The organism is Cohnella endophytica (assembly GCF_003628305.1).
Lineage (GTDB): Bacteria > Bacillota > Bacilli > Paenibacillales > Paenibacillaceae > Cohnella > Cohnella endophytica.
On record NZ_RBZM01000008.1, the window covers coordinates 346,028 to 403,459 of the forward strand.

Genomic DNA, 57,432 nt, shown 5'->3' on the forward strand with positions numbered 1-57,432 from the left:
GCTGGCGGACCTCGGGGTCGGACAATGCTTCGGGGAGATGGCGATTATCGACAGCGGACCGCGCTCGGCGGACTGCACGGCCGTCGAACGAACCGTATTGCTTAGACTGCACCGCCATCAAGTCTTCTCCTTCTGTTTCCAGCAGATCGACGTGCTGAAAGGCATGGTCCGGGTGCTTGCGGATCGGCTGCGGGAAATTTCCTAATAACGAACATAGCGGATCACTCCCTGGAAGCCTCTTTGCTGGCGGCGGATTGTATAGGAATTGGAAAAAGTACATTTATTTCTCCGAATTCGGCAAACCGATGGTGTTTAATTGGATAAAGTACATGTATATCTTCCGTAGTGAGAAAAAAATAGCCGTCGAGGTGGAATTAAGTGAACTTCTTCCAACTAATACCTAAGTTTCGGAAAATCATTTCCTATTAGATGTATTTTTTCCAATTTACCCAGTTTGGATGAGGATGAGTCGCCAAAGCCTCTGACTTCTCATAACGCCAACAAACCCGTCAGAGATTGCCCCGACGGGTTTGCTTAATGTTACGTGTAACGTTTTTACTTAATGGTTTCAGGCTCCGGAGCATCCGCGCCGCGAGTGTCCACGGTTACTTTTGTCATGACCGGAGGCGTTTTCGGGCGATCGTTGGCGCCTGTCGGCACGGCAACGATCTCATTAACGACGTCCATGCCTTCGGTTACTTTACCGAAAGCGGCGTAAGCGCCATCGAGGTGAGGAGCGTCGGCGACCATAATGAAGAACTGGGAGCCTGCGCTATTCGGGTTTTGCGCGCGTGCCATGGAAAGTACGCCGGCCGTATGCTTCAGCTTGTTGTCGAAGCCGTTTTGCGTGAATTCTCCGGCGATCGAGTAGCCTGGGCCGCCCATTCCCGTGCCGTCCGGGTCTCCGCCTTGAATCATGAAGCCGGGGATGACGCGGTGGAAAATCGTTCCGTCGTAGAAGCCCTTTTTGACGAGGGAAATGAAGTTGTTGACGGTATTGGGCGCGACTTTCGGATAGAGCTCGACTTTGATCGTTTTGCCGCTATCCATTTCAATGGTGACGATCGGATTATCGCCGGAAGTATCTACATCGCTCACTTGGGAAGCCTCCTGTGTGGGTGCGGCACCGTTGCTGGTGGCCGACGCCTCTGAATTTGTTTTTTCCTTGCCTCCGCAGCCGGTAACGACGAGCAGCAGCGAGATCAGCGCGATAAAAGCAAGGGTCGTGCGTTTGCGTGCTACGTTCACTTTCGAATCCCCCTTGTCCTCTAAATCCCTCAGAAATTATATCATTTGCCCGTCGAGGAATCCACTCGGGGAGCTTTTCTAGTAGCGATCGATAGAGGGGGGAGGCGTCGCTAGCGTCGATTGTCCGTCGCTGCTGCCGTCCGGCATTCTCTTCAAAGCGGATTTTCGGATTTCCATGTGGGGAAAAATGGGAGTACAATAATAGGGAGAGTACGTTATCGGACCTAATACCGCTCCCTTTTTTCGAGGAGCAACATTCGTCGGAGGAACGCCCATGAAGCTCGTTTTTCACTACCTAGGGAAATACCGCGTTGCCGCCATCATGGCCGTTTTTCTCATGCTAGTCGAACTGACGGTCGAGTTGGCTCAGCCTCTGCTCATTTCCAAAATCATCGACCAAGGCATCGCCCGCGGGGATACGTCCATCGTGCTGTTATGGAGCGGGATTCTCGTCGGGGGATCGGTAATCGCGTTCGGCGCGGGCATTCTCAGCTCATTTTATGCCTCCCACGTAAGCCAGAGCGTCGGCTATGAGCTTCGCGAGGGCCTCTACGGCAAGATCCAGTCTTTCGCCTACGCGGTTTTTAACCGATTCCCTACCTCGTCCCTGATCACTCGCCTGACGAACGACGTTACGCAGGTGCAGGACACGATTTTCACGGGACTCCGATTTATGCTGCGTATGCCGCTTGTCGTCGTCGGGAGCGTGATCATGGCGCTCCTCGTGCATGTTCAGCTTGGGTTTCTGCTATTGCTTACCGTGCCCGTACTCGTCTGGTTCGTCATTTGGATGGTCAAAAAAGCCGCTCTCCTCTTTAGCAAGGTACAGCAAAGGCTCGATACGGTGAACGGGGTCATGCAGGAAAATCTAGGCGGCATGCGCCTCATTCGCGTATTCGTGCGCCGGCAGACGGAGGGCGTACGGTTCGCGCGAAGCAGCGGCGATCTCATGCAGACGACGACGTCGGCGATGCGGCTAACCGAGATGACGCAGCCGTTCATCGTGCTGATCATGAACGCGGGCATTATCGCCGTGCTCGCCTTCGGACATCTGGAGATTCACGCGGGCACCGCGACGACCGGCATCGTCGTCGCCATCGTCAACTATTCGCTGCGGACTTCTGGCGCGTTATCTACGCTGTCCATGCTCGTCTCGGCGTTCTCCCGCGCCCGGGCATCCGCGGATCGGATCGGCGCCGCTCTCGAAACGGACAGCGAAGCCGAGTCCGAGCACGCGTCGCGCGCGCCGGAAGGCGTCCGTGCCGGCGCGGTGGAATTCGATCGGGTAACGTTCCGGTATCCGAACACGCAGGCGGCGGCACTGGAGGACGTCAATTTCTCCGCGAAGCCGGGAGAGACCGTGGCCATTCTGGGCGCGACCGGATCGGGCAAGTCGTCGCTCATTCAGCTTATCGTGCGGCTCTACGAAGAGAACGAAGGCGCCGTTCGCATCGACGGACGCGCCGCCGGCGAGTGGAACGCGCGCCAGCTTCACGAGGCGATCGGCTACGTGCCGCAGGAGGTCGTGCTGTTCACCGGGACGATACGCGACAACATCGCCTGGGGACTGGACGACGTGCCGATGGAAAAAATCGAGGAAGCGGCCAGGCAAGCGCAGATTCACGAGACGATCGTCGGACTTCCGAACGGCTACGAGACGAAGCTAGGACAGCGGGGCATCAACCTGTCGGGCGGACAGAAGCAACGGATTTCGATCGCCAGGGCGCTCGTGCGCCGGCCGGCGATTTTGCTGCTCGACGATAGCACGAGCGCGCTGGATGTCCGAACGGAAGCCGCGCTGCTCGGCGAGCTCGAGAATATGCCTTGTACGACGTTCCTCGTGACGCAGAAGATAAGCTCGACCCTAAACGCGGACCTGATCCTGCTGCTTGACGACGGCCGCTTGATCGCCCAAGGCAATCATAAGCAATTGATGGAGAGCAGCTCGTTATACCGCCGCATCTACGCATCTCAGTTCGGGGAGGAGGATTCGCATGTGGGAAGCGCTACGTGAACCTTTCCGTTACCGGAAGCCGAAGATGGACTTAGCGTCGGAAGCCGTTAAATCGGTCGGACTCGGGGTTCGTCCCGGAGGAGGCCAGAGCAAGCGGCAAAAAGCGAAGGACTGGCAAGCGACGCTGAGGCGCATCTGGCATTATCTCGCGCACCGGCGGGGGCGGCTGAGTCTTGTGCTGGTCATGGTGCTGCTCAGCTCCGGATTCACTTTGCTCGGGCCGTATTTGATCGGCCGCGCGATCGATCATTATTTGAAAGGTCCCGGCGGAGCGGAGTGGGCTTGGTTCTTGGCCGGGCTCGCGGCGGTCTATGTCCTAGGATCCGTCGTCGGCTGGCTGCAAAATATTTGGATGATCGGCATCGCGCAGGAAACGGTGTACCGGATGAGGATGGATATGTTCACCCACCTTCATCGGCTGCCGATTCCCTTCTTCGCCAAGCGCCAGCGCGGGGAATTGATGAGCCGCATGACCAACGACATCGACAACGTCAGCTCGACCTTGAACAGCTCGGCGATCCAGGTGTTTTCGAGCGCGTTGATCCTTGTCGGCACGGTCGTCGTCATGCTGCTACTGAGCCCGTTGCTTACTTTGCTCACGTTCCTGGTCGTGCCGCTCATGATGGTCGGCATGCGCTGGATCACCCGCAGGACCGGAGTTCTGTTCAAGGAGCGCCAACGGAATCTGGGCGAGATTAACGGTTATATTGAGGAGACGCTGTCTGGGCAACGTTTGGTCAAGGCTTTTTCCCAGGAAGAGCGGGTCATCGGGGAGTTCGGCGAGCGCAACGCCAGGATCAGGCATTCCGGATTCTGGTCTCAGACGATCTCGGGCTTCATTCCGAAGGTCATGAACAGTCTCAATAACTTGAGCTTCGCGGTCATCGCGGGAGCGGGCGGCTTACTTGCTATCCGAGGAACGATTACCATCGGGGTTATCGTCGTGTTCGTCGAATACGCGAGACAGTTCACGAGGCCGCTGAACGATCTCGCGAACCAGTGGAACACGCTGCTGTCGGCGATCGCCGGCGCGGAGCGGGTGTTCGAGATTCTCGACGAGGACGTAGAGACGAAGGACGAGGGGGCGGCGAAGTCGCTCGATTCGATCAGGGGCGAGGTCGTCTTCTCGCACGTCTCGTTCTCGTACGACCCGGTCGAGGGGCAGCGGACGCTGAATGATATTAGCTTTACGGCGCGTCCCGGGGAGACGATCGCGATCATCGGGCCGACGGGGGCCGGCAAAACCTCGCTCATCCAATTGCTGTCCCGCTTCTACGAGGCGGAGGCGGATGGAGGACGGATAACGGTCGACGGGCACGATATTACGTCGATCCGCAGGGAAAGCTTGCGCTCGCATATGGCTTTCGTGCTGCAAGATTCGTTCTTGTTCGAAGGAACGATCCGGGAGAACATCCGTTACGGCAAGCTGGATGCGACGGACGAACAGGTCGAAGCCGCGGCGAAGCTGGCGAACGCCCACTCGTTCATCGTGCGGCTACCCGGCGGGTATGATAAAATGCTGCAAGGAGACGGCAGCGGGATCAGCCAAGGGCAGAAGCAATTGCTCGCGATTGCCCGGGCCATTCTTGCCGATCCGGCGATCCTCGTGTTGGACGAGGCGACGAGCAGCATCGATACGGTGACGGAGATCAAAATCCAAGAAGGACTGCATCGGTTGATGGAAGGTCGTACGAGCTTCGTCATCGCGCATCGGCTCAACACGATCCGTCGAGCGGACCGGATTCTCGTGTTGAAGGACGGCCGGCTGGAGGAGAGCGGTTCCCATGAGGAGCTGCTGGAGAGGAAGGGCTTGTACAGCGATCTTTATCATGGGCATGTCCAGTTGAGCTAATGAGTGAAATTGAATGTTGAGAGTGAAAAGGGGCGTTTGGCAATGGAAAATTCGGCCGTCGAGGAAGCGAAAGTTACGGAGATCGCGGAGTGGATGTTCGCGGAAATGAAAAATAACGGCATTCTCCATCAAGAAGAAGCCGTGAATCATATTCGGAGCCATTATGGAGAGAGTTATGTCTACGTCAACGATAAGGGGCATACGTCGATCGACAAAGAAGTGAAGAAGGCGTTCAAGAAGCTGCACGGCGGCAAAGCGGCGTGGGATCGGGACGCCTTCTACTGGGGATGGACTTCGGCGATCAAAGCGTAGGTTAGCATTGCGGGCGAATCTGTGCGGCTAAAAGGCAGCCTATCCTTTTTTCGTAATGAGGACCGGAGTTGATGTCTTGATCTGGTCGTAGAGCCAGTGCACGTCTTTGTTGTGCATGCGAATACAGCCGGCGGATACGTATTTGCCGATCGAGTTCTCGTTGTTATTGCCGTGGATGCCGTAGGCGTAGGACGTCTTGCCGTTCAGGGTAACTTCAAGCCCCAGCCAACGGTCTCCTAGCGGATTTCTGGGATCGCCGCCTTTGATTTTTTCCTTGTAATAGGGGCGATTCTTGATTTTCTCATGAATGGTGAACAAGCCTTCCGGCGTATAGGAGGGCTTCTTTCCCGTGGCGACGGGGAACGATTTGACGAGCTTGCCTTCTTCGTAAAAATAGAGCTTGTTGGTCGATTTGTCGATGATGATAAATTGCTCCAACTCTGCGTACTTCGCGTACTTTTGCGTTAGTTGAATAGATGCCGTTGCTGCCTTCGCCGCTTCCGCGCTGGCGGCGAAGGCAGCAACGGTCAGTAACAAGCCGAGCAGCAGAATGCCGACCCGGCCCCATAACGATACTTTCATGAGCCAAGTTCCTCCCCCTATAGTCCTGTTCTCTATATATGCGACAGGTAGGGGGAATATGGTTGCGCGCTCGGATGCGACGGCATGGATGGCAAGAGAAGTTCCGGTCCGCGCCGCCCTAGCTATTTCTATTTCATCGTTTCCTCAGCTCGAAAAATTCGCAGTCCCTCCGGGAGTGGTAAGCAAGATCTCCGACTCCGGACTGAACGACCACCGTCTCCGCGTCATAGCGCACGATGATCCCGCCGTTGCCGATCATGTGATCGTTCTTGAAAACGCGCAAGGGGGCGTGGCGCTGCATCGCCTCCTCGAAATCCGGGTCGGTTAACAAACGTATGTTTAATGCCATTAGGGATGTGGGCTCCTTTTTCGGTCGCGCAAGCGGTTGCCGCTTCCTCGCGATAGGTGATGGAGTCCATTATAACGTTTCTAGGCGCCTCGCGGCGACGTTTATACGTAGCGGGTACGCGTCTGGGCGATCGTTTCGCCGATCTTGACTTCCAGCGCATAGATTTTCCGTTGCTGCTCCGCGATCTGCCGGGCAAGCACGACGAGCGTTCCGAGCGCGTCGAGCGTACCTTTGGTTTCGCTGTTCTTCGTTGCGAGCTTGAAGTTTTTCCATACGGGAGACAAGCTTGCGCGGGGAAGGGCGGCCGCGCTTCGTTGCGACTTCACTTGCACCTTGAGAGGTTCCGTGGCCGCAAGCGAGTCCCGGGCGGATTTGATCGTGGCGGAGGTCGCCTTTTTCGCTGCTTGCAGGGCCGCGTTTTTGACTCTGATGTCCTCGCGGGCATACTGGACGGGCAGCTTCATCGCGTCGGCTTGGGCGCGAAGCAGGGCGTTCAGGTTTTTGTTCTTGAGCGGTTTGGCCATCGCGATCTTCTTGTTAAGCTCGGCGTAGGTGTCGAACAGCGGTTGATAGCGGTTCTTGGCCTGCCGAACCTGGGTCTCTAGCTTGCCTAGCTTGTCCGCGTCGATATCCCGGATTTGCTTGCGCAAGGCTAGAATCGCCTCTTCATTACGGTAATGGAGCGCCTTGATCTTCGCTTCAAGCTCCTGGTCTTCTCTCAGCAACGCTCCCAGATCGGCGTACAGTCCTTTCAGCTTCGCGGCCGTTACGCTGTCCGCCTTGTCGACGGTCTTGTCGAACGCGGCTTGTACGGTTGCGGTCAGTTCCACTTCGGCCGCGGATACGACGGCGGCCGGGGAAGCGGCGGACAGGCCTACGCATAGGAGCGCGGCGACCAAGACGAAGCGGGCAAGCGTTGCGGGAGAGATTTCCGATTTTCTTTGCGGCATAACGAATTCCTCCTTAGGGTAGGTTGGGCAGGCGGCGCCGGACAACAAAAAAAGCACCTGCAAGTAAGGCCAACTTGGGCCTTATCTTACGGGTGCTTCCGACGTAAGTTTGGTAAAATTTAGTTGTGTCCGTTCACTATACTCGATGGTCGCGGATGGTGTCAAGGGGAGAGGAATGCACGAGACAGCATTCCTCTGCGGTTAAGCTTACGTTGATCTCGACGCGAAGCCGCTTCCTTCCGGGGAATGCTAAGCGGACGGATTTGACCGACGTCGTCTTCAGCGGCGGCCTTCATCGCGAGCCGGACGGCGGATCTATACGCAGGCACCGGCGACGCGGAAGCGCAGCGTATTACGATCGCCGATCCTTTTGTCCCATTCGAATAAAACCGAAGGAGATCTGATCATGAAAGCGTATCGATATGAACAAAACCCGCTCCTAACGCCTCTCGACGTAAAGCCGCATCATGCGGGCTTCGAAGTCATCGGCGCCTTTAATGCCGGAATCGCGACGTACGGCGGCGAGATTTTTATGCTGCTTCGAGTGGCGGAGCGCCCGATCAGCCCGAACCCGGGAATCGTGCTCGCGCCCGTCTACGATCCGGATAAGAACGGCGTCGAGCTCGTTGAAATCCGGAAGGACGACACCCGTTACGATTTCTCGGATCCCCGCGTTATCGTCGATGTCACGGTCGGCTCCGGCTTCGCTTACTTGACCTCGCTATCGTATATCCGAATCGCCCGAAGCAAGGACGGCCGCCGTTTCGCCGTGGACGATAAGCCGTTCGTCTATCCGTCCCAGCGCCTCGAGACGTTCGGCATCGAAGATCCCCGCGTGACGCAGATCGGGGATACGTATTACGTGTATTTCTCTGCCGTATCGCCGGTCGGGATCGGCGAATCGATGGTATCGACGAAGGATTTCGTGAACGTAACACATCATGGCATGATTTTCGGCCCGGACAACAAGGACGTCCTGATTTTCCCGGAGAAGGTGAACGGCAAGTACTACGCGCTGCACCGCCCGACGGTGAAGAGCGTCGGGTATCCGGAAATTTGGATCGCCGAGTCCGACAATCTGCTCTACTGGGGTAACCATAAGCATTTGGCGGGTTTGCGGGGTGACATGTGGGACAGCGCCCGGATCGGCGGCGGCGCGGTTCCTTTCCGGACGGAGAAAGGGTGGTTGGAACTCTACCACGGCGCCACGAAAGAGCATCGTTACTGCATGGGGGCACTGCTGCTCGACCTTGACGATCCGTCCAAGGTGATCGCTCGTTCCGGCGTTCCCGTGCTTGAACCTATTGCCGACTACGAAGCGAACGGATTTTTCGGCGGGGTGGTTTTCTCTTGCGGGGTAATCGTGGAAGGCGACGTGGTGAAAATGTATTATGGCGCGGCGGATACGTCGATGGCTTGCGCGGAGCTCAGCTTGCAAGACATTTTGGACGGGTTAGTCTACCTTTAAGAAGGGAGCCCGCTTACTGTTTAGAACAAAGCCATCTGCTCCTCGATCAACTCCGGCGCGTCGTTCTTGACGTTGCCGACGAGCGGCGACACCGGATACGCGCGCATCCGCGACGCTTCGTACGGCAAAAGAAGTCCCGTCAGCAGTCCGACGTCGTCGTTGCCGCGATCCAGCCAAGCCGCCTCGTCCTCCGGACGCAAAATTACCGGCATCCGATCGTGGATGCCGGCCATCAGGCTGTTCGGCGTCGTCGTGATGATCGTGCACGTGCTTATTTTGCGCCCGTCCGGCGCTTGCCATGTATCGTACAACGCGGCCATCGAGAAGACGGCCCCGTCCTTCATCGTAATCCGCATCGGCTGCTTCTCGTTCCCGCTCTTTTTCCACTCGTAGAACCCGTCTGCGGGCACGATTGCCCTTTTTCGCCGGATCAATCCCTTGAACGAAGCTTTCTCCAGAATTGTCTCCGCCCGCGCGTTGATCATCTTGCTGCCGATTTTGTCGTCCTTCGCCCAAGAAGGTACGAGTCCCCAGCGCAGCTCGCCGAGCCGGTTGTTCTCCCCATCGTTCACGACGGCCGGCACGGTCTGCATCGGGGCCAAGTTATAGCGCGGCGTACGGTAATAAGTGGTCGGCACCTCGCTTAAGTACCGCATCATTAGCTCTTCCATGGACACCACGATCGTATATCTTCCGCACATCGTACGTCCCTCCTAATGTTCTCAGTATAAAGGGAACGCGAACAAAAATAAACAAGAGCGGAACAACCCTCTCCCTCATGGCGGTAGCCGCTTACAATGCGCGGGCAGTCGCTCTATTTCGGACATGCCGAATAATTTGCCACTTGCACGGGAACAATTGTTCGTAATAAGATAAGAACAAATGTTCCTATTTGGGAGTGAAAAAACATGTCTCCTGAGCGTACGATTTTTTTGGTCGACGGCCAATCTTTTTACGCATCCGTGGAGAAAGCCGCCCATCCGGAGTATCGCGACAGACCGGTGGCGGTCGGGGACCCCGAGAGAAAGTCGGGAATTATTCTGGCGGCTTGCCCGCTGGCCAAATCGAAGGGAGTCACGACGGCGGAGAGAATAGGGGAAGCGCTCGTGAAATGCCCGGACCTGGTCGTCATCCGGCCGAGAATGCAACGTTATATTACGATATCGCTCTTGATCACGGAAATATTCGAGTCCATTACGGATCAAGTCGAGCCGTATTCGATCGACGAGCAGTTTCTGGACGTGACGGGATCCGTCGGAACGTTCGGTTCCCCGGACGAAATCGCCCGTTCTATCCAACAGCGCATCCAACTATCCACGGGCGTTTGGTCGAGGGTCGGGATCGGTCCGACGAAAATTCTCGCTAAGATGGCCACGGACAATTTTTCGAAAAAACGACCGGAGGGCATATTCCAATTGGATTATCGCAACATTGAAAACGAGCTGTGGCCGCTCCCCGTCCACCATATGTTCATGGTCGGATCCCGCATGACCAAGCATTTTATGTACATGGGGCTTCAGACGATCGGGGATATCGCGAGAATGCCGCTTGCCGATTTCAAGAAGCGGTTGAGGCAACGAATGGGCAAACAAAGCGACATTCAGGCGGAATATTATTGGCAGACGGCGCGGGGGATCGATCCGAGTCCGGTCGTGTCGTCCATTCGAGGCAACTTGAAGTCGGTTAGTCACGGCAAGGCACTGCGAAGCAGTCTTTACCGCAAATTGCCGGATATCGAAGTCGTGCTTCTGGAACTGGTCGTGGAGGTGTGCAGAAGGGCGCGAAGGCTCGGGTATCAAGGCCGGGTCGTGTCCGTTGGGGCCGCCGAGACGGACGGGGAACGGTCATCCGGCTTCGGGAGGCAAACGACTTTGCAGCATCCGACATCGCTCACGCACGAAGTCGCGGAGGCGGCCCGGAAGCTGTTCGAGGACAATTGGAAGGGACTCCCGGTCAGCCATCTCTATATCTCATTGACGCAACTCTCCGATGACAGCACGTATCAACTTACACTTTTCGAGGATCGGGCCGAGGCTTACGATATCGAGCGGGCCACCGATGGAATCAAGGATCGCTACGGAAGCGGCGCGATCATGCGCGCCTCGTCGCTGCTCGCTTCCGGCGTGGCCAAGGAACGGTCCGAGCAAATCGGGGGGCACTACAAATGACCAAACTGGACGGGAACGAACGCTGGAAATCGAAAATGCTATTGACCGAACACCAAGAACAATACCAGAATCGCCACAACAAAACGCTGACGGGAAGGGCGACTAACGAGGAGCTTACGATGATCCGCGACGTGATCATGTTCCCGCACATGCTGACGATGAGCGATAAGAGCCTTCAGGAAGTGAGAAGGACGCCTAATTTATATAAAAGGCTTTTCGAGCAAGCGGTCCAACTGATCATGAACAAGATTAGCAAGGATCTGTTCGCCCTCCGCCGAGAGCTGAAAAACCGCAACATCAAAGTGTTCGACGACGAGACGGCGGACGGGATCATCTACCATCGTTACGTTTGCCGGGGGTACGAGGATAAGTTCGGAATCGTCCGCGAGACTTTGCGCTCGGAGATCAGCGTACGGCTTGCCCAGTATGCCTCGTCGGTCTTCCATCCGGAATCGGAAGGGAATAAGCCGCCTTCTAAAGGGCACGATGCTCCATGAGAAAATAAGGGCCGTTGGGACCGGAACCTTCTTCTATAATTCGCCAGCCTTGGGAGCGATAGAAGGCGAGGGCTGCCTCGTTCTCGGAGATACACTTCAGAGTAAGCGCCGGAGGAGAGGGGAAAGCCTCGTAGCACGCGTGCAGCAACGCGGCTCCGACTCCTTGGCGGGCGCAATCGGGATGAACGTAGAGATGATGAATAAAATGATCCGGGACCCATATTCCCGCGAAGCCAAGGATACGCGAGTCCTTCTCGGCGACGAGCACGAGTTCGCCTTCGGAATCGCGGTCGAAATCCTCGGGTAGAAGCTGGGACTTGTCTAGCCAATGGAAGGTTTGAGCACGGGATTCCAAGTAAATGGTCCGCAATGACGCCAAGTCTCGCGCAACCGCCGGTCGAACGCTGAGCCCCGCCACTTACGGGGCCTCCGATTCGATCTCTTTGCACAACTCGGCCAGCTTGTTCATCGTTTTCCAATTGCGCACCGTCATGGCGACGCCCAGCTTCTGCAGGTTAACCGAGAGCTTGGAATCCAAGATGCTTTGGTGGAACAGCTGATAGATCTCGAGACCTTCGACGTGGTACTTGTCCTTCTCGTAAGTGCCTAATCGAGCTATGGCTTCGGGCTTCGGCAACTCCTCGAGCATGGCGACGTAGAGCACTTCCTTGCCGGGAGAGGCTTCCGCCGCCGCTCGTATCTCGTCTTCCGAGAAGGGAAGGCGAGCGATAATCCGATCGATGTCGGTTTGTTTTCTTAGAATGACGCGGATTCTGAAGCCGAACGTTTTCTCGATCGCGTTCTCGAGCCGTATACGCAACGGATCGGACTCCTCGTCGGAGACGAATAGCACGTTGCCGCTTTGGATGTAGGTACGCACTTTGTCCAAGCCAAGCCCTTCGAACATCGTCTTGAGCTCGGCCATCTTGATCTTATTGTTTCCGCCAACGTTAATTCCCCGCAACAATGCCATATAAATGGCCATGCTCCCACGCTCCCGAGTAGACTCTTTTTCTTCTATTTACCAGTATACCGCAAGGAATATGATATAATCGACCCTAATAGCGTTTAACTCGCGTGGGCCCGAATCAACCGCATGCAGGGCGAGCGCGAACCCAGTCGACCGCCGCGGAGGCCCTTCATGTACGAAAGACTACTGCCCCCTATTCAGACTTACGAAGCAAGAGACGGAAAATCGTTATGCTATCGCCATTACGAAGCGCAGTCGGACAAACTGCTCATCCTGCTGCACGGTATATCGGAAGACGGGCAATATCTCCATCCGCTAGCCGATTTTATAGCGAAGCGGAGGCTCGCTCAAGTCATCGTGCCCGATCTGCGAGGCTACGGGTTGCACCCGGTTCGCAGGGGCGACGTCGAATACGTCGGACAGCACGATCACGATATCGAAGATTTGACGCAGTGGCTGAAACGCCGCAACGTGAAATATAGAACGCTTGTCATGGGAGGACACTCCGGGGGTGGGGCGAACGTCATTCGTCTAGCTACCCACCGATTGGCGAAGGAAATAGGCGGCTATCTTCTTCTCGCACCCTCCATTCATCCGAAAGCGCCGATCAACCATGAGAAAGACCCATGGAGCGCGATTCAGCTTCGCAAGAACAGAATCGCGACTCTTAACGTGCTTAACGCGGTCGGTCTCCGGTACCTGAACGGCCTGGTCGTCATGTCGAACGACAAGCCGATCGCCGGCAGGCATGGCAGAGAGACGCTTGAGCTTAGCTATCGCCTGCTGATGTCCAGGACGACTAAGCGTAAGTACGAACGGAGCTTGCGGGCGATGACCCAGCCGACGCTCGTGCTCGTCGGGGAGAAAGAAGAAGTGTTCATCTCGGGACAATACGCGCCGCTCTTCGCCGAGTACAACCAAGCGAAGGTCGAGATGATCCTCGACGCCGACCACGACGGCATCCTCTCGAACGAAGATACCTTCAAGGAAGTGGAACGCTGGCTGTCGGGGCTGTAGCTTTGAATAAAGTAAGGTCCTCCCAGACCACTAATAAGCTCGCTGCCGCACGATTCGCCGAAATAAGGTCCTCCCAGACCACTAATAAGCTCGTCGTCGCACGATTCGCCGAAATAAGGTCCTTCCAGACCACTAATAAGCTCGTCGTCGCACGATTCGCCGAAATAAGGTCCTCCCAGACCACTAATAAGCTCGTCGTCGCACAATTCGCCGAAATAAGGTCCTCCCAGACCACTAATAAGCTCGCTGTCGCAGGTTTCGCCGAAATAAGGTCCTCCCAGACCACTAATAAGCTCGTCGTCGCACGATTCGCCGAAATAAGGTCCTCCCAGACCACTAATAAGCTCACCGTCGCACGATTCGCCGAAATAAGGTCCTCCCAGACCACTAATAAGCTCACCGTCGCACAATTCGCCGAAATAAGGTCCTCCCAGACCACTAATAAGCTCACCGTCGCACGATTCGCCGAAATAGGGTCCTCCCAGACCACTAATAAGCTCGTCGCCACACAATTCGTCGAAATAAGGTCCTCCCAGACCACTAATAAGCTCGTCGTCGCACGATTCGCCGAAGTAAGGTCCTTCCAGGTCCTTAATCGCTCTCGCCCTCGTCCCCTGCCTCAAACCGCCTAGTTGCTCTCTCCGTCCTGCCTTCGATGGGGCCATTTCTACTCGGATACTCGAATAAATCCCAGGAAGACGGCAAACCTACTTGCATCCCGATAACCTCTATGTTATTCTCTGTTTGAACGTTCATTCAAACCGTGAAACGCAAGCTACAAAACGCAAAACGCAAAACGCAAAACGCAAAACGCAAAACGCAAAACGCAAAACGCAAAACGCAAAACGCAAAACGCAAAACGCAAAACGCAAGCTACACAACCATTCAAACCGTATAACCATGAGTCCCATTCCATAAAATGCAGGGTGTGTGCCGATGACAGACGCAGACAAGAGAGACAGAATTATCGCGGCCGCTTACGAAGTGTTATCGGAGAAGGGCTACGACAAAGCCTCCACGAAGGAAATCGCGAACACGGCCGGAGTGGCGCAAGGGCTGATCAACTATTATTTCTCGAGCAAGGATCTGCTGTTCGCGGAAGTGTTCCGCAGGCAGACGATTAATTTTTGCGCTTCTTTCGACCATCTGATCGAGCCTAATCAATCGGAGCTTAATCCGGAAAGTATTTTGAAGCTGCTGGAAGTGTCCAAGAAGCGGGCGCTCGAGGAGCAGGACTGGTTCCGTCTGCGCCAAGAATTGTTCGCCATCGGATTGCGTAACGACGCGGCCCGCGAGACGTTAAGGGAAATGCTGCAGACGGAACGGCAGCATATTAGCGCCAGGGTCGCCGAAATTTCGGGTCTTCCGAGGAGCTTCACGGACGTGTTCGCTTCGATTTTTTACTCCGTTTTCGAAGGCTTGAGCTTGCAGAAAGTCGCGGATTCAACATTCGAGTACGACCAGGCTTACGCGATGGTAGCCGAGATGCTCGGCGCGTATTACGAGAAATTGAGCAAGCAGAGAGAATCGTGAAAGCGGCTCTTTCTTTTTTCCTTATTGTTTGAATGATCAAACAATATAGGGCATATATCATTAATGGATTCAAGGGGGACCAATGGAATCAAGGTATTAAGGCAATCAATAGAATCAAGGTACCAACGCAATCAAGGTATTATGGCAATCAAGGCACTAAGGTACCAACGCAATCATTCCATTAGGCGAAGAAACCCGGAAACAACAAACTTATAAAACAGAAAGACGGTGGAGAAGTATGCATGGCGTATTAAGAGGTTGGGGAAAAGCGCTGTACAAGTTGAGATGGGCGGTCGTGGCGTTATGGATCGTCTGCGCGTTGTTCGGAGGATATGCATTCGGCAAGCTTACGCCGCTGCTTAGCGGAGGAGGTTGGGCGGTTCCGAATTCGCAATCGTTGACGGCCGGCAAGCTGTTGGCGTCGGAGTTCGGCGGCAGGACGGCGAGTTCGATGACGCTGGTGATACGCGATCCGCAGCATGCGGTCGGAACTCCGGAGTACAAGGAAAAGCTGAAGCAGATCGTGGATCGCTTAAAGCAAGAAGAGGGCGTATCGGGAGTGTTCAGCGTTCTGGATGCGAGCGAAGGCATAGGGTCGGGGCTGGTCGGCAAGGATCCGAACCTTAGCATCGCGTTCGTGGACATGGACATGAAGCTGGATTTCGTCATTAATAAGGTGCCGGATTATCAGAAAAGGGTCAACGAGCAAGCGAAAGAGCTCGGGGTAGAAGGTTATCTGGTCGGCGAGGCGGCTTTCTGGGGAGAAAGCAGCGTCCAAAGCCAAGAAGGACTCGCCAAGGCCGAGATGATCGTGTTCCCGTTAATCGTCATTATTCTTCTCCTCGTGTTCCGTTCCGTCGTGGCGACGATTACCCCTCTCATCGTCACCATTGCTTCGGTGCTATCGGCGATGGGCATTATCTATCTTGTGGCACGGGAAGTCGAGCTGTCGGTATTCGTGACCAACTCGGCCATGATGCTGGGGCTAGGCGTGGGAATCGACTATTCGCTGTTCATCGTGAGCCGCTTCAAGGCCGAACTGGCGAGACCGGGCAATACGAAGCAGGAAGCGATCGCGAAGACGCTGGAGACGGCGGGCCACACCGTGTTCTTCTCGGCGATTACCGTTATCGCCGCGTTGTCCGCGTTGTTCATCGTACCCTTGAACGCGATCAAAGCGATCGCCTTTGGAGGCATCGCCGTCGTAATCGTGGCGGGCTTGACCAGCCTAACGTTGCTACCCGCGGTTCTCGTCATTCTCGGGGCACGCATCAATAAAGGAAGCTTGCCGTTCCTGCGTCCTCGCGAGAGCGGGAAAACGAGCGGCTGGAAAAGATGGACGAACGCGATCATGCGCCGTCCGGTGTTCTTCCTGATCGTAACCCTCGTCATTCTTGGCGCGCTCGCCGCGCCGGCGGTGAACATGAAGCTGGATTCGCCGGACATTCGTACGTTGCCTGGGGATACGGCGGTACGCCAAGGCTTCACTAGGATGGAAAATTCATTCGGTATCGGCGCGTCCAACCAGGTCAGCGTCGTGCTGCATAACGAGAAGGGCGACCTCGGTTCCCCGGAAGCGGTGTCCAAGATCGTCGCGCTGCAAGCCGAGATCGGCAAGCAAGCCCACGTCTTGGGCGTGACGTCCTTCGCTTCGTTCTTCCCGGGGATGGAAGCTGCCCAAGTATCCGGCGTGTTGCAAGCGGGTAAAGGCGCGCTCCCCGGCGACGTCAGCTTTATGGTCGACAGATATATGAGCGAAGACCGGCATACCGGATTGCTCGAAGTGACGTTGGATGAATACGGATCGAGCGATGCGAGCCGGGACGTCGTGAAGCATCTGCGGGACTCGGTGCTCCCGGGTTTCGGTCTGCCGGAAGGAACATCTTTCAGCATCGGCGGGGAGACGATGGCCGGTCTGGAAACGTCCAAAGCGATTAACGATAGCTTGCTTCCGGCGCTCGGAATCATGCTCGTGCTCATCTTCCTGATTCTCGTGCTTACGTTCCGAAGCATTCTGCTACCGCTCAAGGCGATCGTCTTGAATTTGTTCTCGGTAGCGGCGACTTACGGCATTCTCGTGCTCGTATTCGCGCTAGGTTACGGTTCGCAATTGTTCGACGTGGAATCCAACGGCTACATCATCCACTTCGTTCCGGTCTTGTTGCTCGCGTTGCTGTTCGGATTGAGCACCGATTACGAGGTGTTCTTGGTCAGCAGGGTGAAGGAGGAATACGACCGGACCGGGGCGCACGAAGATAGCATCGCCGAAGGGATGGAGAAGACTGGACCGCTCATTACGGGCGCCGCAGTCCTGATGGTCGCGGTGTTCGCGGGCTTCGCGTTCTCCGGCGTTCTGCCGATCCAGATGCTCGGCTTCGGCATGGCGGTTGCGATCGCGCTCGATTCCACGGTCATCCGGATGCTGCTCGTACCGGTCACGATGAAGCTTCTCGGACGCGCCAGCTGGTGGTTTCCTGGACGGAGCGGAGGAGAACGTTCTCCGGATTCGCGCAATCGGAGTGATAAATCTATCCAGGCCGGGAATAAAGTGATAGAGTAAGGCAAACAACGCGATCTGGCTGGCAATCGGATGGGAGGCCGCCGTACATGATAGCAGCAATATTAGTTGGGATCGTAGTCGCGGAGCATGTGTATATCATGATCATGGAGATGTTTCTTTGGACGTCCCCGGGTACGCGCAAGCGGTTCGGAACTACCTCCGGCTTCGCGAAGGAATCCAGATCTCTCGCCGCGAACCAAGGGCTTTATAACGGTTTTCTTGCAGCAGGGCTGCTATGGGGCTTAATGCATCCGAATTCTTCGACCGGGTATCAGATCCAGACGTTTTTCCTGATTTGCGTTCTGGTCGCCGCTCTCTACGGAGGCTGGTCCGTTAAGCGTTCCATCCTCTACGTGCAAGGCATTCCGGCCGCCGTGGCGCTGCTCGCGGTCATGCTGACCTGGTAGGCTATAAGAAATTAAAAAACTCATCTTATCTCTCTTCGTCGGGGAGATAGGATGAGTTTTTTTGTTTTGGGGGATGTGACGACGAACAATTTGGCGGAAAAATACCGAATGTTGGCCCGCGCATGCGATGAAACACATCTTAGCGCCGACGATCCGCATAGGTATCGTAGCTTCGCCGATCCCAAGACTGGATCATCGCGTACCCTCCCCAGAAGGCGATAACGAGCATGAGAAGATGCACGGACAAACCGATGCCGCTAGACCACGTGAAGAACGCGCTCCCCACGTACAGCCACCAGAATAAAGGCGGCAATTGCGCGGCGACGAGCAGCAATATCGAGAACAGGGCTAACCCCCAGACTAGGCGCTTGAACAAGACCGAACGCGATGTCCGCATGAGGAACGAACCGGCGAAAATACCGACCCCTCCGTACACGGAATAGGCGGCCCACAGCTTTACGGCCAGCTCCTCGTCGGTAATCTCGTGGCCCAGTCCCGCTATTATCGATGGAGTATGGAAGAAAGACGGCATATACAGCGCGCCGATCAGAACGGACAGAATGGAAGCGACGCGGATTAACGAGACGCTGCTGAGTCGAAAGATTACCATGCGAGGTCACTCCTATTAACAAGGTTGTACCCATAGACGCATCGAAAGAGAGGATTGTTACGGTTTTCGGAGGCATTAACGGCATGTAGATTTTGCTAATGCGGATATTGTGCCCCATTCGTCGAATGGCATTCGGGACAGCCTGAAAAGGTATGATATACTGGAGCCAAACTTTTAAGGAATCGTTACGATCAGGGGTGTGCTAGAAGCATGAGAATTCGTATCTTGGTGGCGGACGACGATCCTTCGATCAGGGAACTGCTGCGTTTTGCGCTAAGCAAAGAGGGCTATGTCGTGCTTGAAGCGGAAGACGGGAAGACGGCGTCCCGCCTATGCGAGAACGAGCAGGTTCATTTGGCGATCGTCGACGTGATGATGCCCGGCAAGGACGGGCTCGAGCTATGCCGCGAGATTCGCGAGCATTACGACATCCCGGTAATCATGCTGACCGCGAAAGATCAACTGGAGGACAAGGAGCAAGGTTATCTGGCTGGAACGGACGACTACATGGTGAAGCCGTTCGAACCGAAGGAGCTGCTTTTCCGCATCAAAGCCTTATTAAGGCGCTACCGGATTGCATCATCGGAAGTGATCCGTTTGGGCAGCGTCAGCATCGATCGGAAGGGCTACGAGATCCGAGTCGGCGAGGACGGACAGCTCATAACGATTCCGTTAAGGGAATTCGAGCTGCTCTCCCAGCTGGCTAGTCACCCCGGCCGAATCTATACGCGGGAACAATTGATCCAGTTGATCTGGGGCGCGGATTACGCGGGGGACAGCCGAACGGTCGACGTCCACGTCAAAAGGCTGCGAGAGCGATTCGTGGATCAGCAAAAGGATTTCGTGCTGACGACGATTCGCGGACTCGGGTACAAGCTAGAGGTGACGGAACAGTGAGGACGTTATACGTAAGGATCGTCTTGACGTTCATGGCTATCGCCTTCGTAAGCGGAATCGTCGGCGTGCTCTTGACGAGCTTGTATTACGAGGATCAGATGAAGTCGATCAACGAACGCAAAATTCTCGACATGGGGCAAAGCATTAGCCGACTGTACGAGAAAGAACCGGCGATTAACCTCGACGCTTATTTGCAAGGGATCGCGGAGCTCGGTTTTCAGATTTACGCGGTCGACGACAGGGGAGAGGGCAAAGCTTACGGTGCTCCTTTTAAGCACGGGAAGCTGGACAACGCGACGATACAGGCCGTGCTGGGCGGAGAAATCTACCATGGGATGAAGGAAGAGAACGCGCGGTTAAAGCTGGTATCTTTCTTCGAGAACAGTATCCGCAATACGGTGGGCATTCCTCTGAGCACGCAGGAAGGAAGTGTCGCCTTGTTCGTTCGGCCCGACCTGGAGAAGCAGATCGGCGAGATCCGCGTAATCGTGGCCGTGCTGCTTGGATTTACTTTCGTAACGAGTCTCGTTCTGATCGTCGTGCTGACCCGATATATCGTAAAACCCCTTAACGTTCTGAAGCAGGCGACGCAACGGATCGTGCAGGGGAAATTCGACGTCGATTTGGAGTCGTCCCGGGGAAGAAAGGACGAGATCGGCGAGCTTGCCCGCCATTTCGCTCACATGGCCCGCTCCGTCGGACAGTTGGATCGGATGAGGCAAGACTTCGTGGCGAACGTCTCCCATGAATTCCAATCTCCGTTGACTTCGATTCAAGGCTTTGCTCGCACAATGTTGGATAAGGAAGCGACTCCGGAGCAGTCCGAGCAGTATTTGGAGATCATCGAGCGCGAGAGCAAGCGATTGTCCGCGTTAAGCAAGCAATTGTTGAAGCTTGCGGCGCTAGAGCAGGAGGATCAGAAACTGCAATACGTCGCATTCCGTTTAGACGAGCAGATTCGCGAAATTCTGATTACGCTAGAATGGCAATGGGCCGAGAAAAAGCTGAACCTAGAACTCGATTTGCCCGAAGTTACGGTTAGCGCGGACTCGAATTTACTGCACGAGGTGTGGCTTAACCTTCTGGCTAACGCGATCCATTATACGGAGTCGGGCGGCACGATCGGCGTCTCGATCAGGGAAGAGGAGCGGTCGCTCGTCGTCGAAATCAGCGATACGGGCATCGGCATCGAGGAGTCGGAGCTATCCCAAGTGTTCGAAAGGTTCCATAAGGCCGACAAAGCGAGGAACCGCGCTTCGTCCGGCAGCGGCTTAGGCCTCTCCATCGTCAGCATTATCGTTTCCTTGCACGGAGGCACCGTCGAAGCGCGCAGCAAAGTCGGCAAAGGATCGACGTTCGCCGTTCGTCTTCCGCGATAGTAATGTTCCGTTTACCGTCCGTTCATGAACCCGCCGGATTATTGCCTATGCCGATTGGTCGTCACCCCCTAATTGACAATAGGATGTCGCCAAGTTAATGTTAAACTTAAAGTTAGCGATATTACTTCATTTTCAAAGGTTAATTTACTTTATCGATAACCTATTTCTTTTCTGCTTAACATGGACTGCTTGTTGAATGTCGGAGGGAAGACGACCAGATGGAACAGAACGTTACGATGCGGGATATCGCCTTTAAGCTCGGGGTGAGCAGTGTTACGGTTTCTAAAGCCATTAACGGTAAAGAAGGCGTAAGCCATGAATTGAGGGAGAAAATCAAAGGGCTTGCGACGGAAATGGGTTATCGTTTCAATACGACGGCACGATCGATGAAGGAAGGTTTGTCCTACAACATAGGGGTCATCATTCCGGAGCGGTTTACCGGCGTTACGCAGGCTTTTTACATGCAGTTCTATCAGGCGTTGGCGAAGGTGATGGACGAACACGGCTATTCCGGAATCATGCATATTTTAAGCGTGGACGATGAAGAACAACGCGTGCTTCCACGAGTTTATCTGGAGAAAAAAGTAGACGGCTTCATCATTCTCGGGCAATTGAGCCGCGAGTACATCGACATGTTCGTCAAAACCGATACGCCTTTAGTGTTCCTTGATTTTTATAACGACCAGCCGGATGCCGATTGCGTCATTACGGATAATTTCTACGGAGTGTACGACTTAACGAATTATTTAATTCAATTAGGCCATCGGAAAATCGCCTTTGTCGGGAACGTTAGGGCGACCAGCAGCATATTGGACCGCTATCTAGGGTATTACAAATCGATGCTGGAGCACGGTGTCGAGATGAACGAAGAGTACCTGATCAACGATCGGGACGAGAAGGGGCATTACGTTGAATTGGTCGTTCCGGAACCGCCGCCGACGGCGTTCGTGTGCAACTGCGACCAAGTCGCTTATCACCTGGTTTCGACATTGCGGGAAAAAGGATACAGCGTACCCGAAGACTGCTCGGTCGTAGGCTTCGACAACGATATTTTCGCCACGTTAACCCAACCGAACCTAACGACGATGGAAGTGAATATGACGGAGATGGCGAAAACGTCGGTATCGATGATCATTAAAAAAATCAAAAACCGAAAGATCGGCCATGGGCGGATATCGGTTAAAGCCAAGATCATCTATCGCGACTCGGTAAAGGATTTGCGATAACTTAAAATTACAAGTCTTGTCGAAGGCGAGTTGGCGCGAAAGCGCAGGCTCGCCTTTTTTGTCGACCTAAATAACGACAATAAAAAGGGTTGACGTGTAAGCGCAAACATTTTATACTCTGCTTGTTACTTTATCGATAAACTAATTTTAGTTAAAGGGGGAAATTAGAAATGATGAAAAAAGCATTAAGCATGAGCTTGTTTATTGTTCTTTTGGCGGGATTACTCTCGGGTTGCAGCGGCAATAAAAACAATGACAATGCCGGGAATACCGCTAGCGCTACCCCAAGCGGCAGTTCGAGCGCGGAAAGCGGCGATACGCCGGAAAGCAGTTCTGCCGAACCGGCGCTGAGCGGTTCGATTACGGTTCTGACGCAACGCACGGACATCGTCGACATCTTGCAGAAGGAGTTTACGGATGAGTTCAATAAAGCTTACCCGGACATCAAAGTGAAATGGGAAGCAGTCCAAGACTACGAGAACAATATCAAGATTCGGATGAACACGGAAGATTACGGCGACGTGCTGCTCATCCCGAACAACGTCGAGCCGAAAGACTTCCCGAATTTCTTCGAACCTCTCGGCGACTACGAAGCCGATAAATCCAAATACTCTCAAATCGACGCGCACCGTTTCGAAGGGAAATATTACGGCATCCCGATGGCCATAAATACGCTCGGCATCGTATACAACAAGAAAGTGTTCAGCGACGCCGGCGTTACGTCGGTGCCGAAGACGCCTTCCGAATTCCTTGCCGCGATGCAGAAAATCAAAGACAATACGAAGGCGATTCCGCTCTACACGAACTATAAAGACGATTGGACGTTAAGCCAGTGGTCCGATTATTTGCAACCTGCAGCCGGAGATCCGGACTATCCCAACATCGGCGTGCTGCAAGATCCGCATCCTTGGGCGGCGGGCAAGCCGTTTAACGATATTTTCAAATTGATGTACGACGTCGCCAAGCAAGGCTTGATCGAGAAAGATCCGACGACGACGGATTGGGAATCCTCCAAGGGCATGATCAATCGCGGCGAGATCGGCACGATGGTGCTCGGTTCTTGGGCGATCGCGCAAATGCAAGGAGCAGGTCCGAACCCGCAAGATATCGGATACATGCCGTTCCCGACGAACGCCGCGAAATTGTCCGCTCCGCTTGCGGCCGACTACAATTGGTCGGTTAACGTTCACAGCAAAAACAAAGAAGCCGCGAAAGCGTTCATCCACTGGGTAGTCGACGAATCCGACTACGCGGACAAATATCAAGGCGGGTTTAGCGCGGTAATGCCGCTCAAAGTACCCGAATTGTTGAAAGGGTTCGAAGATTTGGGCGTAACGATGGAAGTATCCACTCCCGGGCCGGACGATCTGAACGGCGTCATGACGCAGATCGACAACGACTCCGAAGTAGGGATCCATAACCCGGACTTCAAGAAAAAACTGATCGAAGCCGCGATCGGCAACAGAAAAGAGTCCTTCGAAGACATCATGAACGATCTGGATAAAAGATGGAATAAATCCTGGGAAAAATTAATCCCGGCCAATTACAAGAAATAATCGATATTGCCGAACCGGATGATAGCCAACTTAGGGGAGAGTGCATTCGTGCTTTCCCCTAAGCTTTTTACAATCCATTCAGGGCAGCGGAGGTAAGGGAATGCTCAGATTATCGAATTTAAGCTATAGGGCGCAAAGAATCGTTATCATCGTTTCATTCTCGTTCATTCCGATCGCGCTGTTGGTAACTTTCGGCTACCTTCCCGTCTTGGGCATGTTTAAGTATTCCTTCACGGATTGGAACGGTTTGTCCCCCTCCTATCACTGGGTTGGCTTCGATAACTTCAAGACGATTTTTACGGATGAAAAATATTACGAAGGCTTTATTAACAGCATTTATTATTTCGTAGGCAGCTTCGTTCAGTTGGCCATCGCTTTGTATTTCGCTACGATATTAAGCTTTGCGGTTCGGGGGAAAAGCTTTTTCAAAGGCGTATTATTTTTCCCGAGCATGATCAACAGCGTGGCGGTCGGCTTGATCTTTTTGTTTTTCTTCCGTCCGGAAGGCACGCTGGACTCGATTCTGGGTTTCTTCGGGATTACGAATCCGCCCCATTGGCTGCTTAATCCGAAAATCATAAACATCTCCCTGGTGGGAGCGTCATTATGGCGTTACTTGGGCTTTAACTTTATTCTCCTGCTGGGAGCGATCTCTTCCGTTCCCTCCGATTTGTATGAAGCGGCGGAAATCGACGGCGCCAATCGTTGGCATCAGTTCAGATATATTATTTTGCCCAGTATTCGTAGGATCGTCTCCGTTACGTTGATTCTGTCTATCAGCGGATCGGTTGCTCCGTTCGAAATTCCTTACATCATGACGGGAGGCTCCAACGGAAGCAATACGTTCGTGATCCAGACGGTGAAGACGACGTTCAGCTTCAACAAATACGGAATGGGCTCGGCGATGGCGGTCGTGCTGTTCCTGATCGTCGTCCTCGTTACCGTGATCCAAAAAACCTTTATTAAGGAGGAGAAAAAGAATGATCGCCATTAAATCGACATCGGCCGCAACATTCAAGTATCTCACCTTAATTTTGGGCGTGTTTTTTGCGCTAGCCCCGCTCGTCGTCGTATTGTTCGCTTCTTTTAAGACCTCGCAAGAATACCATAATACGAATTCTTTGACCCCGCCGGCCGACTGGTTTAACTTCGACAACTACAGAACGGCATTCGTGAAAGGGAACATGCTGAAGGGGTTTAAGAATACGGCGATCATCATGCTCGTCTCCTTGGTCGGGAACATGCTGATCGGTACGATGATCGCTTACGTCTTGCAGCGATTTACCTTTAAGGCCCGGGGCGCCATAATGGCCGCCTTCCTGTTCGCCGCGTTGATCCCGGGCGTCACGACGCAGGTCATCGTGTTCAAAATCGTTCATGCGCTCGGGTTGTTCAACACTATGGGATCGGCGATTACGTTGTACATGGGCACCGACATTATCGGCATCTATATCTTTATTCAGTTTATGGACAATATCTCGACGCAGCTTGACGAATCGGCCATGTTGGACGGCGCGTCGTACTTCACGATTTTTTCGAGAATCATTTTCCCGTTGCTGGCGCCCGCGATCGTAACGATGGTCATTATTAAAGGGATCGGGATTTACAATGATTTTTACATTCCGTTCCTCTATATGCCGGACCCCGATCTGAGAACGATATCGACCTCGTTGTTTGCTTTCAAGGGGCCATTCGGATCGCACTGGGAAACGATTTGCGCCGCGGTCATGCTCATTATCGTCCCGACCGTTATCGCCTTCTTGGCGCTGCAAAAATACATTTACAATGGGTTCACGCAAGGAGCGGTCAAATGACCGGAGATCGTCGAATTCGAAGGAGATAACTAACTATGAATAACAGAACTTTAGCAAATAACTGGGCATTCCGCGAGGTAGGTTCATCGTCTTGGCTCCCGGCCGAGGTGCCGGGTTGCGTCCATACCGATCTTGCGCGCCATGCTCTTATTCCGGCCCCGTTCTACGGGACGAACGAGAAGGACGCGCAATGGATCGATAAGAAGGACTGGGAATACGAGACTTCCTTCGATGTCCCGGAATCGATCTTGCGAGAAACGAACGTGGAGCTATGGTTCGACGGATTGGATACGTATGCCGACGTAACGTTAAACGGACAAAGCGTATTGTCGGCCGACAATATGTTCCGCGCCTGGAAAGTCGACGCGAAGCGTCTGTTGAAAACGTCCGGCAATCGGTTGCACATTCGTTTCCGTTCTCCCATTAAGGAAGATTTGCCCAAGCTAGAGAGACTTGGTTATCCGCTACCCTCTACGAACGACCAATCGGAAGTCGGCGAGCTTGGCGACAAGAAAGTAAGTGTTTTCGCCCGCAAAGCGCCTTATCACTACGGATGGGACTGGGGTCCTCGTTTCGTCACGAGCGGAATCTGGAAAAAGGTTCGTCTGGAAGCGTGGTCGGGCGTTCGAATCAGGGACATCTATATTCGTCAAAACAGCGTTCGGGCCGAATCGGCTCGCTTGACGGCGGTTGTCGAGGTGGAATCGGACGGCGAATGGGACGGAACTTTGCGGCTTGCGACGGGGAATTTGAATTGGGAGGAGGCCGTTCGGCTTAAACCCGGTAGCCAAACTATCGACATGAATATCGAGATCGCGTCCCCGCGGCTGTGGTGGTCCAGGGGGTTGGGCGATCAGAACCTCTATAAATTTACCGCCGCGTTCATGGAGCAGGGGGAAGAGACCCCGTGCGAGATGAAGTCCGTCAAAACGGGACTTCGGTCGATTAAGCTAATTCGCGAAAAGGATGAACACGGAACGAGTTTCTACTTCCGCCTGAACGGAGTCGCCGTATTCGCCAAAGGAGCGAACCATATCCCGAACGATAGCTTCTTGACGGAAGTGACAATCGAACGATATCGGCATGAAATCGTGTCGGCCGTCGAGTCCAATATGAACATGCTGCGCGTATGGGGCGGCGGAATCTACGAAAACGACGAATTTTACGAGCTTTGCGACGAATACGGAATCCTCGTATGGCAAGATTTCATGTTCGCTTGCGCCATGTACCCGGGGGACGAGGCGTTTCTGGACAACGTGCGCAACGAGGCCGAGCAGCAGATCAAGCGGCTTCGCAATCATCCGTCGATCGCGTTATGGTGCGGCAACAACGAGATCGATTCGGCATGGGCGCACTATGACGAGGATTACGGCTGGGGATGGAAAAATCAATACACGACCGAACAGCGTAATTCGATTTGGAACGACTACGAGGCGATCTTCCACCGTTTGCTGCCGTCGAAAATAGAAAAGCTGCATTCCGAGGTGGACTATTGGCCTTCCTCGCCGCTCTGCTCCTTAAGCGGCGATGCCCGGCAGCATGCCCGGATCGGCGCCACGGGCGGGGATATCCACTATTGGGGAGTATGGCATAACGTCGAACCGTTCGAGAACTATAATCGGTCGATCGGTCGCTTTATGAGCGAGTACGGCTTCCAATCGTTTCCCGAGCATAAAACGGTGAGAACTTACGCGGAAGAGTCGGATATGCGGCTCGACTCCGAAGTCATGCTGCGACATCAGAAAAACGGTCAAGGAAATTCGTTGATCAAACAATATATGGATATCTATTTGCCGGAGCCCAAAGACTTTCCGTCTTTCTTGTATTTGAGCCAGGTACTGCAGGCGGAAGCGATGAAGACGGCCATCGAGGCGCACCGCCGTCGGAAATTCATGTGCATGGGCTCGTTATATTGGCAAATGAACGATTGCTGGCCGGTTGCCTCATGGTCAAGCATGGATTACTACGGAAGATGGAAAGCGATTCAATATTACGCTCGCAGAAGCTTCAGCGACGTAATGATCTCTTTGGACGGGACAAGCGGGGAACGAATCGATATTCACGTCGTATCCGATATTCAGGCTTCGATCGAGGGGACGCTGGAATTGAAATTGTTCGATTTCTCGGGTCGCTTGCTGGATAGCTGGAGCGAGGAAGTAGCGGTGGATGAGAATTCGGAGAAAATGGCGATCAGCTTGGACAACCAAAGGCTAACCGAAGGTCGCGATCCCCATTCACTCGTGCTTGTAGCTAATCTGATAGGTAACGGGAAGGTGCTGGACAGCAAACAGCATTACTTTGTTTCCTCGAAGGAAATCGCGCTTCGGCAGCCGGAATTGACCGTCACGCGCAGTCCGGAAGGAGATCCTTGTGCCGTCAGACTAGAAACGAACGAATTGGCTAAGCAGGTATGGATCACGACGGGAGACGAAGGCACATTTACGGATAACTATTTCGATCTGATTCCGGGAATTCCGGTTACGGTACGGTTTTTAACCCGGGAAACGAAGGATGGGCGGTTCGTGCCCGGAATTCCGGGAGAGCTCGAAGTACGTTCGATGTACGATTTCATCAAATAGCAGAAAAACCCGGAGCTAGCGTCCGGGTTCTTTTTTTATTGCCCGGGCTGCTTCTTCCCCGCCCCGGCCACGAGCTGCAGCAGCTTCTGGATTTCGTCGGCCATCCGCGAGGACTGATCGCCGGAGCCGGAGCCCGCTCCGGCGCAAATTTTATTGATCGCGTCTACCGCTTGCGAGTCGACGACGGTTTGCACTTGGACGTTGGAGCCCAAGTTATCCCGGATCCACTGCTCGGCAGCGGCCAAGTTGTCCTTTCCGGCGGCCGGCTCGCCGCTCTTGGCGCTCATCCTGCCGGTCGCTTCCGGTCCTTTGGCGGAGAGGCCGCCGGTCGGGCTGAGCAGCTTTTGCTGAAGCGGATCGTATTGGGTCGCGTTCATTTTCCGGCTTTTTGCCGCCAAGATGACCATATCGCCGAAGGCTAAAACTTTGACGTCGGAAATGCCTTCCCCGCTAAGCCGGGATTCCAGATGCGAGGATAACCCTTGGCTATGCAGGCCGGAGCTGCCGATGACGCTATACACGGAAGTACCCATTCCATGAGTGGTCGTTCCGTATTGGTTCGTGGTCCGGTTTTTGTTGCGGTCGACGCTCGGGATGACGGCCGCGTCCGGCTGCCCGGCTACGTTCGGGTGATTGTGCGTCTGCGCTTTGAGTTTCCTATCCAACGCCTTCTGATCTTTAACCGCCGCGGATTTCGTGTTCATCGTACCGCAAGCCGCCAACACGAGCATGACTCCCATAGCCAGAGAGATTAACTTCGTAAATCGGTTCATGTGTCATCGACCACCTAGAGAAAATTTTGTCTTTTTAGCATGACCCACTACCAATGATGCATATTCGCTTTTTGTTAGAAAAACAATATTCAGGAAAAGTCAGGAATTTAAGAGACGAGGTGGATTGCGTGGCCAATTCGGACGAGCCGAAAAAAACGAACGGACAAAACATCGAACAGCCTTCACGCAGGAAGTTTCTCATCAACGCGGGTTATGCCATCGGAGGCGTCGTCGTAGGCGGCGCTGTCGGAAGCTTGTTCCGCAAACCGAACAAGACGCAACAAACGGAGCCTGCTCCGCCTTCCGGAACGGGCGAAGAAACGACAGTGCCGAAAAACTACAACCGCGCGCTCATGTTCTTCTCGCAGGACCAGTTCGCGATCGCGAACGCGGCGGCGGAGCGCATCTATCCCGCGGACGATATCGGACCCGGAGCTGCCGCCCTTGGAGTCGCCTTCTTCATCGACCATCAGCTCGCGGGCGATTGGGGCTTTAATTCGAGGGAGTACATGTCGCCTCCGTTCTATACGGGGGAGAAGACGCAGGGCTACCAAGGCCGGCTGCGCCGCAGGGAGATGTTCGAGATCGGCTTGCAGGAGATCGAGAACTATAGCCAGACGCAGAAGAGCAAGAAATTCGTCAAGCTCGCTCCGGAGGAGCAGGACGAGGTGCTCAAGGCGTTCGAGTCGGACTCGGTTAAGCTGACGACGATCTCGGCGAGCGGATTTTTCAAGACGTTGCGCAGCGCGACGATCGAAGGAGTCTATAGCGATCCGCTCTACGGCGGCAATATGGACATGAACGGCTGGAAAATGCGCAACTATCCCGGCAACCAAATGAGCTACACGGACATCATCGAGAAGGATTTCACGAAGATCGAACCAAGCAGCTTGCAAGATCATATGTCAGCCCACTAAAGAAAAGAGGAATTAGACAGTGGCCAAAACATTACCCAAAACGGATGTAGTGATCGTCGGGGTCGGTTGGGCCGGCGGCATCATCGCGTCCGAGCTGACCAAAAAAGGTTTGAACGTGGTCGGTTTGGAGCGCGGGCGGGAGAGAAAGACGGAGGACTATTATATGGTCCACGACGAGCTTCGATATTCGGCCAGATACGGGCTCATGCAGGATTTGTCGAAGGAAACCGTCACTTTCCGCAGCACGGAGAAAATCAGGGCGTTGCCGATGAGGGCATACGGATCGTTCCTGATCGGAGACGGACTGGGAGGAGCGGGCGTCCACTGGAACGGCCAGACGTTCCGGTTCCTGCCGTACGACTTCAAAATTCGCAGCATGACGACCGAGAAGTACGGCAAGAACAAAATTCCCGCGGACATGGCGATCCAGGATTGGGGCATCACTTACGAGGAGTTGGAGCCCTATTACGACACGTTCGAGAAAATGGCAGGCATAGCCGGAGAGGAAAATCCGCTCGGCGGCAAACGTTCCAATCCCTATCCCATTCCGCCGATGAAGAAGTCGCCTGCGATGCAGCTTTTTACGGACGCGACCAAAAAGCTCAATCTCCATCCCTACATGATGCCTTCCGCCAATTTGTCCCAAGATTATACGAACCCGGATGGCGTATCGCGGGCGGCTTGCCAGTATTGCGGATATTGCGAGCGTTTCGGCTGCGAATACGGAGCGAAGGCAGACCCTGTCGTAACCGTCATTCCTATCGCGGTCAAGTCCGGCAAATTCGAGATTCGTACCCACTCCCACGTTCGAAGAATCATACATAGCGGCAAGAAAGCGACGGGGGTACTCTATACGGACGTCACGACCGGGGAAGAGATCATCCAGCCGGCGGACATCGTCGTCATGACGAGCTATGTGTTCAACAACGTGCGTATCCTGCTCATGTCCGGAGTCGGTAAGCCTTACGATTCGAGCACGGGAACGGGCGTCATCGGCCGAAACTACGCGTATCAAGTCATCAAAGGCGGAGCTACGGGCTTCTTCGAGGAAAAACAATTCAACAACTTCGCCGGAGCGGGTTCGTTGGGCGTGAACCTTGACGATTATAACGGGGACAACTTCGACCATTCCGGATTAAAGTTCATTCACGGGGCGTCCATTAGCGTCAGCCAGACGGGGCAACGGCCGATCTCGAACAATCCCGCTCCCGGCGGAACGCCGACTTGGGGCAAGGATTTCAAGGCGAACACTTTGAAATACGCGAACAGGGCCATCACGGTTGGCGGACAAGGCTCGTCGATGTCGTTTAAGCATCATTTTCTCGACCTCGATCCGGAGTACAAGGACGCTTACGGCGATCCGCTTATGCGACTGACGTTCGATTTCGAGGAGCAGGACAAGGAGCTTGCCGTATTCATCTCGGGCAAGTGCGCGGACATCTTGAAGGAGATGGGCGCGAATCATATCGACCAACTCAAGGAGTTGGGGCCGTACGAGATTACGACCTATCAGTCCACGCACAATACGGGCGGAGCGATCATGGGGTCGTCGCCGGAGACGTCGGCGGTCAACACGTATTCGCAAATGTGGGATTACGACAACGTATTCGTCGTAGGCGCGAGCTCGTTCCCGCAGAACGCCGGCTACAACCCGACCGACACGGTCGGCGCGCTCGCGTACCGCGCGGCGGAAGGCATTCTGAAGTATCGCGAAAAAGGCGGATTATTGGTGTGAGGCTGCGAAGTCATGCGATCGCTTCCGGATTCGGGAGCGGTCGTTTCTTCTTATGCAAAATAAAAAGACGGGACCCGTTTGTGCAGGGTGCCCGTCTACTGGTTTGTGGGAATACGCGTCTAAGTGAGCTTCTGGGATTCTTCTTTGCCGAGCTCGATCGGCTCCGGCTTGTCGTCGTCCGCGATGCCTCGGGTGGAATTGCGGAACTCGCGCAGCGTGTCCCCGAAAGCTCTTCCTAGCTGAGGGAGCTTAGCGGGGCCGAAGACGACGAGGGCGATGAGCAGGATGATGATCAATCCGGATACGCCGATGTTGTTGAACATGGTAAGTGCCTCCTTTTGGATGGGTCGAACAACGGAAAGGGAGTAACGAGCGATGAAGCTAGCTTGCGGACGGAACGGCGGCGGTCCATTTGCGGTGGAAGCGCGCGGATATAAATACGCTCAATTCGAATAACAGCAGTAAAGGGATCGTAACGGACAGATGCGAGACGAAGTCGGGCGGAGAAATGCAAGAGCCGACGATAGCGAGTCCGACATAGGCGTATTTGCGCACGCTGCGGATTCTCGCCGGATGCAGAATGCCGATTCTCGTAAGGAATAAAATCACGAGCGGCATCTCGAACGTTACCCCTAGCGGGAAAACGACGTTAAAGAGAAACGAGAAATATTTGTCGATACCGTACGTTTCCGCCGCTCCGATGCTTTCGTTCATCGCGATCATGAACCGCATCATCATCGGGAAAATAAGGAAATAACCGAACGACGCTCCCCCGAGGAACAACAGGAAGGAGATCGGAACAAAGGCCAGCGTGCCCTTCGCTTCGCGTTCCGTCAGTCCGGGCCGCACGAACGCCCAAATCTGGTATAGCGCGAGCGGAAGGGTGAACAATGCGGCGATCAGGAAGGCGCATCGCAAGTAGACGAATAGCCCGTCCGTAAACGCGAATACGTTCCATTCGATGGACTCCGCCGCGGAATGGCGTTTGACGAGCATCAACACTCGCGGGGAGACGTACAGGCCGGCGCAAAGCGTCGCGAAAAACCAGATGGCGACCAGAATGAGCCGTTTGCGCAGCTCGCCCAGATGGCCGACCAATTCGTCGGTAGCGATCAAGGCCGACACCTCCTCATCCAAATAATGACATGTCTTCGTCTCTTAGAATGTCCAATCGATGCCAGGCTATACGGGAGGGTCAACGGGCTTCACGGGCTTCCGATATAGCGCAATCCGCATCGTCGTGGTATGATTCTTGGAAAGAGTATCGCAGAAATTGTACCCCCGGCCGACGGCCCGCTGTCAGCCGGGGGTTTATGTTTTCTATGTTGTACGGAGAGGAAAGAGAGCCGTTGAAGACGTTGGTTATCGCGGAAAAACCGGATATGGGCCGCAACATTGCCGCCGTCATCGAGCCCAAAGCTCAGAATAAACGCTCCTATCTTGAAGGAGAAAACTATATCATCACGTGGGCGATCGGGCACTTGATCGGTTTGGCGGAGCCCGACCTGTACGACGACAAATACAAGAAGTGGCGGTTCGGGGATTTGCCGATTATCCCGGACGATTTTAAGCTGCTTCCGAACCCGAGAACGAAGGATCAACTTCAGGTGATCGAGGATTTGGCGGCGCGGAGCGGCATGCTCGTGAACGCGTGCGATGCCGGGCGCGAGGGTCAGCATATTTTCTCCCTGATCGTCAGGCATCTGTCGCTCAAGCAACCTGTCAAGCGGCTATGGATCTCCGACCTTACGGCGGAGACGATTCGCAAAGGCTTCGACCAGTTGAAGGACAACACCGAATACGACAACTTGACGCAAGCGGCTCGCGCTCGCAGCGAAGCCGACTGGCTAATCGGGATGAACGGTTCGCGCGCGTTCACGACGAAGCACAACGAGCTGCTGTCCGTCGGACGCGTTCAGACGCCGGTGCTTGCGCTGATCTATGACAGGCAGAAGCAGATTGAAGCGTTCGATTCCTTGAAGTTCTACGATATTACGGGACTATTTAATCAAGGAGCGACGAACTACCGGGGCATCTGGCAAGGCGATCGGTTGACGGATCCGCAGAAGGCCGAAGCCATCGCCGTCAAGGTAAAAGGCAAGACGGGAACGATCGAGAGCTACGAGGTGAAGGATACGAAGGAGTATCCTTTTAAGCTGTACGATTTGACGTTGCTGCAGCGGGAGGCGAACGGGAAGTTCAGCTTTTCCGCCAAGAAGACGCTCGACGTCGCGCAAGCTCTCTACGAGAAGCACAAAGTCATCTCCTATCCGCGTACGAACTCGAACTACGTGAACGAGCAGAACATTCCGGAGATGCACAAGATTCTCGACAACATGCGGAGTTCCGCGGAATACGGGGACTACGTGAAGGATGCCAACAAGCGGCTCGTTTCCGTCAACAACAAGAACGTCTGCAATCCGGCGAAGGTCGAGGATCACCACGCGATCATGCCGACGATGAAGAAGCCGCAGGGCTTAAGTCCGGACGAGCGAAAGCTGTACGATCTGATCGTCAAAAGGTTCCTTTCCCACTTCTACCCGGCCGCGGAGTACAAGGTACATACGGTCATGACCGAGGTGGAGAAGGAGTCGTTCAAGACGACGGTGAAGCAGCTCTTGTCGCTCGGTTGGAAGGTGATTTACTCTGCCGACGCACCGACGAAGTCGACTTCCGCCAAGGATGGCGGCAAGGATAAGGAAGACGGCGGAAGCACGGCGGAGGACGAGGAGCTGGAAACGGACGCTCCGTTCGAGGTCGATGCGACGCAGCCGGTCGTTTGCTCGGACGTCGAGGTGAAGGAGAAGGAAACGCAGCCTCCGAAGCATTTTACGGAGGGGACGCTGCTGAAGGCGATGGAAAGCGCCGGCAAGCAGATCGAGGACGAGGAGCTTCGCGACGCGATGAAGGACTCGGGTCTTGGCACGCCGGCGACCCGCGCGGCGACGATCGAGAGGTTGAAGCAGGTCGGATATGTCGACATGCAAGGCAAGAGGATCGTTATCACGCCCAAGGGGCGGATGGCGATCGAGTTGATTCGCGGCGCGGGCATCGCGCTGCTGACCTCGCCGGAGATGACCGGCCAGTGGGAGCGGAGGCTGACCGAGATTTCGCGCGGACAAGCTTCCGCGGACACGTTCATGGGCAACGTGAAGAAGTTCACGTGGCAAATTATCGATAAGGTGAACGTTCAACGGCCTGCGGCCAAGAACGCGTTCGCGCGGCCGGAGCCTCCGGCGAAGGAATCTCGCGGGGGTAAGAAGAAGGCGGCGGGCGGTGGCGGGGGTGCCGGAGATGGCGGGTCGGCAACGGCAACCGCTAAGGCTCCTGCGAAGAAGAAAGCTTCCGCGGCGGTTAAGTCCTCCGCAAGCGCGTCGGCTTCGCAGCCTGCCGGAGAACCGAGCACGCTGGGCGTCTGCCCGAGCCCCGGCTGCGGCGGCCAGATCTTCATGGGTCGCAAAGGCTACGGATGTAGCCACTATAAGACGGGCTGCAAGTTCGTTATCTGGAAAGAAAGCTTGGGACGCACGCTCTCCGACGCCATGGTAAAGGCGCTGATCGAGAAGGGCAAAACCGGCAAGCTCAAGTTCGGCGGCAAAGACGGCGAAGAGCCTTACGAGGCGCGCATCGTACTGAACAACGACATGACCGGGGAGCTCGCGTTGGAACGAGGGTAGCAGCTTAGATGGGACAAGATAAATAAGTCGCTCCCAGCGTCTTACATGCACGGTTCGGCGGAATAGGCGGACGCGGATTATTTAGTGTTCTGGCAGAACCTTATGACGGCGAAATGAGCGGATACGAGGTAATTAGAGTTCTGGCAGAACCTTATATGGGCGAAATGGGCGGATGCGAGGTAGTTAGTTGTCTGGCAGAATCTTATTTCGGAGAACTGAGCGGATGCGAGGTAATTAGTGTTCTGGCAGAATCTTATTTCGGCGGACTCGCAGCGTGCAGTACGCTCGCAGCGTGCTGAATGGCCAAGCAGCGGAGTATTTATCATTTTGCAAAATGGATATCATTGGTATAAGTTATAGGAAGTTGAATCGCAAAATAAACGGGTGCTTGATGAAGTCAGGCTGAGATTGCGGCCCTATGCCGCTGACCGTCGATCTGATCTGGGTAATGCCAGCGTAGAGACACTTTTTGTCGAGCATCCGTGGATGCCATGCGCTAGCCTGCCCTCTCGAAGGGTAGGCTTTTCTATTATTCAGGACTCATTTTGCGTTCGACGAATCTGCGATTCGAGAGGAAGCGTTGAGACATGGCAAGCATCGGGAACGGAAATGGATAGCTCTTCACCGTTATGCAGTCCCGCTTCCCGTGCAAAGCATTCGTCGAACCCATCGGATCGCGGTAGCGATAGAGGCAAAACGATTTGCCGGGAATGCCGCACGGACTTATTATTATGTCATCGGATACTCGTACCATAATAAGGAGGCAACTACGATGATCATCATGAACGAGAAAATAAAAGCATCAGAGGTACAACTTACGGGAATGAACGGCGAGGATTTAGGAGTCGTGTCGAGGGACGAAGCGCTCGCGCTCGCACGTAAGCTGAAGGTAGATCTCGTGTGCACCTCGTTATTCAGCAGTCCTCCGCCATGCAAGCTGGTCGGGGCGGGAACGGCTAAGCAAGAGGCTACGAAAGAGAAGATTGATGCGAGGAAAAAAGATCAGCCTCTTAAGGTCAAAGAAATCCGGCTGACGGCGAGCATCGAGGAGCACGATTACGAAACGAAGCAACGCCAAGCCGAAAAGCTGCTGCAATCGGGCAACGCCGTTCAGCTGGTCGTGAAGATTACAGGCAAAGAAGGCCCCAAAGCGAAAGAATTGCTGGAACGGCTGCTTAAGGACCTAGCGGGCAGCGGTAAGAAGGAAACCGGAATACAAGTCAGCGGCAAACAAGCGGCCGTCCGGGTCAATCCGTCATAGACGGATGCCTGGCGGCCGCTTGTCGGCAACAATATGAGGCAGAGATCTTTATGCTTGTTGCGCAGGTGCTTTAAGCGCTACGGCGATCTGAGCTGCGACTTTCGCGTTGTGGTACACAAGTGCGATGTTCGTATCGAGACTGCGTCCGCCGGTCAATTCTTTCACGCGGGCGAGCAGGAACGGAGTTACTTTTTTGCCCGTGACGTTTTGCTCTTTGGCTTCGTTCAGCGCTTGTTGAATAACGCCTTCGATGTTCTCTTGCTCGAGCGCCGATTCCGCAGGAACCGGATTGGCGATTACCGCTCCGCCGTTCAGGCCGAGCTCCCATTTCTTGAGGAGAACGTCCGCTACTTGGGCAGGCTCGTCAAGTCGGAAGTCGACGCCATAGCCGCTCTCTCTTGCATAGAAGGAAGGGAATTCATCCGTTTTGTAGCCGACGACGGGAACGCCGTTCGTTTCAAGGAATTCAAGCGTGCGGCCGATATCGAGAATCGATTTGGCTCCCGCGCAGACGACGGCGACGTTCGTTTGTGCCAACTCGGTCAAATCGGCCGAGATATCCATCGTCGTTTCGCCTTCGCGATGCACGCCACCGATTCCGCCGGTCGCGAATACTTCGATTCCGGCGAGCGCTGCGCCGATCATCGTTGCGGCAACGGTCGTCGCGCCGATCTTGCCGGAGGAGAGGATATAAGGGAAGTCGCGACGGCTGACTTTCTCGACTTGTTTGGTCGTCGCGAACGCTTCGAGCTCTTGCTCGTTCAAGCCGATCTTGATCTTGCCGTCCATGATACCGATCGTTGCGGGAACGGCTCCGTTCTCGCGGATGATTTGCTCGACTTTGCGGGCCATTTCGATATTTTGCGGATACGGCATGCCGTGGGAGATGATCGTCGTCTCGAGGGCGACGATCGGTTTGCCTTGCTCGATCGCTTCGCGAACCTCATCGGTGAAAGTCAGGTATTGTTTATTTACGTTTGTCGGGTTCATTAGAATCTCTCCTTGGCTGTTTGTTGGAGCGTAGGCTCGTTAAGATCGGCGGATACGGATTCGGCGGTTTGCAGGGTCAAGTGAGAGGCCGCAATGCCGAATCGGCAGGCTTCCATGTAGGGCAGGTCTTGCAGAATTCCGTAAGCGACGCCGGCAACGAAAGCATCTCCCGCGCCGGTTACTTCGACGACTTCCGTCGGGATCGGCGGAATGAGGGCCGAGCCTTCATCGCCCGAATAGAACACGCCTCGTTCGCCGGCGGTGATGAAGACGTGCTGGACGCCCCGTTCGCGTATGGCTTGGGCTAGGGCGGCGAAATCGGGATCTTTGAACGAAGCGGGGTCCGCTCCGGCTAATTCGATCGCTTCCTCTAGATTCGGGAATATCGCGGTTACTCCCGCGAGATTACTCGGAAGCTTCTTGGCTTTCTCCGAGGACACGGGGTCGACGAAGAGCGGAAGCGAGCTTGCCTCGCATTGCTTTACCAGCTCGCCCAAACCGTCAGCGGACAAGTTGGCGTCCGCGATGACGAGCCTGGAAGCGGCGATGTGCGGCCACTTCTCCTGCAGCAGCTTGGAATCGAACTTGTCGTAGATGTCCATATCGGCGAAGGCAACGTACATCTCGCCGGTTTGGTCGAGAAAAGCGGTGTAAGTTCCCGTTTTCTCTTGAGGGAGCACTTGGCTAAGCGCGGTATCGACTCCCAGCTTCGCCGTCTCCTTCAGTACCCATTGCCCAGCTTGGTCATCTCCGACAACGGTTAGTAGCGAGACGGTACAAGCTAATCGGCCGAGATTTTCCGCGATGTTGCGGGCGACGCCTCCGCACGATTCCTGCACGTTCGCGGGATTGGAAGAGCCTGAGCGAATGGGACGCTTGCTCGTCGCTTTGCTGTCCAGGTTGGCGCCGCCGATGCACAGAACGGAATTCGCGGTCGCCATGACGTATGCCCGTCCGCGCAGGATGCCTCTCTTCGTCAGCGAGGCGATATAGCCGGCCACCGCGGATCTGGAGATCCCGACGCTGCTGGCGATCTCGTTCTGCGAGATGAAGGGATTATGGCGGATGAGGTCTAAAATTTGCTGTTCGCGATCCATTTCAGGCCCGCTCCTTTGTAGTTCATGTTCATCTGTATTGCTGTAACGCTAAACATAGCTTACTCCACTTTTGGACAAATGTCTACATACCAAACTTTTGTTTATTAACCTCTGGGAGGAAAAAGAGATATGCCTTATATTCCGGACAACATGGCACGGCGAATTCAAGCTGACGCGAACGAGAGAGGGCAGGGCGACGCCATAGCCCCTTCGATTATCGCTTATATGTACGAAGCGAAATTATTCAAGTTGTTCGTTCCGAGGGAGCTCGGCGGGGCGATGCTGCCTCTGCCCGAAGCCGTTAAGGTATTCGAGGAAGCTTCCCGAATCGATGGCAGCTTCGGCTGGCTCGCGACGATCGGCTCCGGCGGGGGATTTTTCTCGGCAACCCTCCCTCTGGAGCAGTCCAAGCTGATATTCGCGCCTGAGAAAGCGCTCGTAGCCGGAAGCGGGCACCCGAACGGCGTCGCCAAGCCGACGGAAGGCGGATACCTCGTAACCGGGCAATGGAAATATTGCAGCGGGGCACCCTATGCGAGCGTGTTCACCGCGAATTGCCGTATCGAAGGCACTCTTGGCGCAGAAGCCGTAATCCGATCGTTCGCTTTTCTTCCCGAGCAGGTAAACATCATACGCGATTGGAATGCGTTCGGACTGAAAGCGACGGAAAGCCATTCGATCGAAGTTTGTAATGTCTTCGTTCCTGCGGAGCGCACATTCGATATTATGAGCGATCCGCACTACGATGATCCGATTTTTAAATATCCGTTTATGCCGTTCGCTCAAACTTCCTTTGCGGCGGTCTGTCTTGGCATCTGCGGGCATTTCTTGGAGGAAGTCCGGGCATTCGCGGAGTCGCGTCGGGCAGATTGGTCGATCGGCCGTCCGGAAAGATTCGCGACTCTGTTGCGAACCGTCGAAGATCAAGCTATCGCGTTTGAACGGACAAAGGAACAGTTTCATGGAACGATGGAACGGACGTGGGTGGCATTCGTGGAAAACGACGGCGATATGAGTGAGGATCATCAGCGCGAAGTGTCGGACGTTTGTCAGGGTGTGGCTAGAAGTGTATTAGCATATACGCATATGTTAGTGCCATTGCTCGGCATGACCGTGTTGATGGAGGATCACCCGCTGAACCGAATTTGGAGAGATTTGCTCACGGCATCTCAACACTCGGTACTGGCTCCGGTATAATACAGGGAATCCGATGTAATGAGGAGTATTTATTGAGGAATACTTATGGGTTGGCGAAATCTTAATGTTATGGAGGGATACCCTAGATGGATTCGTTCAAAGCATTCGTAGTCGAGCGAGAAGGCGACATCGCCAAGAGCGGAATTCGCGAGTTTCGTTACGAGGAATTGCCTCCGGGCGAGCTGCTTATTCGCGTCTCGTATTCCAGCGTGAATTATAAAGATGCGTTAGCGTGCAGCCCCAAGGGCAACGTAGCGAAAATTAATCCGTTAGTTCCAGGAATCGACTTGGCGGGCGTCGTCGTCTCAACTGAGGATGCGGCATATGCCGAAGGCGACGAGGTGATCGTGACTAGCTATGGGCTTGGCGTTAGCCATTTCGGCGGTTATAGCGAGTATGCAAGAGTGCCGTCCGAGTGGGCGGTCATGCTCCCGAAAGGGCTGACGCTGAAGGAAGCGATGATCTATGGGACGGCGGGATTTACGGCGGGCATGTCCGTGCTGGCTTTGCGCGAGAACGGTATCGTTCCGGAGCGGGGGCCGGTTCTCGTCACGGGAGCCACGGGTGGCGTCGGAAGCGTATCGGTCGCTATTCTAGCCAAGCTAGGGTACGAAGTCGTAGCCAGTACGGGGAAAATGGATGCCGCTGACGAACTGATCGGATTAGGAGCTAACCGCGTGATCGACCGCGAAGAACTAGTTCCGCAGGTGTCGCGATCGTTGGATCGGCAACTATGGTCGGGCGCGGTCGATTGCGTAGGCGGAAAGACGCTGGCAACCGTACTGAGCACCCTGCACTACGGAGGGGCGGTGGCGGCAAGCGGCCTCACCGGCGGCACGGAACTGGCGACGACGGTATTCCCGTTTATTCTGCGGGGCGTGCGACTAATTGGTATCGATTCCGTCTTCGCTCCGATGGCAGAGCGGCGGCGGGTGTGGGAACTGCTCGCTTCGGAATACAAGCCCGAGGCGTTAAGCACGCTTAGCTCGGAGATCGGGTTGGACGAAGTGCCGTCCGCGCTTTCGGCGCTACTGGCCGGACAATCGCGTGGCCGGGTCGTCGTGAAGATTCGGGAGTAGGCCAAGAGGATCGCATTCTTAGTCCGGCGAAACCGAACTACAGCGTTTGGATCGGGTGGCAGCGAGTGTGCAGTCCGGCGAAACCGAACTACAGGGCTCAGATCGAGTGAAGGGGAGTGTGTAGTCCGGCGAAACCGAACTACAGAGCTCGGGTCGAGTGAATGGGAGTGTGTAGTTCGGCGAAACCGAATTACAGGTCTCGGCTCGGTTGAAAGCGAGTGTGCAGTCCGGCGCAACCGAATTACAGGGCTCGGCTCGGTTGAAAGCGAGTGTGCAGTCCGGCGAAACCGAACTACAGCGTTTGGATCGGGTGGCAGCGAGTGTGTAGTTCGGCGAAACCGAACTACAGGGCTCGGCTCGGTTGAAAGCGATTGTGCAATCAGGCGAAACCGAACTACAGTGCTCGGATCGAGTGAATGGGAGTGTTTAGTTCGGCGAAACCGAACTACAGTGCTTGGCTGGTTTGAATGCGAGTGTGTAGTCCGGAGAAACCGAAATGCGAGGCCGCCCGACACACTGCTGGCCTGCCCGTACCATCAAAAAAGAACGCCTGCATGGAGCGGATCGCGTACGATCCGCTCTGCAGGCGTCCTTTTCTTAGGCTTTCTCGATATCGACCCGGGTCGAGAAGAACGTCGCTCCGCCACCCATATCGGATAACCGTTGAGAAGTGAGCGAGTTAACGGCTTGCATGCCTTCGTTGCCCTGCTCCCACCATAATCCTTGGGTGACGAGGACGCCCGGCAGCACGTTGTTCGCGACCTTGACCGCTATGAAGCATTCACCGCGCTCGTTCCAGATGCGGACACGGTCACCTTGCTGCAGCCCTCGGGCGGCGGCGTCTTCGGCGTTCATGTCGGCGGTCGGTTGCTTTTCCAGCTTTTTCAATCGCTCCTGGTTGCCGAACGTGGAATTGATGAAGCTGTGGTTCGGTCCGGTTACGAGCAAGAACGGGAGTTCGTCCGGCTCTTTTATCGGAGTGTACTCCGGAACGGGAGGAAGCCCCGCGCGCAGCATCGCCTCCGAGTAAAGCTCGATTTTGCCGGAAGGCGTCGGGATACGGTCGGGGAACATAGAAGGTTTATCGAGCTTCATTTTCGCCCAGCCGTCCCGTTCCAGATCCTCGTACGTCAATCCGTTCAAGAAAGGCGTGCTCCGATCCAATGCTTGCCTGATCATATCCTCTTCCGTAATATCGAACACTTCGGGCTCGAAGCCCATGCGCAATCCGAGCTCCTTAAACAGCGTGAAGTTGGACTTGCACTCGCCCATCGGCTCGATGATCGGTTCGTGCAATTGAAGATATAAGTGCCAGTAGGATGAGAACAAATCCCGATTCTCGAAATGGCTCGTCGCCGGGAGAACGATATCCGCGTACTTGCAAGTGTCCGTAAGGAATAAATCGTGAACGACGGTGAAAAGATCGTCCCGCATCAAGCCCTTGCGTACTTGGTTCTGATCCGGGGCGACGACCGCGGGATTGCTGTTGTAGACGAACAAGAAATCGACGGAAGGTTCGGCCTTCATTAACGCTTCGCCCAGCCTGTTCATGTTGATCGAGCGGACGTTCTTATCCGGCATGAGATCCGGACGCTCCAGCTTATAGCTGTTTACCGCCGAGTAGTAGCCGTTTCCCTTAAGAGCTCCGCCGCCGAGAATGCCCCATTGGCCGGTCAGCGCCGGCAAACAGACGATCGCCCGCACGGCCATGCCGCCGTTATCATGGTGCTGCAAGCCGTTGCCGATACGGATATACGAAGGCGATGCGCTACCGTATTCCCGAGCGAGCTTGACGATCGCCTCCGCCGGAATACCCGTAATCTGCGATACGCGCTCCGGCGGATAATTTTCCGCTTGGGCGACGAGCTCTTCGTAACCTTTGGCGTATTTCTCGAGAAAAGCCAAGTCCGTCATGCCTTCCTTGATAAGCACGTGCATCATTCCGAGCGCGAGCGCCGTATCCGTTCCCGGCAGGATCGGAATGAATTCGTCGGCCCATACGGAAGTACGGTTGCGGTGAACGTCGATATGGACGATCTTCGCGCCGCGCTTGCGGGCTTCGTTTAAGTAGATGACCTGATGCATGTTCGTCGAGACGAGATTGCAGCCCCAGACCAGAACGTATTTCGAATGGACCGTATCCTCGGGATCGATCCCGGCGGAGGCGCCCATCGTATATTTGTAGCCGGCGGAACCGGCGGCGTTGCAGATGGTCCGCTCGAGCTGGCTGGAGCCAAGTCGATGGAAAAAACGCCGGTCCATGCCTTCGGCGTTCAGAATCCCCATGTTGCCGTAGAAACTATAAGGAAGAATCGCTTCCGCGCCTTTGCTCTCGATCGTATCGGTTAGCCGTTTGGCGATCTCGCTATAAGCTTCTTCCCAACTGATCCGCTCGAATTCCTGCGTGCCCTTCGGGCCGACTCTTCTCATCGGATGCAGCAGCCTATCGGGATGGTAAACCCGTTCGTTCAGATTGCGAACTTTGTTGCAGATCGCGCCTTTGGTTACCGGATGGTCCGGATTCCCGTCGATGGACACGATGACTCCTTGCTCCATTTTTACGTGTAAGCTGCAAGTGTCGGGGCAGTCGAAGGGACAGACCGACCGGACGATCTTAGGTTGAGTTGCCGACATGCTTCTCTTCACGCTCCCGTCTCTATCTCTACAGCCAGTATACCGCAAAAATTTCCGCAAGAATAAATTCCGATCCCATGGTTATCCTATTCCCAGTAGCGTCTTTCCATATTTAATGCGCTGCTGGGTTTGCTTTACGGAAAAGGGAGTTGTGCGCATGAAGACTTAATCGTTAAGAAAAGGAGATTCGATTTGCTTTTTATTAGGGAACCTGTTATAGTGAAAACTATCGAAATCGTGACCTGGATTCACAAAATGGAAAGGGTTATTATTTTGTAGAACGTAACCCTTTTCATTTTGTGGATTTTTTATTCGTATGAATAAAAAAGTTCATGAGGCAATAGAAGTTGGAGGTGAATTACATGCAAACAGGTACAGTGAAATGGTTCAATGCAGACAAAGGCTTCGGTTTCATCGAGGTTGAAGGCGGCAACGACGTATTCGTGCATTTCAGCGCGATCACGGGTGAAGGCTTCAAAACTTTGGACGAAGGACAACGCGTTCAATTCAACGTGGTACAAGGCAACCGCGGACCACAAGCGGAGAACGTTGTTAAACTGTAAATCCAGTACAAAAATGCCCTTAACGGTTAGTTAAGGGCATTTTTTTTGGTTATGCTAAATGGCAAAAGGGGGTTCGTCCATGTACTCAAGGAAAAAGGCAGTTGAAGAAATTCCTGAAGAAATGACGGCGATCTGGTCCTGTACGAGCGAGGGTTGTAACGGCTGGATGCGGGATAACTTCGCATTCGAGACGACGCCGACTTGCGGGATCTGCCACACGCCGATGGAAAGCGGAACGAGGATGCTTCCTCAGCTAGTCAACACCAGCAGGGAGCAGAAATCCGCCCGAAAAGGCGTTTCAATCGGATAACCCAAACCAAGATCATGCAAGAAGACACCGCGAGAGGTGTCTTTTTTCTTTTCGGATGACCTTCTTAATGATGCAAAAAAGCCTCCGGCCTGTCTACGCGACCAAGCCGGGGCTTTTTTTGTGTTTGTTTCGAGGCCTATGCTTTTTTCTTCGCGACCGAGAAAATAACGGTTTTAGAGGCCGAGTCGACGATAATCTCTACCGCGTCGTCTCCGATCTGAACTTGTTTGGAGGCAACCTTCGTTCCGGCGCCGACGTTGACGCACACTTCGGTGAACCATTTATTGAAGGTGGCGGCGTTATAGCCGAACAAGAAGTTCGCGAACGTATCGACGGCTTCCTGGTTGCGGGCCAACGCGCCGTCGCGCAATCGAATCGTGATGCCGTAAGTATTGTATTGAGGGTCCAACCAGAGAGCGACCTCTTCTTGCGGCTTGACCGATCCGGTAGAAAGAGCGAGGACGTTGTCCTTTTCCTTCTGGTCCTTGAACAAGCGAAGCGTCGTATCCGCGAGCTCGTGATTGGAGCCGCGGAGCTGCCCGGCTTGCTTCAGGACGTCGTAGGCGTCTCGCATCCGTTGATCGGGGAATACGATGACCTTGGTTCCTCCGCCTTGCGTCGGCACGGAAAGCTGCAGCTTATCGGAAGAGGAAATCTTAACCGGAATCCGTTTCGTCTTATCGGTCAGACGGTTCAAGAGCACGAGAGCTTGCGCGCGGGTGACCTTGTCCCCGACGCCGAAGAAGCCATTCGGATAACCTTGCATGATTCCCTTGGCCAATGTTTCGGCAATGAACTTCTGCTCGCGATCGGTTGCGCTCATTAGATCGCCGTATGCTTTGGCCAATTGTTGGCTAAACTGGCTATCTTCCAGAAACTCGGTTTCCTGAAGCGTGTAATAGATGACTTCCGCGACGTTCTCCCGCGTCATGTCGCCCGAGAAGTCGCTATAGCGGCTCTTGTTCAGGAAATGCAGATCGCTTGCGACGTCGATAAAGGGTTTGGCCCAATAGCCGACGGTCGAAGGCTTGAACGTGTAATATCGGTAGTCCTGTTTAAGTATGGTCTGGTTATCCACGCTTAAGGATTGAAGGAAGGCGGAGTTCCAGCTTCTTTCCCCGTTCTGATGAAGATCCGTATAGCTCAGAATGAGCATCTTAATGAATTGGTCGACTTTTACGGGTTGATCGGGTTGGAAAGTCCCGTTCGGGTATCCGTCGAGAATGCCTTTGTTCACCATCTCCACGATGGTTTTTTCGGCCCAATGGCCTTTGATGTCCGAGAATGGCGATGTTTTTTGTTGTTGCGCGTAGATGGTGCCGGAGTTGCACAAGAACGCGACGAGAATGACGAATAGGGTCCAGCGACGCATGAGGGGCCTCCCGAATAGGATTTGCCGAATAGTCGGCTTTAATAGCTAATCACAATCGGGATAATGTTGGAAACCGCCGGGATGACTAAACAGTCGGGACGCGCCGACGGACTTAAGGCGTGATTCCTAGTGGGTCCTGGGGCATGCGAACCACGCCGGACGCGAACTTTAAGGGGATTTGAGGGTTCGTGAAGCTATACGTATAGGCTTCGATTCGCATTTTCAATTCACGTCCATTCCTTTCAAAGTAAGGAGGTGAAAGGGCGTATGGTCATATTTCTGTCAATTTCGTGCTTAAAGGTTATGTAAAAAGTTACATTAGGTAAGGACGAACCTTATTCGAAAGAGTATAATAATTAAGCTGAGAGAAAGGGTGGGAAAGTTGCAGGGATTGAGAAACAAACTGTCGCCGCTGAGCGCGGTAGTGTGGACGCAATTTTTAAGCGCGTTCGCGGATAATCTTAATTTTTTCCTCATCGTCGGGATGGTCAAAAGACAAGGCGCGTCAGATCCGGACGGGACGGTTACATACATTCAAATGGCGTTCTTGATCGCGTATGTCGTGTTGGCTCCGATCGTCGGCGCCTTCGCGGACAAGAAGGCAAAAATGCACGTCTTGTTGAGCGGGAATATGCTGAAGGCGATGGGGATTTTCCTGTTGCTCTTAGGCGTGCCTCCAGCGATCTGTTATTTTTTCGTCGGAGTCGGGGCCGTCGTGTATTCCCCGGGCAAGTATGGAATTCTATCGGAATTAACGGGTAACGAGAGGGAACTGTTACGGGCGAACGCCCAAGTGGAAGGGTCTACGATTCTAGCGATTTTATTGGGTACGGTGGCTGGGGGATTCCTGGCCGCGCATTCCGACCTTCCGGCTATTCTCGTTTGCTTGATCATCTATTTATTATCGCTAGGCATGACCTTCGTCGTTCCCGTACGGCAAGGGAATCCGAATATTCGTTACGGACGCGCGGCGGGGCAGTTTTTCCGCGACGTGGCCAAGCTGTTCGGTAACCGCAGAAGCCGATTTTCGTTGCTCGGGACAGGGGCGTTCTGGCTCACCGCATCCGTGCTGCGAATTGCGCTGATCGCATGGCTGCCGTTAAATCTGGGTATCGTGGATACGGACCAGCAGTCGATGATTATCGGGGTTACCGCGCTAGGCGTCGTCGGCAGCGCTTGGCTCACGCCCAAGCTTGTGCCAGAAGGCAAGCTATATCGGGGATATTTCTACGGAATCGCGATGGTGTGCGCCGTGATGGCGGCGAACTTCACCGATCAGCTATGGTTGACGGTGACGCTGTTGTTCATTACGGGGGTTATGGGGGGCATCTTCCTTATCCCGCTGAACACGATGCTCCAAGAGGAAGGGAAATCCGCCATCGGTTCCGGACGGACGATCGCCGTCCAGAACTTCGTAGAGAACTCGCTGACGGTGATCGGATTGTTCCTTTATCTGATGCTTCGGCAGATGGAAGTTCCCGTCAACCATTCGGTTATCGGAATCGGTATCGTGCTCACCGTGTTCTTCCTCTATCTAGCTACGCAGATCGGAGCGGTGAGGGCAAGTTATTCCCGCAAGGATATGACGTGAACGACCTGAGCGTCCGCGTTAATCTTAATGATGGAATGGCCGGAGTCGTATTCGGCCGTACCTTGCCCGACTTCCGTCGTGTTCTCTGTTCCGAGCACGTAGAACAAGTCGTCGGCGAGCGTACGGGTACACACGTCCCTTTCGTCATTGCTAAGGCCTGCCCAGTCTTCGTCGTTCATCTCGAACGCTTCGTAAAATCTCGGAACCGTCGATAAGGCACGGGACAGATCGTCCAGAATGTGATCGTACGATCTAGAATAGGAAATCGCCATCGGGGGTAACCCCTTTCAAGTTTTGTTTCATTATACGCGAGGCATCGCTCTTAATCCAACCATTAGGGCAACTTCCTTCAGGTTGCACTTTAACATGGAGTTTACATTCGTTATAATAGATAAGGTTCTGGGGGTGAATAGCATGAAGTTTTCTAGGCTCGGAAGTTGGCTGTCGAAGCCGTTTATCTTTTTCACCATCCTGATGGTCTTAAAGATATTTTTAGCTCGTTACGTCGTATTCGAAAATTCGTCCATATGGCTGCAGTTAGCCACAGGAATACCTTCGATATGGGTGCTGTTCTGTTTGATCGAATGGCTGGCGCCGCGCAGGAAGTTCGGCGTATACTTGACCGTCAATCTGATTCTGACATCGGTCTTCTTCGCTGTCATTATGTATTATAAGTACTTCGGAGTTATCGTCACGTATCATGCGCTGCAACAGGTGGGCCAAGTGACGGAAGTCAAAGGAAGCGTCTTTTCCTTGCTTCATCCGTATTTTCTATTCATTTATACCGATGTCGTCGCATTTCTGCTTTTGTTATTCAGTCGTCGCTTCCGCACGTGGGGGAAATCGCTGGCCGTTCGCGAATCGAACGTGCTTATCTCGGCGCTGTTTGTCGTATCGGCTGCCGTTAGCGTCATGAACGTATGGATTCACCGCGACAGCATCAACGAGTTGAAGCAAGCGGAAAATATGGGCATCTTGAATTACGAGGTTTATGCGATCATTGCCAGCGCGACGGAAAAGGTCGAAGATCCGAGTAACGTCACGGCGGAAGCGATCGCCGATCTCAAAGGCTACCAAGAGCCGAATAATCCGTTATATTGGGCGAAAGCCAAAGGACGCAACGTCATTGTTATCCAGGTCGAAGCCGAGCAGAATTTCCTGCTGAACCGGACGATCGACGGCAAGGAAATTACGCCGGTCATGAACAGACTGACGAAAGAACATTTCTACTTTCCGCATTTCTACCAGCAGGTCGGTCAAGGCAACACCTCCGATGCGGAGTTCGTCGTAAACACATCGTTCTATATTCCGCAGCACGGAGCGGCGGCTCAGGATTACGGCAAAAAAGCGCTCCCGAGCATGCCGAAATTACTGGAGGAGAACGGTTACCAGACGGCTACGTTCCATACGAACGATGTCCAATTCTGGAATCGTAAAGAGCTGTACTCGGCGCTAGGCTTCCAGAAATACTATGACGCCAAATTTTTCGGAGACGACGACGTCGTGTTCTTCGGCTCGTCGGACGAGGTGCTGTACAACAAGACGGCGGACGAAATGCTGAAGATGAGCCAGTCCGGCCAACCGTTCTATTCCCAAGTGATCTCGATGTCTTCGCATCATCCATTCGATATACCGGAGCGGAAAATCCGTTTCGAGCTTCCGGAAAGATATCAGAACACGCTTGTCGGAGACTACATTCAAGCGCAGAATTACGCGGATTACTCGCTGGGACTGTTCATAGATAAGCTGAAGCAAAATGGTCTCTGGGACAAATCCGTAATCGTTATTTACGGGGACCACATGGGACTGCCGATTTACTCGCTCACCGATCACGAGAAGAGTCTGATGGAAGAGCTGTATGACCGGCCTTATCAGTTCCCGGAAATGATGAACATTCCCTTGATGATTATCGCGCCGGGCATCGACGAGCCGAAGGTATTCACGCAAACGGGCGGACAAGTCGATTTATTCCCTACGATCGCCAACCTATTGGGCGTAAGTATGCAAAATCATATTCATTTCGGGCAGGACATCTTGAACGTTACCCATAATCTTTTGCCGCAACGTTATTACTTGCCTTCCGGGTCATTCATTAACGACAATGGCATTTTCGTTCCGGGGCTTGATTTCAAGGACGGAACGAACTATCCGTTCGACGGCAATAAACCCGCGGAGACCGATTCGACGATTGATGAATATAATCGAGCGTTGGCGCTTCTGAAATTGTCGGACAGCTATGTCAGCGGTTTACCCAAGTACTAATTAGCGTTTCGGCACGATAAAATAGGAAAAGGGGGGCCTAACGTGATCATAGAGAAAATGAAAAAGCTAGACTGGCGAAAATACGCTCCGTTGTTATGGATGCTTATTTTTCCGGTACTCGGCCTAATGTACGCATGGACGAATACGACGGAGAACCGGGAAGTGTATCAATTGGTTACCGCCGTGGATGAATCCATCCCGTTCATTAAAGCGTTCGCGTTGCCTTATTCCATCTGGATTTTCTACATTTATGTTTGTGTGGTTTATTTCTTCAAGAAGGACGTTAACGTGTATTACCGGGCGCTAATGACCTATGCCGTATCCGCCATGATCTGTTACTTGATCTACTCGGTATTCCAAACCCACGTGCCTCGTCCGGTAGTGACGGGCAACGATCCGATTTCCGAACTCATGCGTTACATCTATAACCGGGATCAGCCGTTTAACTGCTTCCCAAGCATTCATTGCTTCTCCAGTTACATGGTGATGAGAATGATCTGGACGAGCTCGTTCCGCAACAAGTGGAACGTTACGCTGATAACGGGGATGTCCAGTCTTATCATTATGTCCACCTTGTTCGTGAAGCAACACGTCATTCTGGATGCTTTGGCCGGAATTTTCCTCGTGGAAGTCGTCACTGCCTCGATGATTCTAATCGAACGCAGGTTGAAATTGGCACGCAAGCCTCAGAAGAGCAGTATCGGTGCTTAACCGGACGGCGTCGAACGAAAAAGGCAGATGAAGTTAGCGGGTTTACCCTGCCGACTTCATCTGCCTTTTTCATATCGATATAGCCCTGAAGGTTATGCCAAGTATTGCTCGCACAGCCGACGGAATTGTTCTTTGATTTGTTCCGTTGAATATCCCTTTTCTTGCTTCATGTGGAAATATCCGATCGGAGACATGGAACAGATTAACGCATGAGCGGCCATCTCGGGATCGGCCGCGTGTTCTTTGGTCGCGTGAATTTCGGCGAATATCGAGGCCATCTTGTCCCGGAAATAGCGATACATCGGGGTGTGAAAGAAATTACCTCGTTCATCCTCGCACGACATTTTGGATTCCATGGCGACGATCAATCCGAATTTCTCCTCGATGGCGTCGATCCATTTGTTCATAATTCCGGAAAGGCGATCGAGCGCGGGCAGAGATTGACTGCTTACGAGAAGCTCGTCGATCTCGTCCGTCAGCTGCTTCGCGTATTCTTGAAGCATATCCATGCAGAGATCGCCTTTATGGGCGTATCTGCGGTATAGGGTCGCTTGTCCGATGCCGGCCGTCTTGGCGATTTGATGCATGCTTACCGGTTGGACGCCGTGTTTGTCGAATAGTTGGAGGGCTGTTTGCAGAATGAGCTTGCGATGCTCTATAGCATCCTTGCGTTCACGGCGAATGGACATGTTATAGCCACCTCGCTTTACATAGAAATGACGTTTCTTTTGTTGACATCCGGACAATTGTCCGGTAAGATCGTGGTTAAACGGACAATTGTCCGTTTAGTGTACGGAGTTGCCTTTTTAGGACCCATATGTCTACATTGTACCGCTAACGCGAAGGGCGGTCAACGGACGAGAGAGGTTGCGAAAAGGCGGGTCCTTTTAATCGGATAGGAGGAATAATAAATGTCTTCGAAAGCTGCAACACCCGCATCGACGGAAGCGCCGTTTTCCATGCGCAGCATTCTCGGTCCGCTGATTGCGATCGTCGTCGGTATTTTCATGGTTATTTTGGATGGTACGGCCGTTAACGTCGCGCTTCCCAAGCTTACTCAAGAGTTTCATCTGCTTAATCTCTCGTTGGTGCAATGGACCGTTATCGGATATGCGTTAGCGCAAGCCGCGGTCATTCCGCTAGCGGGTTGGTTGTCGGATCGATTCGGCGCCAAGAAAATTTTCTTGATCTCGGTCGGCTTGTTTACGATCGGATCCGGATTGTGCGCAACGGCGAACTCGGTCGAATTGCTCATTACTTACCGTATCATTCAAGGGGCTGGCGGAGGAGTCGTTATTCCGATCGCCATGGCCTTCATTTATCGTCTGTCTCCGCCTAGCAAGGTCGGAGCAGTCATGGGAATGATGGGTATCCCGATTCTGCTCGGTCCGGCGCTTGGACCGGTCGTCGCGGGATGGCTCGTCGAGTACCACTCTTGGCAATGGATTTTCTTGATCAACCTGCCTATCGGCGTCATCGGAATCCTTCTCGGAATTCGCACGTTGCCTAACATTCAGCGCCAATCGGTGGCCGGACTAGATCTGTTGGGCATGATTCTCGGGCCGTTGGCTTTCGCCGCTCTTGTATACGGAGTATCGCAAGGCGGAGTCGACGCGACGACCGGCAAATCGACTTGGCTCGACGCGACGACCTTAATCGGTTCCGGAGTCGGAATCGTGGCGTTGATCTTGTTCGTTATCGCCGAGCTTCGTCGGAGTAACCCATTGCTGGAGCTTCGCGTTTTCCGTTCGGGTAACTTCACCAAAGGAATTATCGTGCAATGGATTTCGCAGATCGCGATGTTCGGCACGATGTTCATGGTTCCTCTGTTCTTGCAGCAGGCTCATGGATACAGCCCACTTAAAACCGGTCTGATCATGTTGCCGCAAGCTTTGGCTTCCGGATTGTTCATGCCGATCGGGGGCAAATTGTCCGATAAATTCGGAGCTCGTCCTCTCGTTATCGCGGGTATGGCGCTTACGACGGTATCGGCGTTGCTGCTCTCCAACATCACAGCGACTTCCGGAGACATGGCGGTTATGATTCCTCTCGCGTTGCTGGGAGCCGGCATGGGATTGTTCATGATGCCGCTGAATAACCACCTGATCCAATCCGCTCCGCAGAATCTCGTAGGGCGCGTTACTTCCCTTACGAACGCGGCGCAACAGGTCATGATGTCCTTCGCCATCGCGATCCTGACGACGCTAATGGCAACGAAGATGAACGGCCTGAAAGAAGAGATGGCGAGAACGGGCGAACAGAAAACCGTCCCTGAGCTCTTTGCTTCTTCCTTCGGCTACACGTTCCTCATCCTGCTAGGCATCGCGATCCTCGGCGGCGTACTCGGCCTCATGCTGAGCAAACCGAAGAAAATCGAAGGCCAAGAAGGTTCAGGAGCGGAAGTTCCCGTATTCGTCGGACACTAAGCTGCGTAAATCAAAGAGTCGGCTCCGCTTCGGCGGGGCTGGCTTTTTTTTGTTATTTTAAAATTGGACGACCCCCGCGGACGAGTCCGACGGGGGTCTGAATATTGAAGCGCAACCGCGCGATTCATCCTGATTTCACTTCCACGAAAACAACGATAGCCCTACCTCTCCATCGTTCTTGCGGCTCCGAGGCCGCGCCAGTGAGAATTCGTGTTCCTTCCAGCAGCCAATCTGAGATTTTAATAAGGAATGTGTGGGAAAACGGAGGAATATTACCCTTTAATGAGGAAAAACCTGAGGGTTACTACTTCTACAATATTTCATTATATCGGATGTTCTAATAAATGTCAAATGATCTGTACCAAGGGAATTGATGGTATACTCTTAATCGAAATCCAAAGAAATGCATAGAAGAAGGGGATCAGCCGATGGTTTGGTACGCGCACGTCAAATGGTTCACCGACGTTACTCCGATCAAAGAAGCGATAGACAACGTATTGTCTCCCGTATTCATGGGAACGGCTCTTGCGGTTGCTTTGCTGTTGGCGTTATTAACGCAGCTCATGCCCGTGATCATGAAGGCTCCTGCTCTAGTGGCTCTGGATCGCCATGTCGAGCGATTACGGCCTTGGTCGTTCCGAATCCTCCAATACGGCACGGCGATTGCGCTGGGATGGTCTTTGCTGGAAGGCAGCCTGTTCGCGCCCGAATTCGCCAGCCCGCACGGGGCGTTGAGCATCGTGATCTGCTTGGCAATCGCACTTCTGTTGATTCCGCACCATTACGCAATGAAGGCCGCTTCGGTCATCTTGTTCGGACTTTATGTGTATTACGTCGGCCGGTACGGTCTTTTTCACATGCTGGATTACGGTTTCTACTTGGCGATTGCCGCGGCGCTCGGATTACACAAAACCGAATTCGAGAAATGGTCGTTCCCGTTGTTGTATCTCGGTACGGGATTGTCTCTATGCTGGGTAGCGGTGGAGAAGTGGATCTATCCCGCGATGAGTCTCGACATAATCGAACACCATCACGTACCGACCTTCGGCTTCGATCCGGCGGTATTCATCGTACTGGCGGCGTTCATCGAATTCGTCGTAGGTTATTTGCTCGTGGTAGGCATTTTAAATCGGTTGCTTGCCATCGTCCTTACGCTTCTATTTATTATGACAACGATGCTCTTCGGTTACGTGGAAATCGTAGGCCACTTCATGATACACGTCATCTTGATCCTTTTCATCGTCGAAGGGGTTAGCTTCTACAAGCCGCCGGTCGAGATGCACAAAACGAGATTGGACCGGGTCGTCTTCGTTGCGCTTAATTTTTTGCTCGTATTGGCGACCTTTGTGTTGTTATATTACCGATTCGCTTGAATATTTGCTATATTTTGTGCATTTCGGGGGCGCGTCCGTTGTATACTAGGTAAAAAAAGGAGGAATTTCTTATGCAGCAATTCGCGGTTGTGGTCAGGGAAATTCGGACGTTACTTGCCTCGTTCAAAGTCGTCGCCCTCGTGATCCCTTATCACTTGCACCTGTTGTTCGGCGGGTTGGGGGTATTGTTCCTGGAGAAAATCTTGTACCGTACGATTTCCTACAACAACTGGGATACTTTGGATACGATTTTCGTAGACATCCCGCTGCACTTAATCGTTTATTATGGCTTTTATGTAGGCTTATGGTTAACCTTGATCTCTAAAAACGTCAAATATTTGCCCTATGGCCTCTGGGGATTCGCTTTCGTCGCGCTGTACCCTTTCGAGCATATTTCGCTGGGCCAGCTCGTTCAAGCGATTCTATATGCCGTTGCCGGTTACGGCCTGTTCCGTTACTCGGCTACCTCGCATGACGCGAACAACGCGAGTAGTTTTAAAGTATAGTCGGAAACGGCAACGTATTCGTACATACGAACCGATCTCTTGGATTTCGAGCCGAGAGATCGGTTTTTTGGTCTTCAGGCAACCAACGATCATTACGAAATGCTTGTGCTCCGGCGCTTAGGGGCTATACCCTCCGTTCCCACGCGAATAAAGGTAATTAGGACGAGGGCCGTCGCCGTTCCCAGATAACTCCAGAAGACGAAAGGGTTATTCGTGTCCGTGCCGGCAATGAGGCCATGAACGAGCGCCAAGAAGAATACGGGATATGCGGCCATGTGAAAGATGAGCCATATCCGTCTGGAGAGCAGAGACTTGAAATCCGTCGTCAGCAAAATGAAAAGCAATCCATACAGAGCCATTGAGCCCATTCCATACACGATCCGGTTCTCTGGATAGGAGAAGGGGAGAAGCAATTGGCCCCAGGTAAAAGGAGAGTATGTGTCGATAGATAAAATCATAACATGTGCGATCGAGAGGAAGAGACCGGCCGCTTGCATGCGAGCGTGCCAAGCATAAGAACGTTTCTTCCATTTCCCTTTGACGTTCGGCATCCCGTGTACGATACCCAACATGACGCCGATGAACAGCGAATAATAACCGGCAAGACCCGCTACTCTCGTGATCGTCCAACTAGGAAGGTTAAGCAGCACGTCATTCATATTCTAACGAGCCTCCTTCCAGCAAACGTTGGAGCCTTTCCCGTGCACGAAACGAACGGATTTGTCGGCTGTAACCAGCAAAGCATCGTATCCCGGGAAAGCTTCCTTCGCCCAGGCTTCGCCTTCCTTGGAGCCGAGAATGCAGATCGTTTTCGCTACGATCTCCGCATCTGCTACGGATGCTCCGAGAACGGTGCATTGCATGACATCGCTATCCGCAGGAAAACCCGTGCGCGGGTCGATGAGATGATGCATGACACCGCTCGGGGTCTTCCAACGTCTTTTCGTGGTCCCGGAGGTAGCCGCGGCTCCTTGTTTAAGCTGCGCCGTAGCGAGAATGTCCGGCTTTTTCTGTCCTCTCGAAGTCCACGGGGCAGGGATATCCACTTCCCAAGCGGGTCGATCGTTCTGCCCCCATCCCCAAACCTTCAAGTCCCCGCCCGCATTGACTTGTCCGGCCTCGATTCCCCCCACCATGAGCCAGCTTACGATTCGATCTACGGACCATCCCTTAACCAATCCGCCCAAGTCAAGGCTTGTCCCGCGGGAGAGTCGCGCCAGATTGAAAATGGGATACGTGGTCCAACTGCGTTCAAGCGATCGGTAGGAGGGAGCTTCTAGCATAGCGGACTGAGGGAGTCCAAATCCGCCGTAGTTCTCGATTGTTTCGAAACTTCGATCATAACCGGCATACTCAAGGGCCCTAAGTATGCATGGCTCGTATATTCCTTTCGTTAAGCGCTTGTATTCTACGGCATGGCTAAGCACTTCGAGCATTACGGACGAGACGCGAACGGGAAATCCGCGAGAAGCGTTTAGCCGACTTAACTCGCTCTCGGGAAGGAAGCGGCTGAATCTCCCTTCGACGAAAACGAACCAGTTGCGGATTTCATGGAGCGATTGGACTTCATCTTCCGGCCGTCCTTCCATAAGCGCAACATCGATCTCGGTATTCATCGCGCGAAAATGATCTTGTTCCATACTCATTTCCTCCTACGTTAGGATTGTCTTGACTGGGAACGGAACCTGAAGCCGCGGCCGGATTCGGCAGGGGTATCCAACGTCTCGCGTTGCGGAGTATCATTCGGCTGGACGGATGGGCTTAATATTTGTTCAGGGGCGGATGGAGCGTTCGCCGTTCGCGACCGAAAGGTTTCGCTGCCTCTGGCTTGTTGAAGTAGGAGGGCAACCGAAATCGTGCATCCGATACCGATGGCCCACTTCCTGAATTGCTTGCGGACCGAATCGCGCAAGGTCATCCCCCCATTCTTTCCGTCAGTATAATCCCGGATGATGAAAGAGGGATGAGAAAAACCTTAAAAGATGCTGAGAATGGATCGCATACTAAAAAATGGCGGAACGGAGACTCTAAAAAGGGTGACGGAAAATAGATCCGTTAATTGGGTGGAGTACATGTGACCGTTCGTTCGAAACGCCATGAATAAGGATGTAAATTTTATTGGTTTCGCTCAATTTGACTTGTCGACCGATCGTTCGATAAAATGAGATTAAATAAACTAAAACTTATGCATTGACAGACATGCCAAGGAGTGGAGAAGCTTGAAGAGCGTAATTGGATTTTCGTTAAAAAATAAGTTCGCATTATGGATGATCACGATTATCGTCGTCGTGGCGGGGTTGTACTCGGGGATGACGATGAAGCAGGAAAGCTTGCCTAACCTGAGTTTCCCTTTTCTAAGCGTCACGACCGTTTATCCGGGCTCTGCGCCGGACGCGGTGGTCAAGGACGTTACGGAGCCGCTGGAGAAACGGCTGAAAAACATCGAAGGCGTGAAGAACATCAACTCGACGTCGATGGAGAACGTATCCTCGATCTTCATCGAGTACGACTTCGGTCAGGATATGGACGCCGCGGTTACCCGGTTAAGGGAAGCGACTGCCGACGTCAAGTTGCCGGAAGGGGTAAAAGCTCCGGACATTTCGAAATTCTCGTTTAACTCCTTCCCTGTCATTTCGTTAAGCGCATCCGGCCAAGGGAGCCTGGAGAACCTAACCAAAACCGTTTCGGAGGAAGTTCAACCGGTTCTGGAAGGCGTATCCGGAGTCGCGTCCGTCCAGATCGCAGGCCAGTTCGTCCAAGAAGTGACGTTGAAGTTCGATCAAGCGAAGCTCGCGGAATTTGGTCTTAACGATGATGCCATCAAGGGCATCGTTCAGGGCTCGGCCCTGAAAGTTCCTCTGGGCTTGTTCCAATTGGATCAATCGGAAAAAGCCGTAGTCGTCGACGGTCGAATTACGACGATCGACGATTTGAAAAACATCATTATTCCCGTAATGCCGAAAGCTGGCG

General features: G+C 53.8%; 54 protein-coding genes and 1 pseudogene (2 of these 55 only partly in view). 35 read left to right on the forward strand and 20 right to left on the reverse strand.

The annotated features are described in order from the left end of the window. A protein-coding gene (locus D7Z26_RS19675) for an Npt1/Npt2 family nucleotide transporter (RefSeq protein ID WP_120978720.1) crosses the window boundary here: on the forward strand, positions 1-205 show its final stretch. 3,383 nt of this gene lie to the left of the window's left edge; only the last 205 of its 3,588 coding nucleotides appear in the window; the start codon falls outside the window, past its left edge; it ends in the stop codon at positions 203-205. Positions 206-555: 350 nt separating this feature from the next. Here the strand turns inward: D7Z26_RS19675 and D7Z26_RS19680 are convergent, their stop codons facing one another. Then, a complete protein-coding gene (locus D7Z26_RS19680) occupies positions 556-1,248 on the reverse strand; it encodes a peptidylprolyl isomerase (protein WP_120978721.1) in 693 nt (230 codons plus the stop codon). Between the two features lie 274 nt (positions 1,249-1,522). Between D7Z26_RS19680 and D7Z26_RS19685 the strand changes: the two genes are divergently transcribed. Genes D7Z26_RS19685 through D7Z26_RS19695 form a run of 3 tightly spaced genes read left to right on the forward strand, consistent with a single transcriptional unit; the run spans position 1,523 to position 5,426 of the window. Continuing rightward, positions 1,523-3,262 (forward strand): ABC transporter ATP-binding protein, encoded by a 1,740-nt coding sequence (locus D7Z26_RS19685; protein WP_120978722.1) that lies wholly within the window; start codon positions 1,523-1,525, stop codon positions 3,260-3,262. Then, a complete protein-coding gene (locus D7Z26_RS19690; RefSeq protein WP_120978723.1) occupies positions 3,243-5,114 on the forward strand; it encodes an ABC transporter ATP-binding protein in 1,872 nt (623 codons plus the stop codon). Before D7Z26_RS19685 ends, D7Z26_RS19690 begins: the two co-directional genes overlap by 20 nt. Before the next feature lie 42 nt (positions 5,115-5,156). Beyond that, a complete protein-coding gene (locus D7Z26_RS19695) occupies positions 5,157-5,426 on the forward strand; it encodes a DUF6953 family protein (RefSeq protein WP_120978724.1) in 270 nt (89 codons plus the stop codon). Between the two features lie 39 nt (positions 5,427-5,465). On the opposite strand, the gene D7Z26_RS19700 is transcribed toward D7Z26_RS19695, so the two are convergent. The 3 genes from D7Z26_RS19700 to D7Z26_RS19710 all read right to left on the reverse strand — a co-directional run bounded on the left by D7Z26_RS19700 (position 5,466) and on the right by D7Z26_RS19710 (position 7,307). After that, the gene (locus D7Z26_RS19700; protein ID WP_120978725.1) at positions 5,466-6,008 is read right to left on the reverse strand and encodes a L,D-transpeptidase; all 543 of its coding nucleotides are present in this window, start codon (positions 6,006-6,008) and stop codon (positions 5,466-5,468) included. Positions 6,009-6,141: 133 nt separating this feature from the next. Then, on the reverse strand, positions 6,142-6,357 hold the full coding sequence (locus D7Z26_RS19705; RefSeq protein WP_120978726.1) for a hypothetical protein: 216 nt from the start codon (positions 6,355-6,357) through the stop codon (positions 6,142-6,144). Between the two features lie 101 nt (positions 6,358-6,458). Beyond that, positions 6,459-7,307, reverse strand: a complete 849-nt coding sequence (locus D7Z26_RS19710) for a hypothetical protein (protein WP_120978727.1) — start codon at positions 7,305-7,307, stop codon at positions 6,459-6,461. A 206-nt stretch (positions 7,308-7,513) separates the two neighbouring features. On the opposite strand from D7Z26_RS19710, the pseudogene D7Z26_RS19715 reads away from it, so the two are divergent. Next, positions 7,514-7,694 (forward strand): annotated as a pseudogene (locus D7Z26_RS19715) (DUF1861 family protein); the annotation flags it as partial. 19 nt (positions 7,695-7,713) lie between these two features. After that, complete coding sequence (locus tag D7Z26_RS19720; protein WP_120978728.1) at positions 7,714-8,775, forward strand: BtaManbiosPhlase; 1,062 nt, start codon at positions 7,714-7,716, stop codon at positions 8,773-8,775. A gap of 20 nt (positions 8,776-8,795) precedes the next feature. Here the strand turns inward: D7Z26_RS19720 and D7Z26_RS19725 are convergent, their stop codons facing one another. Further along, positions 8,796-9,476 carry an SOS response-associated peptidase gene (locus D7Z26_RS19725; RefSeq protein WP_120978729.1) on the reverse strand — a complete coding sequence of 227 codons (681 nt, stop codon included), beginning with the start codon at positions 9,474-9,476 and terminating at the stop codon, positions 8,796-8,798. Between the two features lie 207 nt (positions 9,477-9,683). On the opposite strand from D7Z26_RS19725, the gene D7Z26_RS19730 reads away from it, so the two are divergent. Further along, positions 9,684-10,943 (forward strand): DNA polymerase IV, encoded by a 1,260-nt coding sequence (locus tag D7Z26_RS19730; protein ID WP_120978730.1) that lies wholly within the window; start codon positions 9,684-9,686, stop codon positions 10,941-10,943. Continuing rightward, a complete protein-coding gene (locus D7Z26_RS19735; RefSeq protein ID WP_120978731.1) occupies positions 10,940-11,440 on the forward strand; it encodes a hypothetical protein in 501 nt (166 codons plus the stop codon). Before D7Z26_RS19730 ends, D7Z26_RS19735 begins: the two co-directional genes overlap by 4 nt. Here D7Z26_RS19735 and D7Z26_RS19740 read toward each other — a convergent pair. Both D7Z26_RS19740 and D7Z26_RS19745 read right to left on the reverse strand, forming a co-directional pair. Then, the gene (locus tag D7Z26_RS19740) at positions 11,418-11,858 is read right to left on the reverse strand and encodes a GNAT family N-acetyltransferase (protein ID WP_120978732.1); all 441 of its coding nucleotides are present in this window, start codon (positions 11,856-11,858) and stop codon (positions 11,418-11,420) included. The two genes, D7Z26_RS19735 and D7Z26_RS19740, sit on opposite strands and share 23 nt — an antisense overlap. Next, the gene (locus tag D7Z26_RS19745) at positions 11,859-12,425 is read right to left on the reverse strand and encodes a DUF1697 domain-containing protein (RefSeq protein ID WP_120978733.1); all 567 of its coding nucleotides are present in this window, start codon (positions 12,423-12,425) and stop codon (positions 11,859-11,861) included. Positions 12,426-12,581: 156 nt separating this feature from the next. Between D7Z26_RS19745 and D7Z26_RS19750 the strand changes: the two genes are divergently transcribed. The 5 genes from D7Z26_RS19750 to D7Z26_RS19770 all read left to right on the forward strand — a co-directional run bounded on the left by D7Z26_RS19750 (position 12,582) and on the right by D7Z26_RS19770 (position 17,927). After that, a complete protein-coding gene (locus tag D7Z26_RS19750; RefSeq protein WP_158602380.1) occupies positions 12,582-13,427 on the forward strand; it encodes an alpha/beta hydrolase in 846 nt (281 codons plus the stop codon). 2 nt (positions 13,428-13,429) lie between these two features. Continuing rightward, on the forward strand, positions 13,430-14,059 hold the full coding sequence (locus tag D7Z26_RS19755) for a hypothetical protein (protein ID WP_120978735.1): 630 nt from the start codon (positions 13,430-13,432) through the stop codon (positions 14,057-14,059). A 304-nt stretch (positions 14,060-14,363) separates the two neighbouring features. Next, a complete protein-coding gene (locus D7Z26_RS19760; RefSeq protein WP_120978736.1) occupies positions 14,364-14,960 on the forward strand; it encodes a TetR/AcrR family transcriptional regulator in 597 nt (198 codons plus the stop codon). Between the two features lie 238 nt (positions 14,961-15,198). Continuing rightward, a complete protein-coding gene (locus D7Z26_RS19765; RefSeq protein WP_120978737.1) occupies positions 15,199-17,520 on the forward strand; it encodes an MMPL family transporter in 2,322 nt (773 codons plus the stop codon). A 47-nt stretch (positions 17,521-17,567) separates the two neighbouring features. After that, positions 17,568-17,927, forward strand: a complete 360-nt coding sequence (locus D7Z26_RS19770) for a DUF1304 domain-containing protein (RefSeq protein ID WP_120978738.1) — start codon at positions 17,568-17,570, stop codon at positions 17,925-17,927. Positions 17,928-18,066: 139 nt separating this feature from the next. Here D7Z26_RS19770 and D7Z26_RS19775 read toward each other — a convergent pair whose 3' ends face one another. Further along, on the reverse strand, positions 18,067-18,537 hold the full coding sequence (locus tag D7Z26_RS19775; protein ID WP_120978739.1) for a hypothetical protein: 471 nt from the start codon (positions 18,535-18,537) through the stop codon (positions 18,067-18,069). A 210-nt stretch (positions 18,538-18,747) separates the two neighbouring features. Between D7Z26_RS19775 and D7Z26_RS19780 the strand changes: the two genes are divergently transcribed. The 7 genes from D7Z26_RS19780 to D7Z26_RS19810 all read left to right on the forward strand — a co-directional run bounded on the left by D7Z26_RS19780 (position 18,748) and on the right by D7Z26_RS19810 (position 27,988). After that, positions 18,748-19,434, forward strand: a complete 687-nt coding sequence (locus tag D7Z26_RS19780) for a response regulator transcription factor (protein ID WP_120978740.1) — start codon at positions 18,748-18,750, stop codon at positions 19,432-19,434. Further along, on the forward strand, positions 19,431-20,813 hold the full coding sequence (locus tag D7Z26_RS19785) for a sensor histidine kinase (RefSeq protein ID WP_120978741.1): 1,383 nt from the start codon (positions 19,431-19,433) through the stop codon (positions 20,811-20,813). The genes D7Z26_RS19780 and D7Z26_RS19785 overlap by 4 nt, the downstream gene beginning before the upstream one ends. 218 nt (positions 20,814-21,031) lie before the next feature. Further along, on the forward strand, positions 21,032-22,039 hold the full coding sequence (locus D7Z26_RS19790) for a substrate-binding domain-containing protein (RefSeq protein WP_120978742.1): 1,008 nt from the start codon (positions 21,032-21,034) through the stop codon (positions 22,037-22,039). 170 nt (positions 22,040-22,209) lie between these two features. Beyond that, on the forward strand, positions 22,210-23,595 hold the full coding sequence (locus tag D7Z26_RS19795; RefSeq protein ID WP_120978743.1) for an ABC transporter substrate-binding protein: 1,386 nt from the start codon (positions 22,210-22,212) through the stop codon (positions 23,593-23,595). A gap of 100 nt (positions 23,596-23,695) precedes the next feature. Further along, positions 23,696-24,589, forward strand: coding sequence for a carbohydrate ABC transporter permease (locus D7Z26_RS19800; RefSeq protein WP_120978744.1), 894 nt, complete (start codon positions 23,696-23,698; stop codon positions 24,587-24,589). Next, positions 24,576-25,409, forward strand: a complete 834-nt coding sequence (locus D7Z26_RS19805; protein ID WP_120978745.1) for a carbohydrate ABC transporter permease — start codon at positions 24,576-24,578, stop codon at positions 25,407-25,409. Before D7Z26_RS19800 ends, D7Z26_RS19805 begins: the two co-directional genes overlap by 14 nt. A 35-nt stretch (positions 25,410-25,444) precedes the next feature. After that, positions 25,445-27,988, forward strand: a complete 2,544-nt coding sequence (locus D7Z26_RS19810; RefSeq protein ID WP_120978746.1) for a beta-mannosidase — start codon at positions 25,445-25,447, stop codon at positions 27,986-27,988. Positions 27,989-28,023: 35 nt separating this feature from the next. On the opposite strand, the gene D7Z26_RS19815 is transcribed toward D7Z26_RS19810, so the two are convergent. Continuing rightward, positions 28,024-28,761, reverse strand: coding sequence for a hypothetical protein (locus tag D7Z26_RS19815; protein ID WP_120978747.1), 738 nt, complete (start codon positions 28,759-28,761; stop codon positions 28,024-28,026). A 128-nt stretch (positions 28,762-28,889) separates the two neighbouring features. Here D7Z26_RS19815 and D7Z26_RS19820 point away from each other — a divergent pair, with 128 nt between their 5' ends. Both D7Z26_RS19820 and D7Z26_RS19825 read left to right on the forward strand, forming a co-directional pair. Then, positions 28,890-29,678, forward strand: coding sequence for a gluconate 2-dehydrogenase subunit 3 family protein (locus D7Z26_RS19820; RefSeq protein WP_233567060.1), 789 nt, complete (start codon positions 28,890-28,892; stop codon positions 29,676-29,678). 19 nt (positions 29,679-29,697) lie between these two features. Next, positions 29,698-31,413 carry a GMC family oxidoreductase gene (locus D7Z26_RS19825; protein WP_120978748.1) on the forward strand — a complete coding sequence of 572 codons (1,716 nt, stop codon included), beginning with the start codon at positions 29,698-29,700 and terminating at the stop codon, positions 31,411-31,413. Positions 31,414-31,532: 119 nt separating this feature from the next. Here the strand turns inward: D7Z26_RS19825 and D7Z26_RS19830 are convergent, their stop codons facing one another. After that, the gene (locus D7Z26_RS19830) at positions 31,533-31,736 is read right to left on the reverse strand and encodes a twin-arginine translocase TatA/TatE family subunit (protein WP_120978749.1); all 204 of its coding nucleotides are present in this window, start codon (positions 31,734-31,736) and stop codon (positions 31,533-31,535) included. Positions 31,737-31,794: 58 nt separating this feature from the next. Continuing rightward, a complete protein-coding gene (tatC, locus tag D7Z26_RS19835; RefSeq protein WP_120978850.1) occupies positions 31,795-32,526 on the reverse strand; it encodes a twin-arginine translocase subunit TatC in 732 nt (243 codons plus the stop codon). Between the two features lie 236 nt (positions 32,527-32,762). On the opposite strand from tatC, the gene D7Z26_RS19840 reads away from it, so the two are divergent. Together D7Z26_RS19840 and infC are read left to right on the forward strand one after the other, a co-directional pair. Further along, a complete protein-coding gene (locus D7Z26_RS19840; protein WP_120978851.1) occupies positions 32,763-35,090 on the forward strand; it encodes a type IA DNA topoisomerase in 2,328 nt (775 codons plus the stop codon). Positions 35,091-35,862: 772 nt separating this feature from the next. Continuing rightward, on the forward strand, positions 35,863-36,351 hold the full coding sequence (infC, locus tag D7Z26_RS19845; RefSeq protein WP_120978750.1) for a translation initiation factor IF-3: 489 nt from the start codon (positions 35,863-35,865) through the stop codon (positions 36,349-36,351). A gap of 48 nt (positions 36,352-36,399) precedes the next feature. On the opposite strand, the gene D7Z26_RS19850 is transcribed toward infC, so the two are convergent. Then, positions 36,400-37,341, reverse strand: a complete 942-nt coding sequence (locus D7Z26_RS19850; RefSeq protein WP_120978751.1) for a pseudouridine-5'-phosphate glycosidase — start codon at positions 37,339-37,341, stop codon at positions 36,400-36,402. Then, a complete protein-coding gene (locus tag D7Z26_RS19855) occupies positions 37,341-38,438 on the reverse strand; it encodes a carbohydrate kinase (protein ID WP_120978752.1) in 1,098 nt (365 codons plus the stop codon). Before D7Z26_RS19855 ends, D7Z26_RS19850 begins: the two co-directional genes overlap by 1 nt. A 129-nt stretch (positions 38,439-38,567) precedes the next feature. Here D7Z26_RS19855 and D7Z26_RS19860 point away from each other — a divergent pair, with 129 nt between their 5' ends. Together D7Z26_RS19860 and D7Z26_RS19865 are read left to right on the forward strand one after the other, a co-directional pair. Further along, positions 38,568-39,635, forward strand: coding sequence for an acyl-CoA dehydrogenase family protein (locus D7Z26_RS19860; protein ID WP_120978753.1), 1,068 nt, complete (start codon positions 38,568-38,570; stop codon positions 39,633-39,635). Positions 39,636-39,721: 86 nt separating this feature from the next. After that, positions 39,722-40,714, forward strand: a complete 993-nt coding sequence (locus D7Z26_RS19865) for an oxidoreductase (RefSeq protein ID WP_120978754.1) — start codon at positions 39,722-39,724, stop codon at positions 40,712-40,714. A gap of 597 nt (positions 40,715-41,311) precedes the next feature. Here D7Z26_RS19865 and D7Z26_RS19870 read toward each other — a convergent pair. Continuing rightward, positions 41,312-43,348: a molybdopterin-containing oxidoreductase family protein gene (locus tag D7Z26_RS19870; protein WP_120978755.1), complete on the reverse strand. Its 2,037-nt coding sequence runs from the start codon at positions 43,346-43,348 to the stop codon at positions 41,312-41,314. A gap of 362 nt (positions 43,349-43,710) precedes the next feature. On the opposite strand from D7Z26_RS19870, the gene D7Z26_RS19875 reads away from it, so the two are divergent. Together D7Z26_RS19875 and D7Z26_RS19880 are read left to right on the forward strand one after the other, a co-directional pair. Next, positions 43,711-43,911, forward strand: a complete 201-nt coding sequence (locus tag D7Z26_RS19875) for a cold-shock protein (protein WP_041059099.1) — start codon at positions 43,711-43,713, stop codon at positions 43,909-43,911. Positions 43,912-43,990: 79 nt separating this feature from the next. Next, positions 43,991-44,221 carry a cold-shock protein gene (locus D7Z26_RS19880; protein WP_120978756.1) on the forward strand — a complete coding sequence of 77 codons (231 nt, stop codon included), beginning with the start codon at positions 43,991-43,993 and terminating at the stop codon, positions 44,219-44,221. 136 nt (positions 44,222-44,357) lie between these two features. Here D7Z26_RS19880 and D7Z26_RS19885 read toward each other — a convergent pair whose 3' ends face one another. Next, complete coding sequence (locus tag D7Z26_RS19885; RefSeq protein ID WP_120978757.1) at positions 44,358-45,593, reverse strand: S-layer homology domain-containing protein; 1,236 nt, start codon at positions 45,591-45,593, stop codon at positions 44,358-44,360. A 391-nt stretch (positions 45,594-45,984) separates the two neighbouring features. Here D7Z26_RS19885 and lplT point away from each other — a divergent pair, with 391 nt between their 5' ends. Beyond that, positions 45,985-47,184 carry a lysophospholipid transporter LplT gene (gene lplT, locus D7Z26_RS19890; protein ID WP_158602381.1) on the forward strand — a complete coding sequence of 400 codons (1,200 nt, stop codon included), beginning with the start codon at positions 45,985-45,987 and terminating at the stop codon, positions 47,182-47,184. On the opposite strand, the gene D7Z26_RS19895 is transcribed toward lplT, so the two are convergent. After that, positions 47,160-47,456, reverse strand: a complete 297-nt coding sequence (locus D7Z26_RS19895; protein ID WP_120978759.1) for a hypothetical protein — start codon at positions 47,454-47,456, stop codon at positions 47,160-47,162. The two genes, lplT and D7Z26_RS19895, sit on opposite strands and share 25 nt — an antisense overlap. 142 nt (positions 47,457-47,598) lie before the next feature. Here D7Z26_RS19895 and D7Z26_RS19900 point away from each other — a divergent pair, with 142 nt between their 5' ends. Further along, a complete protein-coding gene (locus D7Z26_RS19900) occupies positions 47,599-49,446 on the forward strand; it encodes an LTA synthase family protein (protein ID WP_120978760.1) in 1,848 nt (615 codons plus the stop codon). Between the two features lie 42 nt (positions 49,447-49,488). Beyond that, positions 49,489-50,157 carry a phosphatase PAP2 family protein gene (locus tag D7Z26_RS19905; RefSeq protein ID WP_120978761.1) on the forward strand — a complete coding sequence of 223 codons (669 nt, stop codon included), beginning with the start codon at positions 49,489-49,491 and terminating at the stop codon, positions 50,155-50,157. A 92-nt stretch (positions 50,158-50,249) separates the two neighbouring features. Here D7Z26_RS19905 and D7Z26_RS19910 read toward each other — a convergent pair whose 3' ends face one another. Further along, positions 50,250-50,846 (reverse strand): TetR/AcrR family transcriptional regulator, encoded by a 597-nt coding sequence (locus D7Z26_RS19910; RefSeq protein WP_120978762.1) that lies wholly within the window; start codon positions 50,844-50,846, stop codon positions 50,250-50,252. Between the two features lie 222 nt (positions 50,847-51,068). Here D7Z26_RS19910 and D7Z26_RS19915 point away from each other — a divergent pair, with 222 nt between their 5' ends. From D7Z26_RS19915 to D7Z26_RS19925, 3 genes are all read left to right on the forward strand, one after another. Next, positions 51,069-52,583, forward strand: a complete 1,515-nt coding sequence (locus tag D7Z26_RS19915) for an MDR family MFS transporter (protein WP_120978763.1) — start codon at positions 51,069-51,071, stop codon at positions 52,581-52,583. A 428-nt stretch (positions 52,584-53,011) separates the two neighbouring features. Continuing rightward, complete coding sequence (locus tag D7Z26_RS19920; protein WP_120978764.1) at positions 53,012-53,956, forward strand: DoxX family membrane protein; 945 nt, start codon at positions 53,012-53,014, stop codon at positions 53,954-53,956. 71 nt (positions 53,957-54,027) lie between these two features. Further along, the gene (locus D7Z26_RS19925) at positions 54,028-54,462 is read left to right on the forward strand and encodes a hypothetical protein (RefSeq protein WP_120978765.1); all 435 of its coding nucleotides are present in this window, start codon (positions 54,028-54,030) and stop codon (positions 54,460-54,462) included. A gap of 92 nt (positions 54,463-54,554) precedes the next feature. Here D7Z26_RS19925 and D7Z26_RS19930 read toward each other — a convergent pair whose 3' ends face one another. The 3 genes from D7Z26_RS19930 to D7Z26_RS19940 are packed head-to-tail and all read right to left on the reverse strand — an operon-like array spanning position 54,555 to position 56,374. Next, a complete protein-coding gene (locus D7Z26_RS19930; RefSeq protein ID WP_120978766.1) occupies positions 54,555-55,121 on the reverse strand; it encodes a hypothetical protein in 567 nt (188 codons plus the stop codon). Between the two features lie 3 nt (positions 55,122-55,124). Then, positions 55,125-56,102, reverse strand: coding sequence for an FAD:protein FMN transferase (locus tag D7Z26_RS19935; RefSeq protein WP_158602382.1), 978 nt, complete (start codon positions 56,100-56,102; stop codon positions 55,125-55,127). Between the two features lie 17 nt (positions 56,103-56,119). Further along, positions 56,120-56,374: a hypothetical protein gene (locus D7Z26_RS19940; RefSeq protein ID WP_120978768.1), complete on the reverse strand. Its 255-nt coding sequence runs from the start codon at positions 56,372-56,374 to the stop codon at positions 56,120-56,122. 307 nt (positions 56,375-56,681) lie between these two features. On the opposite strand from D7Z26_RS19940, the gene D7Z26_RS19945 reads away from it, so the two are divergent. Continuing rightward, positions 56,682-57,432, forward strand: the start of a protein-coding gene (locus D7Z26_RS19945) for an efflux RND transporter permease subunit (RefSeq protein ID WP_120978769.1). It continues 2,321 nt past the right edge of the window; 751 of the gene's 3,072 nt are visible here — the first part of the coding sequence; the start codon lies at positions 56,682-56,684; the stop codon falls past the right edge of the window.

Coding starts and splice junctions, on each gene's coding strand:
- D7Z26_RS19685 (WP_120978722.1), top strand. CDS start 1,523: ATGAAGCTCGTTTTTCACTACCTAGGGAAATACCGCGTTGCCGCCATC.
- D7Z26_RS19690 (WP_120978723.1), top strand. CDS start 3,243: ATGTGGGAAGCGCTACGTGAACCTTTCCGTTACCGGAAGCCGAAGATG.
- D7Z26_RS19695 (WP_120978724.1), top strand. CDS start 5,157: ATGGAAAATTCGGCCGTCGAGGAAGCGAAAGTTACGGAGATCGCGGAG.
- D7Z26_RS19700 (WP_120978725.1), bottom strand. CDS start 6,008: ATGAAAGTATCGTTATGGGGCCGGGTCGGCATTCTGCTGCTCGGCTTG.
- D7Z26_RS19705 (WP_120978726.1), bottom strand. CDS start 6,357: ATGGCATTAAACATACGTTTGTTAACCGACCCGGATTTCGAGGAGGCG.
- D7Z26_RS19710 (WP_120978727.1), bottom strand. CDS start 7,307: ATGCCGCAAAGAAAATCGGAAATCTCTCCCGCAACGCTTGCCCGCTTC.
- D7Z26_RS19720 (WP_120978728.1), top strand. CDS start 7,714: ATGAAAGCGTATCGATATGAACAAAACCCGCTCCTAACGCCTCTCGAC.
- D7Z26_RS19725 (WP_120978729.1), bottom strand. CDS start 9,476: ATGTGCGGAAGATATACGATCGTGGTGTCCATGGAAGAGCTAATGATG.
- D7Z26_RS19730 (WP_120978730.1), top strand. CDS start 9,684: ATGTCTCCTGAGCGTACGATTTTTTTGGTCGACGGCCAATCTTTTTAC.
- D7Z26_RS19735 (WP_120978731.1), top strand. CDS start 10,940: ATGACCAAACTGGACGGGAACGAACGCTGGAAATCGAAAATGCTATTG.
- D7Z26_RS19745 (WP_120978733.1), bottom strand. CDS start 12,425: ATGGCCATTTATATGGCATTGTTGCGGGGAATTAACGTTGGCGGAAAC.
- D7Z26_RS19750 (WP_158602380.1), top strand. CDS start 12,582: ATGTACGAAAGACTACTGCCCCCTATTCAGACTTACGAAGCAAGAGAC.
- D7Z26_RS19760 (WP_120978736.1), top strand. CDS start 14,364: ATGACAGACGCAGACAAGAGAGACAGAATTATCGCGGCCGCTTACGAA.
- D7Z26_RS19765 (WP_120978737.1), top strand. CDS start 15,199: ATGCATGGCGTATTAAGAGGTTGGGGAAAAGCGCTGTACAAGTTGAGA.
- D7Z26_RS19770 (WP_120978738.1), top strand. CDS start 17,568: ATGATAGCAGCAATATTAGTTGGGATCGTAGTCGCGGAGCATGTGTAT.
- D7Z26_RS19775 (WP_120978739.1), bottom strand. CDS start 18,537: ATGGTAATCTTTCGACTCAGCAGCGTCTCGTTAATCCGCGTCGCTTCC.
- D7Z26_RS19780 (WP_120978740.1), top strand. CDS start 18,748: ATGAGAATTCGTATCTTGGTGGCGGACGACGATCCTTCGATCAGGGAA.
- D7Z26_RS19790 (WP_120978742.1), top strand. CDS start 21,032: ATGGAACAGAACGTTACGATGCGGGATATCGCCTTTAAGCTCGGGGTG.
- D7Z26_RS19795 (WP_120978743.1), top strand. CDS start 22,210: ATGATGAAAAAAGCATTAAGCATGAGCTTGTTTATTGTTCTTTTGGCG.
- D7Z26_RS19800 (WP_120978744.1), top strand. CDS start 23,696: ATGCTCAGATTATCGAATTTAAGCTATAGGGCGCAAAGAATCGTTATC.
- D7Z26_RS19805 (WP_120978745.1), top strand. CDS start 24,576: ATGATCGCCATTAAATCGACATCGGCCGCAACATTCAAGTATCTCACC.
- D7Z26_RS19810 (WP_120978746.1), top strand. CDS start 25,445: ATGAATAACAGAACTTTAGCAAATAACTGGGCATTCCGCGAGGTAGGT.
- D7Z26_RS19815 (WP_120978747.1), bottom strand. CDS start 28,761: ATGAACCGATTTACGAAGTTAATCTCTCTGGCTATGGGAGTCATGCTC.
- D7Z26_RS19830 (WP_120978749.1), bottom strand. CDS start 31,736: ATGTTCAACAACATCGGCGTATCCGGATTGATCATCATCCTGCTCATC.
- infC (WP_120978750.1), top strand. CDS start 35,863: ATGATCATCATGAACGAGAAAATAAAAGCATCAGAGGTACAACTTACG.
- D7Z26_RS19850 (WP_120978751.1), bottom strand. CDS start 37,341: ATGAACCCGACAAACGTAAATAAACAATACCTGACTTTCACCGATGAG.
- D7Z26_RS19855 (WP_120978752.1), bottom strand. CDS start 38,438: ATGGATCGCGAACAGCAAATTTTAGACCTCATCCGCCATAATCCCTTC.
- D7Z26_RS19860 (WP_120978753.1), top strand. CDS start 38,568: ATGCCTTATATTCCGGACAACATGGCACGGCGAATTCAAGCTGACGCG.
- D7Z26_RS19865 (WP_120978754.1), top strand. CDS start 39,722: ATGGATTCGTTCAAAGCATTCGTAGTCGAGCGAGAAGGCGACATCGCC.
- D7Z26_RS19870 (WP_120978755.1), bottom strand. CDS start 43,348: ATGTCGGCAACTCAACCTAAGATCGTCCGGTCGGTCTGTCCCTTCGAC.
- D7Z26_RS19875 (WP_041059099.1), top strand. CDS start 43,711: ATGCAAACAGGTACAGTGAAATGGTTCAATGCAGACAAAGGCTTCGGT.
- D7Z26_RS19880 (WP_120978756.1), top strand. CDS start 43,991: ATGTACTCAAGGAAAAAGGCAGTTGAAGAAATTCCTGAAGAAATGACG.
- D7Z26_RS19885 (WP_120978757.1), bottom strand. CDS start 45,593: ATGCGTCGCTGGACCCTATTCGTCATTCTCGTCGCGTTCTTGTGCAAC.
- D7Z26_RS19895 (WP_120978759.1), bottom strand. CDS start 47,456: ATGGCGATTTCCTATTCTAGATCGTACGATCACATTCTGGACGATCTG.
- D7Z26_RS19900 (WP_120978760.1), top strand. CDS start 47,599: ATGAAGTTTTCTAGGCTCGGAAGTTGGCTGTCGAAGCCGTTTATCTTT.
- D7Z26_RS19910 (WP_120978762.1), bottom strand. CDS start 50,846: ATGTCCATTCGCCGTGAACGCAAGGATGCTATAGAGCATCGCAAGCTC.
- D7Z26_RS19915 (WP_120978763.1), top strand. CDS start 51,069: ATGTCTTCGAAAGCTGCAACACCCGCATCGACGGAAGCGCCGTTTTCC.
- D7Z26_RS19920 (WP_120978764.1), top strand. CDS start 53,012: ATGGTTTGGTACGCGCACGTCAAATGGTTCACCGACGTTACTCCGATC.
- D7Z26_RS19925 (WP_120978765.1), top strand. CDS start 54,028: ATGCAGCAATTCGCGGTTGTGGTCAGGGAAATTCGGACGTTACTTGCC.
- D7Z26_RS19930 (WP_120978766.1), bottom strand. CDS start 55,121: ATGAATGACGTGCTGCTTAACCTTCCTAGTTGGACGATCACGAGAGTA.
- D7Z26_RS19935 (WP_158602382.1), bottom strand. CDS start 56,102: ATGGAACAAGATCATTTTCGCGCGATGAATACCGAGATCGATGTTGCG.